Source organism: Amycolatopsis sp. cmx-8-4 (assembly GCF_046548675.1).
In the GTDB taxonomy this organism is placed as follows: Bacteria; Actinomycetota; Actinomycetes; order Mycobacteriales; family Pseudonocardiaceae; genus Amycolatopsis.
The window spans coordinates 54,002-111,672 of the sequence record NZ_JAEBDZ010000025.1; the positions used below are offsets into that span (position 1 = coordinate 54,002).

Annotated in this window: 34 protein-coding genes and 2 tRNA genes (2 of these 36 running past the window's edge); 19 read left to right on the top strand and 17 right to left on the bottom strand. The window is 71.2% G+C overall.

Features of this window, described 5'->3' with window-relative positions; all coding sequences use genetic code 11:
• Positions 1-190: the start of an MBL fold metallo-hydrolase gene (locus ACLJQZ_RS37480; RefSeq protein ID WP_410625094.1), read on the bottom strand. Its footprint begins 521 nt before the window's first position; the window shows 190 of its 711 coding nt (coding positions 1-190); its start codon is at positions 188-190; its stop codon lies beyond the left edge, outside the window.
• Between the two features lie 122 nt (positions 191-312).
• Positions 313-825 carry a DinB family protein gene (locus ACLJQZ_RS37485; protein WP_247052012.1) on the bottom strand — a complete coding sequence of 171 codons (513 nt, stop codon included), beginning with the start codon at positions 823-825 and terminating at the stop codon, positions 313-315.
• 119 nt (positions 826-944) lie between these two features.
• Here ACLJQZ_RS37485 and ACLJQZ_RS37490 point away from each other — a divergent pair, with 119 nt between their 5' ends.
• From ACLJQZ_RS37490 to ACLJQZ_RS37500, 3 genes are all read left to right on the top strand, one after another.
• Positions 945-1,790 carry a hypothetical protein gene (locus ACLJQZ_RS37490; protein ID WP_410625096.1) on the top strand — a complete coding sequence of 282 codons (846 nt, stop codon included), beginning with the start codon at positions 945-947 and terminating at the stop codon, positions 1,788-1,790.
• A gap of 85 nt (positions 1,791-1,875) precedes the next feature.
• Entirely contained in the window at positions 1,876-3,546 is a 1,671-nt protein-coding gene (locus tag ACLJQZ_RS37495) for an ABC transporter ATP-binding protein (RefSeq protein ID WP_326949808.1), read from the top strand.
• Complete coding sequence (locus tag ACLJQZ_RS37500) at positions 3,543-5,294, top strand: ABC transporter ATP-binding protein (RefSeq protein WP_410625098.1); 1,752 nt, start codon at positions 3,543-3,545, stop codon at positions 5,292-5,294. The genes ACLJQZ_RS37495 and ACLJQZ_RS37500 overlap by 4 nt, the downstream gene beginning before the upstream one ends.
• Positions 5,295-5,480: 186 nt before the next feature.
• Here ACLJQZ_RS37500 and ACLJQZ_RS37505 read toward each other — a convergent pair whose 3' ends face one another.
• The 4 genes from ACLJQZ_RS37505 to ACLJQZ_RS37520 form a co-directional block, all read right to left on the bottom strand.
• A complete protein-coding gene (locus ACLJQZ_RS37505) occupies positions 5,481-5,690 on the bottom strand; it encodes an MbtH family protein (RefSeq protein ID WP_410625100.1) in 210 nt (69 codons plus the stop codon).
• 11 nt (positions 5,691-5,701) lie between these two features.
• On the bottom strand, positions 5,702-6,727 hold the full coding sequence (locus ACLJQZ_RS37510) for an ABC transporter substrate-binding protein (RefSeq protein ID WP_410625102.1): 1,026 nt from the start codon (positions 6,725-6,727) through the stop codon (positions 5,702-5,704).
• 73 nt (positions 6,728-6,800) lie between these two features.
• Positions 6,801-7,235, bottom strand: coding sequence for an aspartate 1-decarboxylase (gene panD, locus ACLJQZ_RS37515; protein WP_410625103.1), 435 nt, complete (start codon positions 7,233-7,235; stop codon positions 6,801-6,803).
• Entirely contained in the window at positions 7,235-25,351 is an 18,117-nt protein-coding gene (locus ACLJQZ_RS37520; protein WP_410625105.1) for a non-ribosomal peptide synthase/polyketide synthase, read from the bottom strand. The genes panD and ACLJQZ_RS37520 overlap by 1 nt, the downstream gene beginning before the upstream one ends.
• 136 nt (positions 25,352-25,487) lie before the next feature.
• Here ACLJQZ_RS37520 and ACLJQZ_RS37525 point away from each other — a divergent pair, with 136 nt between their 5' ends.
• The 4 genes from ACLJQZ_RS37525 to ACLJQZ_RS37540 all read left to right on the top strand — a co-directional run bounded on the left by ACLJQZ_RS37525 (position 25,488) and on the right by ACLJQZ_RS37540 (position 29,086).
• Positions 25,488-26,525 (top strand): FecCD family ABC transporter permease, encoded by a 1,038-nt coding sequence (locus ACLJQZ_RS37525; protein WP_326953136.1) that lies wholly within the window; start codon positions 25,488-25,490, stop codon positions 26,523-26,525.
• Position 26,526: 1 nt separating this feature from the next.
• A complete protein-coding gene (locus ACLJQZ_RS37530; RefSeq protein ID WP_410625108.1) occupies positions 26,527-27,576 on the top strand; it encodes a FecCD family ABC transporter permease in 1,050 nt (349 codons plus the stop codon).
• Positions 27,577-27,579: 3 nt separating this feature from the next.
• A complete protein-coding gene (locus ACLJQZ_RS37535; RefSeq protein ID WP_410625110.1) occupies positions 27,580-28,392 on the top strand; it encodes an ABC transporter ATP-binding protein in 813 nt (270 codons plus the stop codon).
• Positions 28,393-28,600: 208 nt separating this feature from the next.
• Positions 28,601-29,086, top strand: a complete 486-nt coding sequence (locus ACLJQZ_RS37540) for a DinB family protein (RefSeq protein WP_410625112.1) — start codon at positions 28,601-28,603, stop codon at positions 29,084-29,086.
• Here ACLJQZ_RS37540 and ACLJQZ_RS37545 read toward each other — a convergent pair.
• A complete protein-coding gene (locus ACLJQZ_RS37545) occupies positions 29,073-30,392 on the bottom strand; it encodes a lysine N(6)-hydroxylase/L-ornithine N(5)-oxygenase family protein (RefSeq protein WP_410625114.1) in 1,320 nt (439 codons plus the stop codon). The two genes, ACLJQZ_RS37540 and ACLJQZ_RS37545, sit on opposite strands and share 14 nt — an antisense overlap.
• 115 nt (positions 30,393-30,507) lie before the next feature.
• Here ACLJQZ_RS37545 and ACLJQZ_RS37550 point away from each other — a divergent pair, with 115 nt between their 5' ends.
• On the top strand, positions 30,508-31,452 hold the full coding sequence (locus tag ACLJQZ_RS37550; RefSeq protein ID WP_410625116.1) for a methionyl-tRNA formyltransferase: 945 nt from the start codon (positions 30,508-30,510) through the stop codon (positions 31,450-31,452).
• Between the two features lie 148 nt (positions 31,453-31,600).
• Here ACLJQZ_RS37550 and ACLJQZ_RS37555 read toward each other — a convergent pair whose 3' ends face one another.
• From ACLJQZ_RS37555 to ACLJQZ_RS37570, 4 genes are all read right to left on the bottom strand, one after another.
• Positions 31,601-32,980: a GNAT family N-acetyltransferase gene (locus ACLJQZ_RS37555; RefSeq protein WP_410625117.1), complete on the bottom strand. Its 1,380-nt coding sequence runs from the start codon at positions 32,978-32,980 to the stop codon at positions 31,601-31,603.
• Positions 32,977-34,041: a hypothetical protein gene (locus tag ACLJQZ_RS37560; protein WP_410625119.1), complete on the bottom strand. Its 1,065-nt coding sequence runs from the start codon at positions 34,039-34,041 to the stop codon at positions 32,977-32,979. Before ACLJQZ_RS37560 ends, ACLJQZ_RS37555 begins: the two co-directional genes overlap by 4 nt.
• Before the next feature lie 83 nt (positions 34,042-34,124).
• Positions 34,125-34,610, bottom strand: a complete 486-nt coding sequence (locus ACLJQZ_RS37565; protein WP_410625121.1) for a GNAT family N-acetyltransferase — start codon at positions 34,608-34,610, stop codon at positions 34,125-34,127.
• Positions 34,607-36,244 carry an ABC-F family ATP-binding cassette domain-containing protein gene (locus ACLJQZ_RS37570; protein ID WP_410625123.1) on the bottom strand — a complete coding sequence of 546 codons (1,638 nt, stop codon included), beginning with the start codon at positions 36,242-36,244 and terminating at the stop codon, positions 34,607-34,609. The genes ACLJQZ_RS37565 and ACLJQZ_RS37570 overlap by 4 nt, the downstream gene beginning before the upstream one ends.
• Positions 36,245-36,392: 148 nt before the next feature.
• On the opposite strand from ACLJQZ_RS37570, the gene ACLJQZ_RS37575 reads away from it, so the two are divergent.
• The 7 genes from ACLJQZ_RS37575 to ACLJQZ_RS37605 all read left to right on the top strand — a co-directional run bounded on the left by ACLJQZ_RS37575 (position 36,393) and on the right by ACLJQZ_RS37605 (position 43,727).
• On the top strand, positions 36,393-37,304 hold the full coding sequence (locus ACLJQZ_RS37575) for a PaaX family transcriptional regulator C-terminal domain-containing protein (RefSeq protein ID WP_410625124.1): 912 nt from the start codon (positions 36,393-36,395) through the stop codon (positions 37,302-37,304).
• A 2-nt stretch (positions 37,305-37,306) separates the two neighbouring features.
• On the top strand, positions 37,307-38,086 hold the full coding sequence (locus tag ACLJQZ_RS37580; RefSeq protein ID WP_410625126.1) for an enoyl-CoA hydratase/isomerase family protein: 780 nt from the start codon (positions 37,307-37,309) through the stop codon (positions 38,084-38,086).
• Positions 38,087-38,207: 121 nt separating this feature from the next.
• Complete coding sequence (locus ACLJQZ_RS37585) at positions 38,208-40,463, top strand: glycosyl hydrolase family 18 protein (protein WP_410625128.1); 2,256 nt, start codon at positions 38,208-38,210, stop codon at positions 40,461-40,463.
• Positions 40,464-40,650: 187 nt separating this feature from the next.
• Positions 40,651-41,829 (top strand): alginate lyase family protein, encoded by a 1,179-nt coding sequence (locus ACLJQZ_RS37590; protein ID WP_410625129.1) that lies wholly within the window; start codon positions 40,651-40,653, stop codon positions 41,827-41,829.
• A 135-nt stretch (positions 41,830-41,964) separates the two neighbouring features.
• A tRNA-Pro gene (locus ACLJQZ_RS37595) sits at positions 41,965-42,038 on the top strand.
• Positions 42,039-42,192: 154 nt separating this feature from the next.
• The gene (locus tag ACLJQZ_RS37600) at positions 42,193-43,143 is read left to right on the top strand and encodes a tyrosine-type recombinase/integrase (protein ID WP_410625130.1); all 951 of its coding nucleotides are present in this window, start codon (positions 42,193-42,195) and stop codon (positions 43,141-43,143) included.
• Positions 43,144-43,653: 510 nt separating this feature from the next.
• Positions 43,654-43,727, top strand: a tRNA-Leu gene (locus tag ACLJQZ_RS37605).
• 569 nt (positions 43,728-44,296) lie between these two features.
• On the opposite strand, the gene ACLJQZ_RS37610 is transcribed toward ACLJQZ_RS37605, so the two are convergent.
• The 6 genes from ACLJQZ_RS37610 to ACLJQZ_RS37635 all read right to left on the bottom strand — a co-directional run bounded on the left by ACLJQZ_RS37610 (position 44,297) and on the right by ACLJQZ_RS37635 (position 53,699).
• Positions 44,297-48,388, bottom strand: coding sequence for an LPXTG cell wall anchor domain-containing protein (locus ACLJQZ_RS37610; protein WP_410625131.1), 4,092 nt, complete (start codon positions 48,386-48,388; stop codon positions 44,297-44,299).
• Between the two features lie 435 nt (positions 48,389-48,823).
• Positions 48,824-49,003: a hypothetical protein gene (locus ACLJQZ_RS37615; RefSeq protein WP_410625132.1), complete on the bottom strand. Its 180-nt coding sequence runs from the start codon at positions 49,001-49,003 to the stop codon at positions 48,824-48,826.
• A 320-nt stretch (positions 49,004-49,323) separates the two neighbouring features.
• Positions 49,324-49,482, bottom strand: coding sequence for a hypothetical protein (locus tag ACLJQZ_RS37620; RefSeq protein WP_410625134.1), 159 nt, complete (start codon positions 49,480-49,482; stop codon positions 49,324-49,326).
• Positions 49,483-49,686: 204 nt separating this feature from the next.
• Entirely contained in the window at positions 49,687-50,796 is a 1,110-nt protein-coding gene (gene ispG / locus ACLJQZ_RS37625) for a flavodoxin-dependent (E)-4-hydroxy-3-methylbut-2-enyl-diphosphate synthase (RefSeq protein WP_410625136.1), read from the bottom strand.
• Positions 50,793-52,610 carry a 1-deoxy-D-xylulose-5-phosphate synthase gene (locus ACLJQZ_RS37630; protein ID WP_410625169.1) on the bottom strand — a complete coding sequence of 606 codons (1,818 nt, stop codon included), beginning with the start codon at positions 52,608-52,610 and terminating at the stop codon, positions 50,793-50,795. Before ACLJQZ_RS37630 ends, ispG begins: the two co-directional genes overlap by 4 nt.
• Before the next feature lie 48 nt (positions 52,611-52,658).
• Positions 52,659-53,699, bottom strand: a complete 1,041-nt coding sequence (locus ACLJQZ_RS37635; protein ID WP_410625137.1) for a family 2 encapsulin nanocompartment cargo protein polyprenyl transferase — start codon at positions 53,697-53,699, stop codon at positions 52,659-52,661.
• Between the two features lie 172 nt (positions 53,700-53,871).
• On the opposite strand from ACLJQZ_RS37635, the gene ACLJQZ_RS37640 reads away from it, so the two are divergent.
• The 4 genes from ACLJQZ_RS37640 to ACLJQZ_RS37655 form a co-directional block, all read left to right on the top strand.
• On the top strand, positions 53,872-55,245 hold the full coding sequence (locus ACLJQZ_RS37640) for a hypothetical protein (RefSeq protein ID WP_410625139.1): 1,374 nt from the start codon (positions 53,872-53,874) through the stop codon (positions 55,243-55,245).
• 174 nt (positions 55,246-55,419) lie between these two features.
• Positions 55,420-56,394: a 4-hydroxy-3-methylbut-2-enyl diphosphate reductase gene (locus ACLJQZ_RS37645; RefSeq protein WP_410625141.1), complete on the top strand. Its 975-nt coding sequence runs from the start codon at positions 55,420-55,422 to the stop codon at positions 56,392-56,394.
• Positions 56,395-56,441: 47 nt separating this feature from the next.
• Positions 56,442-57,488, top strand: a complete 1,047-nt coding sequence (locus ACLJQZ_RS37650; RefSeq protein ID WP_410625143.1) for a family 2 encapsulin nanocompartment cargo protein terpene cyclase — start codon at positions 56,442-56,444, stop codon at positions 57,486-57,488.
• A 61-nt stretch (positions 57,489-57,549) separates the two neighbouring features.
• A protein-coding gene (locus ACLJQZ_RS37655; protein WP_410625145.1) for a geranyl diphosphate 2-C-methyltransferase crosses the window boundary here: on the top strand, positions 57,550-57,671 show its 5' end (the start). 733 nt of this gene lie beyond the right edge of the window; the window shows 122 of its 855 coding nt (coding positions 1-122); the start codon lies at positions 57,550-57,552; its stop codon lies beyond the right edge, outside the window.

The following is a 57,671-nucleotide window of genomic DNA, read 5'->3' on the forward strand; positions in this document are numbered from 1 at the left end:
GCCGCATCCCGTCGGCGGCGAGCACGTCCAGCAGATCCCGCACGGCGTAGGCCGGGTCGACGATCACCGCGTCACCGGTCTCGCGGTCGCCGATCAGGTAGGCGAAGTTCACCATCTGCGTGGCCACCGGGTCCCCGACCGCGAAGTCGCGGCCGGCCAGCAGCTGCCGGAAGTAGAGCCGATCCGTCATGGGCCCACCCTACGGGGTCGGTCCGCGGCCCTTCCCAAGCCGATCAAGCGAGCCGAACCGCTCCGGCGATCAACCAGGTCGGCCCGATCGACCTGACAGGCCGAGCACCCGTACCGAACATCTCACTCGCCCACCTCCCCGTCGGCCAGCTCCCGCAAGACATCCAGGTGCCCCACGTGCCGCGCCGTCTCCTGGACCACGTGCGCCACCACCCACCGCACCGTGAACTCCGACCGCCGCCGGGTGCGGTCGTCCGGGCCGAGGCCGCTCAACGCCTTCTCCACCCGTGCCCACTCCGCCTTGTACGCCGCGACCACCGACGCCGGCGTGTCGTCCTCGGTCAGGTCCCAGCTCGGGTCCGGGGAGCCCGCCCACAACGACGGCAGGTCCGCGCCGCCCGCCTCGATGGCCAGCCACCAGCGTTCGACCGCGGTCAGGTGCTTCACCACGCCCAGCACGCTCAGCCGCGGTGACGTGGGCAGCGGCGTCGCGGCGGCGGTCGCGCGGCTCAGCCCGGCGACCTTGTTCACCGCCGTGGCGCGGAGGAACTGCAGGAAGTCCAGCTGCAGGCGCAGCTCCTCCCAAGCCAGGCGAGCGGGCCAGGACCGGCGGGTCTTCGAACTCGTGTTCGACATGAACGCAACCTAGCGCGAGGGTCCGACAATTTCCGGGGGCCGTGCCAGACTCGTGATCATGAGCCCCGACGCACCGCACGCACAGCGCTCCCGCCCGCGGCGGTCATAGGGTGGGCGACATGTGGTGGGGACTCCTGTGCGCCTTGGGCGCGGCGTGCGCGTACGGCGTCGCTTCGGTGATGCAGTCGGTCGCCGCGCGCGCGACCGACACCGGGGCCGACGGCCTCGACCCGAAACTGCTCGTCCGCGTGCTCGGCCAGTGGAAGTTCGTGCTCGGCCTCTTGCTGGACGTCCTGGGGTTCGTCGCGCAGATCGTCGCCCTGCACGTCCTGCCGCTGTTCGTCGTGCAGGCCGCGCTCGCGGCCAGCCTCGCCGTGACCGCCGTCGCCGCGCGGTTCCTCGGCGTCCGGCTGGGCAAACGGGAGTGGGGCGCGATCGTCGTCGTGTGCGCCGGCCTGGGTCTGCTCGGCGCGGCCGCCGAGAGCGAGGGCTCGGATCCGGTCGGGCTCGGGTTCCGGCTGGTGCTGATCGGCGCCGTCGTCGTGCTGGCCGGCGCCGGGATCGTCGCCGGGAAGGCGAACCGCCGGGTGCGGACGCCGGCGCTCGGGCTGGTCGCCGGGCTGTGCTTCGGCGTCGTCGCGATCGCCGGGCGGATCATCCCCAGCCTCGCGCCGCTCGACCTGCTCAAGGACCCGGCGACCTACACGGTCGCGGTCGCGGGCGGGATGGCGATGCTGTTCTACGCGACGGCCTTGCAGCGCGGCAGCGTCACGACGTCGACCGCGATGATGGTGCTGGGCGAGACGGTGTTCCCGTCGCTGATCGGCGTGCTGGTGCTCGGCGACCGGACCCGGCCCGGGTTCGTGGTGGTCGCGCTCGCCGGGTTCGTCCTGGCCGTCGCCGCCGCGCTCGCGCTGGCCCGGTTCGGGGAACCGGCGACGGACCCCGTCGCGGCCGCGAACTGAGAACTGAGACGAACGCGACCGCTTCCCCGTAACTTCTTTACTTAGACTAGCCTTACCTATCCCACGACAGGACAGGGAGGCGCGGGTGAGCACGACCGGACGGGAAGTCCTCCGCCGTTCGATCGCCGGGCAACGCAGGTCGGTGGCGCTCGCGTCGGCGCTGACCGCGTGCCACCAGGGCGGTGAGGCGCTGGTCCCGGTGGTGATCGGCGTCGTGATCGACCAGGCCGTGGCGGGCGGCTCGGTCTGGACCCTGCTGCTGTGGCTGGCGGTGCTGGGCGTGCTCTTCGCCGGCCTGTCGACCAGCTACCGGCTCGGCGCCCGCTCCGGCGAGCGCGCCGCGGAACGCGCCGCCCACGACCTGCGCCTCGACCTCGGCCGCCGCGTGCTGCACCCCGGCGGCGGCGCCGAAGCCGGCAACCTCGCGGGCGAACTGGTGAGCATCGGGACGTCGGACGCGAAGCGCGTCGGCCAGCTCAACGGCGTGCTCCCGTTCGGCGTCGCCGGGCTGGCCGGGCTGCTGGTCAGCGCCGTCGTGCTGCTCACCATGTCGATCCCGCTCGGGCTGCTGGTGCTGCTCGGCACGCCGCCGATGCTGTACCTCGCGCACCTCATCGGAAAGCCCCTCGAACGCCGCAGCGAGGCCGAGCAGGAACGCTCCGCCTTCGCCTCCGGGATCGCGACGGACCTTGTCGCCGGCCTGCGCGTGCTCAAGGGCGTCGGCGCCGAGCGCGCGGCCGTCGACCGCTACCGCCGGACCAGCCAGGACTCGCTGAAGGCGACGCTTCGCGCGGCCCGCGCCCAGGCCTGGCACAACGGCGCGCTGCTCGCGCTCACCGGCATCTTCATCGCGCTGGTCGCGCTCGTCGGCGGCAACCTCGCCGCGGCGGGCGACATCACCATCGGCGACCTGGTCGCCGCGGTCGGGCTCGCCCAGTACCTGATCACGCCGTTCTCGATCTTCGCGTGGGTCAACGGCGAGCTCGCCCAGGGCCGGGCGTCGGCCGGGCGGATCGCCGACGTCCTCAACGCGCCGCCCGCGGTCGGCGAAGGCACCGCGACGCTGCCGGAGCCGGCGGCCGGGCACGTGCGGCTGTCCGCGCTGAGCCGCGGCGCGCTGCGCGACGTCGATTTCGAAGCCCGGCCGGGGGAACTGCTCGGCGTGGTCGCCACCGACCCGGCCGCCGCCACCGACCTGCTCGACTGCCTCGGCCGCGCCGCGGACCCCGCCACCGGGTCGGTGTCGGTCGACTCCGTCGACCTGTCCACTGTGGACCCGCGGCGGATCCGGGAGGTCGTGCTGGTCGCCGCGCACGACGCGGACCTGTTCGCGGGCACCGTGGCCGAGAACGTCGAGCCCGGCCCCCGCGTCGCCGAAGCGATGACCGCGGCCGCCGTCGACGAGGTGGCCAGCGCGCTGCCCGACGGCGTCGCGACCGCCGTCAGCGAACGCGGGAGATCGCTTTCCGGCGGGCAACGCCAGCGCGTCGCCCTCGCGCGGGCGCTGGCCGTCGACGCGCCGGTGCTCGTGCTGCACGACCCGACGACCGCCGTCGACACCGTCACCGAGGCCCGCATCGCCGCGGGCCTGGCGCAGCTGCGACGCGGCCGCACGACCATCCTCGTGACCACCAGCCCGGCCCTGCTCGCCGCGACCGACCGGGTCGTGCTGCTCGACGACGGGCGCATCGCCTGCCAGGGCAGTCATGCCGAGCTGGCCGGCCGGGCCGACTACCGGGCGGCGGTGCTGTCATGACCCGAGAACTCCTCCCCGTGGCCGACGGCCGGCGCATCCGCGCCGTCGTCGGCGAGCTGATCGGCCGTGCCAAGGGCCGCGCCGCGGCCGCGTTCACCATGCTGGTCGCGGCCACCGCGATCGGCCTGCTCACCGCTCCCCTGCTCGGCCGGGTCGTCGACCTGGTCGCGTCGAAGCAGCCGGCGACCGAGCTCGTCACGCCGGTGGTCGCACTGGTGCTCGTCGCGCTGGCGCAGGCGGTCGCGACCGCGCTCGGTGTGTCGATGGTGTCGCGTCTCGGCGAGACGATCCTGGCCGAGCTGCGGGAACGCTTCGTCGAGCGGGCCCTCGGCCTGCCGCTCGAACAGCTGGAACGCGCCGGCTCCGGCGATCTCACCGCGCGCGTGACGAACGACGTCTCCGTGGTCGCGGAGGGCGTCCGGGAGGCGCTGCCCGAGCTGGGCCGTTCGGTGCTGACGGTGGTGCTCACCCTCGGCGCGCTGGCCGTGCTCGACTGGCGGTTCTTCCTGGCCGCGCTGATCGCCGTGCCGATCCAGCTGTGGACGGTGCGCTGGTACGTCCCGCGCGCGAAGCCGTTGTACGCCAGCCAACGCGAGGCCGTCGGCGCGCAACAGCAGCAGCTGCTGGACACCATCGGCGGCGCGAAGACCGTCCGCGCGTTCAGCATGGGCGACGCGCACATCGAGCGGGTGCGCAAGCGTTCCGACAGCGCCGTCGAGCTGGCGCTGCGCGGGATCCGCCTGGTGACGCGGTTCTACGCACGGCTCAACCTCGCCGAGTTCGTCGGCCTGTCGGCGATCCTGGCGATGGGCTTCCTGCTGGTCGGCGCGGACGCGGTCACGGTCGGCGTGGCGACGGCGGCGGCCCTGTACTTCCACAGCCTGTTCGGCCCGATCACGACGGCGCTGGCGCTGGTCGACGACGCGCAGGCGGCCGCGGCCAGCCTCGCGCGCCTGATCGGCGTCGCCGACCTTCCGGCCGAAGCCCAGCCCGCGCAGCCGGGGCGGCCGCTCGACGCGTCGGTGAAGACCGCGGGCGCGGGTTACTCCTATGTGGACGGTCACCCGGTCCTGCGTGAGATCGACCTCGGCGTCGCCCCCGGCGAGCGGGTGGCGCTGGTCGGCGCGAGCGGCGCCGGGAAGACGACGCTGGCCAAGCTGATCGCCGGGATCCACCGGCCGGGCTCGGGCTCGGTCACGCTCGGCGGCGTCCCCCTGGACGAGCTCGGGCCGGAGGCGACCCGCCGGACCGTCGCGCTGATCAGCCAGGAGGTCCACGTCTTCGCCGGCCCGCTGGCCGAGGACCTGCGCCTGGCGCGGCCGTCGGCGTCCGACGACGACCTGCGGACGGCACTCGCGAAGGTCGGGGCGCTGACCTGGGCGGAGGCGCTGCCGGAGGGCCTCGCGACCGTCGTCGGCGAAGGCGGCCACCAGCTGACGGTGACGCAAGCACAGCAGCTGGCCCTGGTCCGGCTGGTGCTGACCGACCCGCCGATCGCGATCCTCGACGAGGCCACGGCGGAGGCGGGCAGCGCGGGCTCCCGCGTCCTGGAGTCGGCGGCCGCGGCGGCCCTCGAAGGCCGCACGGCGCTGGTGGTCGCCCACCGCCTCACCCAGGCGGCGGCGTCCGACCGCATCGTGGTCATGGACGCGGGCGCGGTCGTCGAGTCGGGCACGCACGACGAACTGGTGGCCGCGGACGGCCAGTACGCCAAGCTTTGGGCGGCCTGGTCTGGCCAGCGCGCCTGACCCGGACCTACCGTGTCGGCCGTTCCGGTCGTCGTGTTGGCCACTCCGGTCACTGTGTTGGCCGTTCGCGGGCTTCGGCCCCGCTCTCGAACGGCCAACACGGCAACCGGAGTGGCCAACACGGTGCCCGCAACGGCCAACACGCCGGGAGCCATGGCGGCTCCCGGCGTGTCGTTGTGGGGAGGGTCAGGCGTCCATGGCGTCGGCCAGGGACTTGGGGCGCATGTCCGTCCAGTTCGCTTCCACGTGGTCCAGGCACGCTTGGCGGGCGGCCGGGCCGAAGGTGACGCTCCAGCCGGCCGGGACGTCGACGGACTCGGGCCACAGGCTGTGCTGGTTCTCGGCGTTGACCAGGACCAGGTACGTGCCTTCGGGGTCTTCGAACGGGTTGGTCACGGTGCGCCTCCTCAGGCGGTGATATCGGTGCGGGCGCCCTTCACGACTTCGGCCAGCTTCTGGATGACCGGGGCCGCGAGCACCGGGTTGAACCGCGGCTCGGTCGACCAGTCGGCGAGCTGGCTCGCCTTGACCGCGGGCAGCTGCGCCCACGTCGGGATGGCCGCCAGCTGCTGGCGCGACAACGCGAAGGTGCGGCTGTCGCTGAGGATCAGGTCGGCCGGGTACTTGCCGGCCTGCTCCCAGCTGAGCGTCTCGAAGTAGTCGTCCGCGCCGGCGCCGTTGATGATGTCCAGGCCCAGGTCGCGGTAGTACGCGAGGTCGGCGAAGAACTCCGGCTTGCAGACGTAGAGGTTGTCCTTGTCGCTGGACACCACGAGCACCTTCAGGCCGGGCTTCGACTTGATCGCGGCCTTCAGGTCGTCGGACGCCTTCTGGAAGTCGTCCTTGCCCTTCTTGATGACGTCGGAGTTCGCGTCGCCGCCCAGCGCGACGGCGAGCTGCTCGTAGCGCTCGATCACCTTCGGCAGCGTGACCTTGTACTCCGACAGCGCGACGATCGGCGCGATCGCCTGGACCTTGGGGCCGAGGTCGTCCTTCAGCACCCACAGGTCGGTCGGCTTGGTGCCGGTGAGGCCGGTGACGACCAGGTCCGGCTTCAGCGCGGCGAACTTCTCCATGCTGAAGTCGTCCCACGCGTTGCCGATCGAGGTGACGGCGTTCAGGTCGATGTTGCCGGCCTGGATCTCCTTGGCGCCGTCGGCCGTCTTCTGCGGGCCGAAGACGCCGATCGGGCGGACGCCGTAGTCCCAGAGCGCGGCGGCCGAGCTGGCGTAGGCCACGACGCGGGACGGGCGCTGGTCGCGCGCCGCCTTCTGGTTGCGGTCGTCGGTGAACTCCCACGGCCCGGAGGCGGCGGCCGCCGGCTTGTCGTCACTGCTGCCGCAGGCGGTGAGCGCCGCGGCCGCGGCGAGACCGCCGGTCCCGATCAGGAATCCACGCCGGGTGAGACCGGCACCGCCTTGAAACACGGACATGAGAACCTCTCGCCAAAACTTTAGGATAGGCACACCTTATTTAGGTGACCCTGTCAAAAGCAACCACCGCGACCTACCTGTGTCGACCCCCACCTGCGTCAATTCCGACCGGACAGCTGGGCTGCGCGCCGGGAACCGGCTCGGCGGGGTCGTGTCCCAGGTGGACCTGGCGGTTGTCGGCGTCGACGTGCACCACCCGCGGCCGGTGCGCGGCACGCTCGGCCTCTTCGACCTGGGCGTAGGTGATGATGATGACCAGGTCGCCCGGGTGCACCAGGTGCGCGGCCGCGCCGTTGATCCCGATCACGCCGGTGCCGGGCTCGCCGGTGATCGCGTAGGTCTCCAGGCGGGCGCCGTTGGTGATGTCGACGATCTGGACCTGCTCGCCTTCGACGATGTCCGCGGCCGCCATCAGATCGGCGTCGATGGTCAGGGAGCCGACGTAGTGCAGGTCGGCCTGGGTGACCGTGGCGCGGTGGATCTTGGCGTTCATCAGGGTGCGGTGCATCAGTTTCCTTGTGTGTCGGTCAGCAGCGCGGCGAGGCCGGCCGCGGTGGGGGTGCGGAAGAACTCGGCGATCGGGAGCTCGGTCCCGGTCCGTTCGGTGATCCGGTTGCGCAGGACCACCAGCAGCATCGAATGGCCGCCGAGGGCGAACAGGTCGTCGTCGGCACCGACCGTGCCGACGTCCAGTACCTCCGCGAACACCTCGCAGAGGGTCTTCTCCAGCGGCGTCTCGGGGGCCCGACCGCGGGCCTCCAGCTCCGGCACCGGCAGGGCCGCCTTGTCGAGCTTCCCGTTGCGCGTCACGGGGAACGCGTCCAGCGGGACGATCGCCGCGGGCACCATGTACTCCGGCAGCGTGCGGGCCACGAACTCCCGCAGCCGCCGGGGATCCGCGGACGCCGGTGTCGTGTACGCGACCAGCCGCTTGTCCCCCGGCCGGTCCTCGCGGACGATCACGAGCGCCTGGCCGACGTCGGAATGCCGTGCGAGGGCCGTCTCGATCTCGCCCGGCTCGATCCGGAAGCCGCGGATCTTCACCTGGTCGTCGGTGCGGCCGAGGTACTCGAGCTGGCCGTCCGGGCGCCAGCGCACCAGGTCGCCGGTGCGGTACATCCGCTCCCCCGGCGGCCCGAACGGGTCCGCGACGAACCGGTCCGCGGTGAGCGCGGGCCGGTCGTGGTAGCCGCGGGCGAGCCCGGCGCCGGCCAGGTACAGCTCGCCGGGCACGCCGGCCGGGACCAGGGTGAGCCCGCCGTCGAGGACGTAGGCCCGGGCGTTGTGCACCGGACGGCCGACCACCGGCCGCTCGCTGTCCGCGACCCGGCCGACCAGGGCGTCCACGGTGGCCTCCGTCGGGCCGTACAGGTTGTACGCCTCGGTGCCCGGGAACGACCGCAGCTCTTCCCACAGCGACTGGGAAACGGCTTCGCCGCCGACGCCGACGACGCCCAGGGCGCACGAACCGTCCTCCACCACCCCGGCCGCCGCGAGCTGCGCGAAGTGCGACGGCGTCAGCTCGAGGAAGTCGAGCCCGCGCTCGCGCACCACCGCGGCGAGCCGGTCCGGGTCACGGCGGGTGTCGTCGTCGACGACGTGCACCTCGTGGCCGTCCAGCATCCACAGCTGCGGCTGCCAGGACGCGTCGAAGAAGAACGCCCACGCGTGCCCGACCCGCAGCCGCCGTCCGCCCGCCGCGGCGACTGCCGGGCGATAGAGCGTCTCGCGGTGACTGTGGAACAGGTTCACCAGCCCGGAGTGCGGGATGACGACACCCTTGGGCTTGCCCGTGGAGCCGGACGTGTAGAGCACGTACGCCGGGTTGGCGGGCGACGGCGGGGTCAGCGCCGCGGCACTGTCCACAATGTCCTCCACGAACAACGCCCCCGGCACCGGTGCGGCCAGCGCACGGCTGGTCAGGACCAGCGAAGCCCCGGAATCGGCGAGGACCGCCGCGATCCGGTCCGCCGGCTGGTCCGGGTCCACCGGCAGGTAAGCCGCACCCGACTTGAACACGCCGAAGATCGCCTCGACGACCGCCGCCGAGCGCGGCAGCACCAGGGCCACCACCTGCTCGGGCCCGGCGCCGTGTGCTGTCAGCCACCGAGCCAGCCGGTCGGTCCGCGCGGCGAACTCGCGGAAGGTGACGCTCTCGTGCGCGTCGCTCAGCGCGGTCGCGTCCGGGGTCGCCGCCACCTGCGCGGCCAGCCGGTCGACGACCGTCGGCGCCGCCGTGGTCACCGGCGCGCCGATCCCCCACTCGCCGAGGATCCGTTGCCGCTCTAGCGGTTCCAGGACGTCGATCCGGCTCAGCGGCCGGTCCGGGTCGGCGACGACGGCGCTCATCAGCCGCACCAGGCGCTCGGTGAGCGTCCGGGCGGTCGGCTCGTCGAACAGGTCGAGGCTGAACTCGAGGTCACCCTCGATGCCGTCAGGCGTCTCGACCAGGTCGAACGACAGGTCGAACTTCGCCTGCCGCAGCCCGGTGTCGCGGTAGGCCGCGTCGAGGCCGAGCAGCCGTTCCGGCTCGGAACCCGAGTGGTAGACCGCGAGCATGACCTGGAACAGCGGGTGCCGGGCCAGGGACCGGGCCGGGTTGAGCAGCTCGACGAGGTGCTCGAACGGCAGGTCCTGGTGGGCGTACGCGGCCAGGTCGGCCTCGCGGACCCGGGCGAGCAGCTCGCGGAACGTCGGGTCGCCCTCGGTGTCCGTGCGCAGCACGAGCGTGTTGACGAAGAACCCGGCCAGATCCTCCAGGGCGTGGTCCATCCGGCCGGCCACCGGGGTGCCGAGCGGGATGTCGGTGCCCGCGCCGAGCCGGGTCAGCAACGCGGCCAGCGCCGCCTGCAGGACCATGAACGTGCTGGTGTCGCTGCCGTGGGCGAGGTCGCGCAGGCCGCGGTGCACCTCGCCGGACACGGTGAACGGCACCGCCGCGCCGCGGTTCGTCGAGCGCGCCGGGCGCGGCCGGTCCGCCGGGAGGGCCAGCTCGTCCGGGATCCCGGCGAGGGTGTCGCGCCAGAACATCGCTTGCCGGCCGAGCAGGCTGTCCGGGTCGTCGGCGCGGCCGAACATCTCGCGCTGCCACAGCGTGTAGTCGGCGTACTGCACCGGCAACGGCGTCCACTGTGGACGCTCACCACGCCGGCGGGCGGCGTAGGCGGTGTCGAGGTCGCGCTTCAACGGCGGGAGCGACCAGCCGTCGCCCGCGATGTGGTGCACCAGCAGCACGAACACGTGCCGCTCCGGCCCGGCGGAGACGAGCGTGGCCCGCACCGGGATCTCGGCGTCGAGGGTGAAGCAGTACGACGCCGCCGCGACGACGCTGTCCGCGAGGTCCGCTTCGGCCACCGTCTCGGTGACCAGCACCGGGCGGGCGCGTTCGTCGCCGGCGTTCAGCACGATCTGCCGCGGCGTGCCGTGGTCCTCGGCGAGGACCGTCCGGAGGATCTCGTGGCGGGCCACGACGTCCCCGAGGGCCGCCCGCAGCGCGTCGGCGTCGACCGGTCCGGTCAGCTCCCACGCCCACGGGATGTTGTAGGTCGCGGACAGCCCGTCCAGGCGGTCGAGGAACCACAGGCGCTGCTGGGCGAACGACAGCGGCAGGACGTCCGGCCGCTGAACCGGCACCAGCGCCGGACGGCTGCTGCGGCCGGGGTCGAGCAACGACGCGAGGCGGGCCGGGGTCGGCGCGTCGAACACCGCCCGGATCGGCACCTCGACACCGAGCAGCGCGCGGATGCGGCTGACCAGGCGCGTCGCCAGCAGCGAGTGCCCGCCGAGGGTGAAGAAGCCGTCGTCCGGGCCGACCGACGCGACGCCGAGGACATCCGCGAACAGTGCGCACAGCGCCTGCTCGGCCGGAGTCCGCGCGACGCGTCCGGTGGTGCGGGCCTCGGGGGCCGGAAGCGCGCGGCGGTCGAGCTTGCCGTTGGCGTTCACCGGCAGTTCCGGCAGCACGACGATCGCCGAGGGCACGAGGTACTCCGGCAGCCGCGCGGCGGCCGACGTCCGCAGTGCCACCGGGTCGGGGCGGTCGCCCACGACGTAGGCGACCAGGCGGTTCTCGCGGGCGATCACGACCGCGCGGGCCACCGACGGGTCGGCCGTCAGCACGGCTTCGACCTCGCCCGGCTCGACGCGGAAGCCACGGATCTTGATCTGCTGGTCGGCGCGGCCGAGGAACTCCAGCGCACCGTCCGGACGCCGCCGGACCAGGTCGCCGGTGCGGTACATCCGCTCCCCCGGCTCGAACGGCGAGGCCACGAACCGTTCCGCGCTCAACGCGGGACGGCCGAGATAACCCCGGGCGAGCCCGGCACCGGCCAGGTACAGCTCGCCGCGCACACCCGGCGGCACCGGCCGCAGGGTGGCGTCGAGGACGTACGCGCGGGTGTTCGCGACGGGCCGTCCGATGGCCACCGGACCGCAGACCTGCGCCAGGCTGTCCCCCGCGACCTCCGAGCAGCCGTACAGGTTCACCAGCTTCGCCGACGGCCAGCGCCGGGCCACCTTCGCGGCGAGGGCCGCGGAAAGCGGTTCGCCACTGGTAATCCACGTCGTGACCGAGTCGACGGCGGTGTCTTCCACGTCTTCCACGAAGGTGTCGAGCAGGCTGGGCACGACGGTCAGCACCTGGGCGCCGCTGCTGCGCACCAGTTCGGCGAGCGCGTGCGGGTCGGTGGCCGTCACGTCGTCGGCGAGGACCACCGGGTCGCCCGCGACGAGCCCGCCGAGCAGCTCGGTCGATCCGTCGATGAACGTCAGCGCGCTCTTCGCGACGCGCACGCCCGGGGCGAGCTCCCGGCCCCAGTGCAGCCGGTTGGCCAGCGCCAGCTGGGTGCCCGCGACGGCTTTCGGCCGTCCGGTCGAGCCGGAGGTGAAGATCACGTACGCCGGGTTCTCCGGCCTGATCTCCGGCCAGGCGGCCGGTTCGGCGGCGATTTCGTCCGGCCGTACCAGGCGATCGCCGAACCCGTCGTGGGCGACGACCAGATGCGGTGCCGCGTCGGTGAGCATCAGCTCGACGCGCTCGGCCGGGTGGTTCAGGTCCAGCGGGAGGTACGCGGCACCGGTCTTGAGCACCGCGAGGAGCGCGGTCACCAGCTCGACGGACCGCGGCAGCGCCACCGCGACCACCCTCTCCGGGCCAGCGCCCCGAGCGAGGAGCGCGCGAGCCAGCGTCGCCGCCCGGACGTCCAGTTCGGCGTACGTCAATCGGTCCGCGCCGAACACCAACGCCGTGGCGTCCGGGGTGCGGGCCACCTGAGCGGCGAACAGCTCCGCGATCGTCTCCGCGGGCAGCGGAGTCGCGGGATCGGCGGCGAGCTGGTCGTGCTCGGCGGCGGTGAGCAGGTCGATCGCGCCGATGCGGGTGTCCGGGTCGGCGACGGCCGCGCGCAGCAACGCGCGGAGCCGCCCCAGGATCGCTTCGACGCTCGCGCGGTCGAAGACGTCGCTGTTGTACTCGGCGGTGCCGCGGATGCCGGTCTGGTTGCCGGGCCGCTCGCCGACGAAGAGCGTCAGGTCGGCGCGGGCGGTGCCGGTGCGGACCGGTTCCTCCTCGAAGGTCAGGCCCGGCAGGCCGAGGTCGGCGACGGCGTTGTTCTGCCAGGCGAGCATCGTCTGGAACAGCGGCGCGTACGCCAGCGAGCGGGTCGGGTTGAGCGCCTCCACCAGGCGCTCGAACGGGACGTCCTGGTGCGCGTACGCGTCCAGGCTCCGGTCGCGCACCCGGGCGACCAGGTCGCGGAACGACGGGTCGCCGTCGGTGCCGACACGCAGGACCAGGGTGTTGACGAAGAACCCGACGAGGTCGTCGAGGGCCTGGTCGGTGCGGCCGGCGATGGACGTGCCGATCGGGACGTCGGTGCCCGCGCCGAGCCGGGTCAGCACGGCGGTGAGGCCGGCGTGCACGACCATGAACACGCTGGCGCCGCACGCGCGGGCCAGGTCGACGAGTCCACTGTGGAGGTCGGCGTCCCAGCCGAAGGAGAACTGTTCGCCCTGGTAGGACGTTTCCGCCGGGTGCGGGCGGTCGGTCGGCAGCTCGATGCGTTCCGGCAGGTCCGCGAGGGTCTCGCGCCAGTAGGCCAGCTGCGGTTCGATGACCTGCTCGCCGAGGACGTCGCGTTGCCACAGCGTGTAGTCCGCGTACTGCACCGGCAACGGCGTCCACTCGGGACGCTCGCCGGCGCGGCGGGCGGTGTAGGCGGTGGCGAGGTCGCGCCACAGCGGCGCGGTCGACCAGCCGTCCGAGGCGATGTGGTGGAACACCAGCGCCAGGACGTGGTCACGGGCGCCCAGCCGCAGCAGCTCCGCCCGCAACGGGACTTCCGACTCCAGCTCGAACACCGTCCGGGCCACGTCGGACACCGCGTCGGCGAGCGTCGCCTCGGTGACGTCGCGGGTGCACAGCGGGATCTCGACGTCGTCGAGGATCAGCTGGCGGGCTTCGCCGTCGATCTCCGGGAACACGGTCCGCAGGGCTTCGTGCCGCTCGACGACATCGGACAGCGCGGCCCGCAGGGCGGTGACGTCGAGGTCGCCGGTGAGCCGGACCGCGGTCGGCATGTTGTACGTCGCCGACGGGCCTTCCAGCCGGTGCAGGAACCACAGCCGCTGCTGGGCGAACGACAGCGGCAGCGCGTCGGGTCGCGGGTCGGCGGGCACGAGGGCGGGCCGGGCGACCGACGAGTCCAGAGTGGACAGCAGCGCGGCGAGCCCGGCGACGGTCGGCGTCTCGAACACCGACCGCACCTGCAGCTCGACGCCGAACACCGCGCGCAGCCGCGCGACCAGCCGCGTCGCCATCAGCGAGTGGCCGCCGAGGGCGAAGAAGTCGTCGTCGACGCCGATGGCGACAGTGTTGACTACCTCGGCGAAGAGGCCGCACAGGACTTCCTCGACCGGGGTTCGCGGGGCACGTCCGGCGGTGGCTTCCTGCCTGTCCGGGCTCGGCAGCGCGCGGCGGTCGAGCTTGCCGGAGGCGAGCAGCGGCAGCCGGTCGAGCACGACGAACGCCGAGGGCACCATGTACTGCGGCAGCCGGTCTCGGACGTGCGCTCGCAACGCCGTCACCAGCGCACTCGTGTCGCGCTGGCCCGCCGGGTGGTTGCCCAGGGTGCCGAGCGCGGCCCGCACCGGCCGGGTGCGATGGATCCGCACCGGGTCGCCGGTGGTGAACACGACCTCCAGCGCGCCCTCTTGCGCGGTAACCGTCGGGTACACCCGGTAGCCCAAGCGCGCGCCCAGTTCCTGCAACGTCTCGGGGTCCACTCCGGACGGTTCACTGTCCAAAGAGGACAGAGCCGCGTCCGCGTCGCCTGCGGCCAGCGCGGCGACGGCGGCCAGCTCGCCGGACAGGCGGGCGTTCGGCACGCCGGTGATGCGCAGCCGCGCGGGGTGCTCGGCCAGCAGCCGCTCCAGCTCCGCGACGGACTCGAACGTGACGACCTGCTCGTCGACCGGAGCTGGCTTCGGCGCCTTCCGCAGGACGACGTCGTAGCGGTGCCGGGTCAGCTCGTTGTGCGCGCGGCCGCGCTTGAACCACAGGTCGACGTCGTCGAAGCCGTCCAGCTCGCGGGCCACCGCGGTGAAGAAGTCCGGGTCGAGGACGAGTTCGCCGTCGCGGGCGACGGCCTGGTCGACCGCGGCGACGCTCCGGCGGCCGTGCCGCAGTTCGGTCGCCGTGCGGAACGCCCGCAGGGACCGCAGGTTCCGGATGTCGCCCAGGAAGAGCACGCCGCCGGGCCGGACGCGCGCGGCGGCGGTCCGGATGACCTCGGCGAAGTAGTCGACGCTCGGGAAGTACTGCGCCACGGAGTTGATGATCACCGTGTCGAACGGCTCGTCCGGCAGCTCGCCGAGGTCGTGTGCCGGCCGGGCCGCGACGTGCACCTTGCCCGCCAGGTCCGGCCGTCCGGCCAGCTCGCGGCGTAGGTTGGCGATCGCCTTCTCGGACAGGTCGACGCCCCAGTACGCCTCGGCGTCCGGCGCGATCCGAGAGAGAACGAGCCCCGACCCGACGCCGATCTCGAGGACCCGCTTCGGCCGCAGCGCCTGGATGCGCTCGATCGTCGCCGCGTGCCACTCGCGCATCTCGCCGAGGGGGATCTCCGAGCCGTCGTAGCTCGAGTTCCACCCCGTGAAGTTCTCCTCGAAACCCCCGGACGCCGCGTCGTCGAAGACGTTCTCGTGCAGTTCACGCCACTCGCCGACGTGGTCCAGCTCGGCTTCTTCGTCGCGGCTCGCGGCCGGGACGGCGTAGGCGACGAGCCGCCCGTCCTGGGCCAGCACGACGGACTGCGCGACGGCCGGGTGCTCGGTGATGACGGCTTCGATCTCGCCCGGCTCGATGCGGTAGCCGCGGATCTTGACCTGGTCGTCGGCCCGGCCCAGGAAGACGAGCCGGCCGTCCGGCAGCCATTTCACCAGGTCACCGGTGCGGTAGAGCCGGCCGCCGGACCCGAACGGGTCCGCGACGAACCGCTCGGACGTCAGCCCGGCACGGCCGAGGTACCCGCGGGCTAGGCCGGAGCCGGCGAGGTACAGCTCCCCCACCACGCCCGGCGGAACCGGCCGCAGCCCGGCGTCGAGGACGTACGCGCGGGTCCCAGGGTCGGGGATGCCGATGGGCACGACGGTCGCGTCGGCGAGTTCGACCGGGTCGCTCTCGCCGAGCGTCGAGTTCGTGGTCGCCTCGGTCGGGCCGTAGGCGTTGAACATCCGCCGGCCCGGCGCCCACCGTCGGATCAGCTCCGGCGACACGCGCTCGGTGCCCGCGAGCAGGACGCTGTCGCGCGGCAGGTCGCAGTCCGCCGGCATCGCGTCGAGCAGCGCGGGCGGGAGGATCATGAAATCCGCGCCGTGCTCGTGCGCGTACTCGGTCAGCGCGGGCCCGGCGACCCGGCGCTCGGCCGGGACGACGATCAGGCGGCCGCCGGACAACAGCCCCAGGCAGAGGTCCCAGAACGCGACGTCGAAGCTCGGTGACGCGAACTGCAGGACCCGGCTGTGCGGCCCGATCCCGAACCGCTCGACCTGCGTCGCCACCAGCTTCGCGACGCCGGAGTGCTGCAGCACAACACCCTTGGGGCGGCCGGACGACCCGGACGTGTAGATCACGTACGCCGCGTTCTCGGGTTTCACCGGCACGGCCGGGTCCACAGTGGACATCTCGACGAGCGCCGGGTCGTCCAGGAAGACCCGCGGCACGTCGGCGGGCAGTTTGCCGTCGATCTCCCGCGTGGTCACCACGCACACCGACTTGGCGTCGGAGACCATGAACGCGATCCGGTCGCCCGGGTAGTCGACGTCGACCGGCAAGTACGCGGCGCCCGCCTTGAGCACGGCCAGCTCGGCGACGATCATGTCGACCGACCGCGGCACGGCCAGCGCGACGACCTTTTCGAGCCCGGCCCCGCGCTCGATCAGCAGGTGCGCGAGCTGGTTGGCCTGCGCGTCGAGGTCGGCGTAGGTCAGCTCGACGTCCTCGAAAACGAGCGCCACGGCGTCCGGAGCCTCTTCGACACGCTGGGCGAAGAGACCGGGGAACGTCTCCGTTCCCGCCGGTTCAAGGGACCCGGCCCAGCGGGTCAGCACCAGGTCGCGTTCGTCGCCTTCGAGGAGGTCCAGGGCGCCAACCGCGCGGTCGGGCTCGGCCAGGGCCGCGCGCAGCAGCACTTCGAGACGGCGCAGGATGGCGTCGGCACCCGGGTGGTCGAAGACGTCCGCGTTGAACTCCAGCACGCCGTCGATCCCGGCTTCACGCTCGGTGAGCGAAATCGAGAGGTCGAACTTCGACGTCCCGGTGGTCACCGGGATCTCGGTGACGGTCAGACCGGGCAGGGTGACCTCGGCGCGGGTGTTGTTCTGCCCGGCGATCATCACCTGGAACAACGGGTGGTACGACAGCGAACGCGCCGGGTTGAGGATCTCGACCAAGCGCTCGAACGGGACGTCCTGGTGGGCGTACGCGTCGAGGTTGCGTTCGCGGACGCGGCCGACCAGGTCGCGGAACGTCGGCTCGCCCGCGGTGTCGACGCGCAGCACCAGGGTGTTGACGAAGAACCCGACGAGGTCGTCGAGGGCCTGGTCGGTGCGCCCGGCGATGGGTGAGCCGATCGGGACGTCCGGGCCCGCACCCAGCCGCGTCAGCAACGCGGCGAGGGCCGCGTGCACGACCATGAACACGCTGGCGCCGCACTCGCGGGCCACAGTGGACAGTCCGGTGTGGAGGTCGGCGTCCCAGGTGAAGGTGTGCAGTTCGCCGCGGAAGGTCGCGGTGGACGGGTGCGGCCGGTCGAGAGGCAGCTCGATCCGGTCGGGCAGGCCGTCGAGCGCCTCGCGCCAGTAGTCGAGCTGGGCGGTGAGGACGCTGTCCGGGTCGTCCTCGCGGCCGAGCAGGTCCTGTTGCCACAGCGTGTAGTCCGCGTACTGCACCGGCAACGGCGTCCACTCGGGACGCTCGCCGGCGCGGCGCGCGGTGTAGGCCGTGGCGATGTCGCGCCACAGGGGCGCCATCGACCAGCCGTCGGACGCGATGTGGTGGAACACGAGCGCGAGCACGTGCTCGCCATCGTCGAGTCGCAGCAGTTCCGCGCGCATCGGCGCGTGCTGTTCGAGGTCGAACGAGCCCCGGACGAGGCCGGTCAGGGCGCTGTCGAGGTCGGCGACCTCGCGCACCGGCAGGTCGACCGCGGACGGCGGAAGGATGTCCTGGTACGGCACGCCGTCGTGCTGCGGGAAGCGGGTCCGCAGCGCCTCGTGGCGCTCGACCACGTCGGACAGTGCGGCCCGCAGCGCCTCGACGTCCAGGTCGCCGTCGAGGCGCATGATCAGCGGCACGTTGTAGGTGGCCGACGGGCCTTCGAGGTGGTGCAGGAACCACAACCGCTGCTGGGCGCCCGACAGCGGCACCAGCGCCGGTCGGTCCACCGGGACCAGCGGTGGCCGGGCGGGTCCGCTGCCGGCGGAGATCAGCTCGGCCAGGCCCGCGGCGGTCGGCGTCTCGAACACCGACCGGACTTCCAGCTCGGCGTTCAGGGTCGTGCGGATGCGGGCGATGAGCCGGGTGGCCAGCAGCGAGTGGCCGCCGAGGGTGAAGAAGCTGTCGTCCGGGCCGACCCGCGGCAGGCCGAGGACGTCGGCGAACAGCTCGCAGAGCTGCCGTTCGACGGGCGTGCGCGGCTCGCGGCCGGACGTCGGCGCGACCGGGTCGGGTGAGGGCAGGGCGCGGCGGTCGAGCTTGCCGTTGGCCGTCACCGGGAGCGCGTCGAGCACGACGATCGCCGACGGGACCATGTGCTCCGGCAGGCTTTCGGCGGCCAGCGCTCGGAGGTCGGTGGACAGCGTGCTGATCCGGCGGAAGCGGCCGGGGTTGCCGGTGTAGGACAGCAGCGGCTCTGATCCGGGCCGGAAGGCACCGGCGACCGAGCCGGTCGTGAACACGACGTCGACCGAGCCGTCACCTTCGGCCGACCAGGTGACGGCCGTGGTGTAGCCGTGGGCGTCGCCCAGGTCGTACCAGTCCTGCGGGTTGACGCCGTCGGTGGTGCGCCCGTTCGGCACGCCGTTGATCCGGACACCACCGTCGAGCACGACTTCGTCCACTGTGGACACGTCGATGCCCCAGGTCAGCGTCTCGACCGCCGGTGCCTCGACAGGTGACGTGTGGAGCACGACGTCGTAGCGGAACTGCGTGAGTTCGTTGACGCCGCGCCCGCGCTTGACGCGGATGTCCGCCGTGACGCCCTCAAGCCCGGCGAAGAACTCTGGAGCGACTAGGAGTTCCTTCTCCCGCAACAGGGCCTGCTCGACGTCTCCCCCGCGCTGCCGGGCGACCTCGGTGTGGAACGCCCGGACCTGACGCAGGTCGCGGACGTCGCCGACGAACACCGTGCCGCCCGGCGCGAGGAGACCCAGCGCCTTTCGCAGCACATCGACCAAGTACGTCCCGCTCGGAAAATACTGGACGACCGAGTTGAGCACGATCGTGTCGAAGTACCCGGAAGGCAGGCCGGAGACGTCGGCGGCGTCGCCGGTGCGCAGCTCGACGCGGTCCGCGAGCGCGGGGTCGGCTTCGACCCGGCGGCCCAGTGACGTGATGACCTCGGCCGAGAAGTCCGTGCCCCAGTACGACTCGCAGTGCGGGGCCAGCTCGGTCAGCAGCAGGCCGGTGCCGACGCCGAGTTCCAGCACGCGCCGCGGCCGCGTCTCGCGGATCCGCGTGACGATGGCGTCGCGCCACTCCCGCATCTCGTCTCGCGGGATCGGCTCGCCGGTGTAGCTGGAGTTCCAGCCTTCGAAGTCGTCGGTGGCGCCGGAGTACATCGAGTCGTACAGCTCGCGCCACTCGCCGACCTGCTCGGTCTCGTCCGTGGCCGACGCGGGGGTTTCGGCGGGCACGACGTACCCGACCAGCCGGACGTCGCCCGGCCGGTCCTCGCGGGCGACGACGACGGCGTGGGCGACGTCGTCGTGCGCGGCGAGCGTCGCGGCGATCTCGCCCGGTTCGACGCGGAAGCCGCGGATCTTGATCTGCTCGTCACCGCGGCCGAGGAACTCGCACACGCCGTCGGCGCGGAACCGGGCGACGTCACCGGTGCGGTACATCCGCTCCCCCGGCTCGAACGGCGAGGCGACGAACCGCTCCGCGCTCAACCCGGGACGTCCCAGGTAACCGCGGGCGAGCTGGACTCCGGCGAGGTACAGCTCACCGGGCGTGCCCAGCGGGACCGGCCGCAGTGCGGCGTCGAGGACGTACGTGCGGGTGTTCCACACCGGACGTCCGATCGGGACGGTCGTCTCGTCGGGCGAGGTGCGCCAGGACGTGACGTCGACCGAGGCTTCGGTGGGGCCGTAGAGGTTGTGCAGCTCGGCGTCCAGGACCTGCCCGAACCGGACGACGGCCTCGGGCGGCAGCGCCTCACCACTGCACAGGACCCGCCGCAGGCTCCTGCACTCCCCCGCGGCCGGCTCCTGCAGGAAGACCTGGAGCATCGACGGGACGAAGTGGACGGTCGTGACGTCGTGCTCGCGGATCAGCCGCGCGAGGTAGGCCGGGTCCTTGTGGCCGTCGGGCCGGGCCACGACCTCGGTGGCGCCGGTGAGCAGCGGCCAGAGGAACTCCCAGACGGAGACGTCGAAGCTGGACGGCGTCTTCTGCAGCACCCGGTCGTCGCCGGTCAGGCCGTACTCGTGCTGCATCCACAAGAGACGGTTGACGATGCCCGCGTGCGGCACGACGACACCCTTGGGCCGGCCCGTCGAGCCGGAGGTGTAGATGACGTAGGCCGGGTTTTCCGGCCGGAGCACGACGTCCGGCGCCTTCGCCGGGAACCCGGCCGCCGTCACGGGCTCGTCCAGCAGCAGCGCGCCGGGGACAGCGGTCTCCGTCGTGGCCAGCACCAGCGCCGGCTGGGCGTCTTCGAGCATGAAGGCGATCCGCTCGGCCGGGTAACCGGGGTCGAGCGGCAGGTAGGCGGCGCCCGCCTTGAGCACGGCGAGGATGGCCGTGACCAGATGCGTCGAGCGCGGCAACGCGAGCGCGACCACCTTCTCGGGTCCCGCGCCGCGCGCGATGAGGGCCTGGGCCAGGCGGTTCGACGCGGCGTCCAGCTCGGCGTAGGTGAGCCGGTCATCCTCGAAGACCAGGGCCGGGTGGTCCGGCGTCCGCGCGACCTGCGCGGCGAACAGCTCGGGCACGGTGACCGCGGGGACGTCCTCGACGGCGCCGGACCAGACGGCGTCCAGTCCGTCACGCTCCGCCTCGGTGAGCACGTCGAGCGAGCCGAGACGGCGGTCCGGGGCCGAGACCACCTGGCGCAGCAGGACTTCCAGCCGTGCGAGCAGCGCGTCCACAGTGGATCGGTCGAAGACCTCGGCGTTGAACTCGGCCTGGCCGGTGATGCCGTCGGCGTGTTCGGTCAGGGAGAACCAGAGGTCGAACTTGGCGGTGCCGGTGCCGACGGGCTGCTCGGTGACCGTCAGCCCGGGCAGCTCGACGCCGGAACCGGGCGTGTTCTGCCAGGCGAGCATGGTCTGGAACAGCGGGTGGTGCGCCAGCGACCGTGCCGGGTTGAGCGCCTCGACCAGGCGCTCGAACGGGACGTCTTGATGGGCGTACGCGTCGAGGCTGCGCTCCCGGACCCGCGCGACGAGGTCGCGGAACGTCGGGTCGCCGCCGGTGTCGACGCGCAGGACGAGGGTGTTGACGAAGAAGCCGACGAGGTCGTCGAGGGCCTGGTCGGACCGGCCGGCGATGGGCGTGCCGATCGGGATGTCCGTGCCGCCGCCGAGGCGGGACAGCAGCGCGGTCAGGCCCGCGTGGACGACCATGAACGGGCTGGCGCCGCACGCCCGCGCGAGGTCGTCGAGCCCGGCCTGGAGGCCGGCGTCCCAGGCGAAGGTGAAGAACCCGCCGCGGTAGGCGGATACCGCCGGGTGCGGCCGGTCGAGCGGGAGGCTGATCCGCTCGGGCAGGTCGCGCAGGGTCGCACGCCAGTAGTCGAGCTGGGCGGTCTCTTCGGTGGCGAGGAGTTCGCGTTGCCAGAGGGTGTAGTCGGCGTACTGGACCGGCAACGGCGTCCACTGTGGATCTTCGCCCTGCCGGCGGGCGCCGTACGCCGTGGCAATGTCGCGCCAGAGCGGCGACAGCGACCAGCCGTCGGCGGCGATGTGGTGCACCACGAGCACCAGGACGTGCCGGCGCGGGTCGATCGTCAGCAGCTCGGCACGGACGGGCACCCCGGCGCCGAGATCGAAGACTGCGCGCACAAGAGCGTCCACAGTGGAGTCCACCTCGGACTCCGCGACCGTCCGCACGTCCAGGTCGACCTCGACGGCGGGCAGAACGTGCTGGTAGGCCACGCCGTCCACGACCGGGAACACCGTCCGCAGTGCTTCGTGGCGGCCGAGGACGTCGTGCAACGCGGTCCGCAGCGCCTCGACGTCCAGCTCACCGGACAGCCGCATGACGAGCGGGACGTTGTAGGTCGCCGACCCGCCTTCGAGACCGTGCAGGAACCACAGCCGCTGCTGCGCGAATGACAGCGGGAGCCGCTCCGGCCGCTCCTCGAAGCGTTCGAGGGGACGCCGTTCGGTGCCCGACGCGGCACCGGCCAGGAGGTCCGCGAGGGCGGCCACGGTCGGCGCGTCGAAGACCGCGCGCACCGGGATGTCGGCGCCGACGGCCGCCCGGATCCGCTGGATCAGCCGCGTCGCCATCAGGGAGTGCCCGCCGAGGGCGAAGAAGCCGTCGTCCGGTCCGACCCGCGGCACGCCGAGGACGTCGGCGAACAGCTCGCACAGCAGCTGCTCGACGGGGTTGCGCGGCGCACGGCCCGGCCCGGCGGTGAACCGCTCCGGCGCCGGCAGGGCCTTGCGGTCGAGCTTGCCGGAGGCCAGCACCGGCAGCTTGTCGAGCACGACGAACGCCGTGGGCACCATGTACTGCGGCAGCCGGTCTCGCACGTGCGACCGCAGCGACGCCACCAGCGCGCCGGTCTCGCGCCGAGCGGCCGGGTTGTTGGCGTACGACGCCGGGGCACCCGTGCTCCGCACCGGCCGGTAAGCCGCGTCCGGTGCCGACCGGCTGAAGACGGCTTCCAGCTCCCCGGCCGCGGCGGGCGTGACCGCGACGCGGTAGCCGGCCCGCTCGGCGAGCCGGTGCAGGTCCTCCGGGTCGACGCCGTCACGCACGTCCAAGGCCCGCACCGCGGTCGGGTCACCTTCGTCGAGCGCGCGGACAGCGGCCAGCTCGCCGGACAGCCGTGCGTCCGGCACGCCGGTGACGCGCAGCCGCTCCGGCGTCTCGGCGGCCAGGAACCCGGCCACCGCGGCGAGATCGCCGAACGCGATGACCTGCTCTTCGGCCGGCGACGGCCGCGGCGCCTTGCGCAGGACGACGTCGTAGCGGTGCCGGGTCAGCTCGTTGTGCGCGTCGCCACGCTTGACCCACAGGTCGACGTCGAAGCCGTCGAGGCTCCGGGCGAGGGCCGGGAAGAAGTCGGGATCGAGGACGAGTTCGCCTTCGCGGGCGATCGCCTGGTCCACAGCGGCGACGTCACCGCGGTCGTGCCGCAGCTCGACGGCGGTGCGGAACGCGCGCAGCGACCGGAGGTTGCGGATGTCGCCGAGGAAGATCGTGCCACCCGGGGCGAGGAGCCCGGTGGCGGTCCGGACGACTTCGGCGAGGTAGTCCGCGCTCGGGAAGTACTGGGCGACCGAGTTGACGATCACCGTGTCGAACGGCTCGTCCGGCAGTTCGCCGAGGTCGTGCGCGGGCCGCGCGGCGAGGTGGACCTTGCCCGCCAGCTCCGGCATCGCGGCGACCTCGCGCCGCACGTTCTCGACGGCGCTCTCGGAAAGGTCGACACCCCAGTAGGTTTCGGCGTCCGGGGCGATCCGGGAGAGGATGAGCCCGCTGCCGACGCCGATCTCCAGGACCCGCTTCGGCCGCAGGGCGCGGATGCGCTCGATGGTCGCCGCGTGCCACTCGCACATCTCGTCGAGGGGAATGTCGGAGCCGTCGTAGCTGGAGTTCCAGCCGGCGAAGTTCTCCTCGATGCCGGTGGAACCGGCGAGCATCTCCTCGTGGACGTCGTGCCACTCGGCGACGTGCCCCTGCTCGGCCGCGCGGTCCGGGACCGGCACGGCGTAGGCGACGAGTTGCCCGTCCTGCGCGACGACGACCGACTGGGCGACGCGCGGGTGCTCGGCCAGCACGGATTCGATCTCGCCGAGTTCGATGCGGTAGCCGCGGATCTTGACCTGGTCGTCGGCGCGGCCCAGGAACACGAGCCGGCCATCCGGCAGCCACTTCACCAGGTCACCGGTGCGATAGAGCCGGCCGCCGGAACCGAACGGGTCGGCCACGAACCGCTCCGACGTCAGCGCGGCCCGTCCGAGGTACCCGCGGGCCAAGCCGGATCCGGCGAGGTACAGCTCCCCCACGACGCCGACCGGGACCGGCGCGAGGAACGCGTCGAGGACGTACGCGCGGGTGCCGGGGTCCGGGACGCCGATCGGCACGGCCGAACCCGGCGTGATGTCCGGGTCGCAGAGCCCGAGCGTCGAGTTGGTGGTCGCCTCGGTCGGGCCGTAGGCGTTGAACATCCGCCGTCCCGGCGCCCACCGCCGGACCAGTTCGGGCGACACGCGCTCGGTGCCGGCCAGCAGGACGCTGTCGCGCGGGAGGTCGCAGTCCTCGGGGAACTCGGCGAGCAGCGCGGGCGGCAGGATCATGAAGTCGACGCCGTGCTCGCGCGCGTAGTCGGCCAGCTCCGGGCCGGGGACGCGCCGCTCGGCCGGGACGACCACCAGCCGTCCGCCGGAGAGCAGCCCGAGGCAGAGGTCCCAGAACGCGACGTCGAAGCTCGGGGACGCGAACTGCAGCACCCGGCTCTGCGGACCGATGCCGAACCGCTGGGACTGCGTCACGACCAGCTTCGCGACGCCCGCGTGCGACACGACGACCCCCTTGGGCCGCCCGGTGGAGCCAGAGGTGTAGATGACGTAGGCGGCGTTGGCCGGGACGATCGCCGCACCCGGGTCGGTCTCCGGCGCGTCGTCGAGGGAGGTCTCGTCGAGCAGGAGGACGTCGCCGTCGAACCGGTCGGCCAGCTCACTCGTGGTCACCACGCACACCGGACCCGCGTCGGCCACCATGAAGGCGATCCGTTCGGCCGGGTAGTCCTGGTCCAGCGGCAGGTAGGCGGCGCCGGCCTTGAGCACGGCCAGCTCCGCCACGATCATCTCGACCGACCGCGGCACGGCCAGCGCGACCACGCGCTCGGGCCCGGCGCCGCGCCCGATGAGGACGTGCGCGAGCCGGTTCGCCCGCGCGTCGAGCTCGGCGTAGGTGATCTCGACGTCCTCGAAGACCAGCGCGACCGAGCCGGGCGCCTCGCGGACGCGGGCGGCGAACAGCTCCGGCAGCGTCGACAGCGGCGTGTCGAGGGCGGTGTCGTTCCACTCGTCGAGCATCCGGCGCAGTTCCGGCTCCGGCACCAGGTCGAGCCGCGCGACCGGCCACTGTGGACGTTCCAGCGCGGCGACGAGGAGGTGTTCGAGGTGGTCGAGCACGCGGTCCACAGTGGACTTGTCGAGGACGTCACCGCGGTACTGGGCCTCGAGGACGCCGTCGCTCGCAGCCAGGTTGAGGTCGAGCGGCAACGCGGTCTCGGCGGCGAAGCCGACGTTGACCAGCACCGACCCGCCGCGGCCGCGTTCGGGTTGCAGCTCGCCGACCAAGTCGTCGAACGGCACCTCGTGCGCCAAGGCCTCCTCGCGAGCCGCACGCACGCGCGCGACGACGTCGTCGAAGCCGGGCGAGCCGCCGAGGTCGACGCGCAGCGGGACCAGCGAGCCGATGCCGAGCACGACGTCGGCCGTGCCGGTGTACCGGCGCAGCAGGACGACGAAGGCCGACAACACGAGCAGGTCCGCGTCGTCGCCCAGTGACAGCGGCAGCTCCCGGGTCAGCCGGTCGCGCGGCGGCGCCGGCTCCGCGGGGTAGGGCCGGTCGACCGGCAGCGGCAGTTCCTTCGGCGCCGACGCGAGGCGATCACGCCAGAACCCGAGGTCCGCGACCTGCTGCACAGCGTCACCGTTGCTCACCGGTAGACCAGCCTCCCGCTGCTTGCGGCGCCCCAAACGGGGCGCGAACTTAGGTGAACCTAACAAACCGAGCGTAAGGATGCACTCCTGTACCATCGGTTAGCCTTACCTAAAATTGGTACCAGTCGGAGGTGCGGTGCGAACAGACCCCGGAGGTATCGCTCTCACGCGACGCCCGCCACACACGGGCCGCGCGATCGGGTTCCTCGCCGCCCTCGCGGTCCTCGTTCTGCTGTGCCTGCTGAGCATCTGGCTGGGTTCGAAGGAGATCTCGTTCGGCGCCGTCTGGCAGGTGCTGTGGCACAACGACGGCTCCGCCGACGCCGTGATCATCCACAGTGTCCGGATGCCGCGGACGCTCCTCGCGGTGCTGGTGGGCGCCGGTCTCGGGCTCGCCGGCTGCGTGATGCAGGCGCTGACCCGCAACCCGCTGGCCGACCCGGGCCTGCTCGGCGTCAGCGCCGGGGCCGCGTTCGCCATCGTGTTCTCGATCACCGTGCTCGGCGTCAGCTCGGCCTACGGCTACATCTGGTTCGCCTTCGCCGGTGCGCTGGCCGCGACGACCGTCGTCTACTTTCTCGGCACCCGCGGCCGTGCCGGGTCGAGCCCGGTCAAGCTCGCGCTCGCCGGCGCCGCCGTCACAGCGTTGCTCGCCTCGTTCACCAGCGCGATGGTGCTGTCGGACCCGGTGGCGCTCAACCGCTACCGCTTCTGGTCTGCGGGCTCGCTCGCCGGCGTCGACAGCAGCGCGCTGCTGCAGGTCCTGCCGTTCCTCGTGATCGGCGTGGTGCTGGCGATCGCGAGCGGCCCGGCGCTGAACAGCCTCGCCCTCGGCGACGACGTCGCGATCGCGCTGGGCCGCAAGCTCGGCCCGCTGCGGCTGCGTGGCGCGCTCGCGATCACCCTGCTGACCGGTGCGGCCGTCGCCGTCGCCGGGCCGATCGTCTTCCTCGGCCTGATCGTCCCGCACGCGGTGCGGTTCGTCATCGGCCCGGACCACCGCTGGCTGCTGCCCTACACCGCGGTGCTCGCGCCGTGCCTGCTGCTGGCCGCCGACATCCTCGGCCGGATCCTGGCGCGGCCCAGCGAGATCCGGGCCGGCGTGATCGTCGCGTTCCTCGGCGCGCCGTTCTTCATCTACCTGGTTCGCCGGCGCAAGCTCGTGGAGACCTGACATGGCCTTGCTCCAAGCGCGACGCACCTTCCGGCTCACGACACCGCCGGTGTCGGGCCGGTTCCGGCCGCGGCTGCTGATCGTCTGCCTCGTGCTCGCCGTGCTGACGTTCGTGCTGTTCTGCGTCGGCATGACGATCGGCGACGTCCCGATGAGCGTGTCCGACGTCCTGTCCGGCCTCTTCGGCGGCAGCGACAGCGGAAACGGCTACATCGTGCAGGAACTGCGCCTGCCCCGGGCACTCACCGGACTGCTGGCCGGGATCGCGTTCGGCGCGTCCGGCGCGGTGTTCCAGACCATCACGCGCAACCCGCTGGCCAGCCCGGACATGATCGGCATCAACGCGGGCGCGGCCACCGCAGTCGTCGCCGGGATCGCGTTCGGCTTCGGCGGCGGCCTCGGCACGACGACGCTCGGCCTCTTCGGCGGGCTGTTCACGGCGGTGCTGGTGTACGCGCTCGCCTGGCGGCGCGGCACCACCGGCTACCGGATCCTGCTGGTGGGCATCGGGATCTTCGCGATGTGCACCAGCCTGACCGACTACCTGCTCAGCCGCGCGCAGATCACCGAGGCGCAGGCCGCGATCGGCTGGATGGTCGGCAACCTCGCCAACCGCGGCTGGGAGCACGTCATCCCGTTGCTGGGCGCGCTGTGCGTGCTGCTGCCGGTGGTGCTGGCGCTGTCGCGGTGGATGAGCACGCTGCTGCTGGGCGACGAGGTGGCGGCCGGGCTCGGCACGCCGGTGCAGCCGGTGCGGCTGGGCCTGCTGCTGTCCGGCGCCGGCCTGGTCGCCTTCGCGACGGCGTCCGCGGGCCCGATCTCGTTCGTCGCCCTGACGGCGCCGCAGATCGCGCAACGGCTCGCGCGGCTCTCGTCGCCGCCGATCACGGCGTCCGCGCTCACCGGCGCGGTCGTGGTGCTGGGCAGCGACATCATCGCGCGCGAGATCACCGCGTCCGCGCTGCCGGTCGGCATCGTCACCGGCGTCCTCGGCGCCCCGCTCCTGCTCTGGCTGCTGGCCAGGGCCAACCGATCCGGTTCCGGAGGCTGACACATGACATCCGACGCCCCCTCGCTGCGGGTGGAGCAGCTCCGGGTCGCCTACGACGAACGGGTGGTCATCGACGGCCTCGACCTCGACATCCCGCCGGGTGAGATCACGGCGATCATCGGCGCCAACGCCTGCGGGAAGTCGACGCTGCTGCGCACCCTGGCCCGGTTGCTGACGCCGAAAGCGGGCGGGGTCTACCTCGACGGCCGGTCGATCCACGACCTGCCGACCCGCGAGGTCGCCCAGCGCCTCGGCATCCTCCCGCAGTCCCCGGTGGCGCCGGAGGGCATGACGGTGGCCGACCTCGTCGGCCGCGGCCGCGCCCCGCACCAGAGCTGGTGGCGGCAGTGGTCCACTTCGGACGAAGGCGCGGTGCGGGCGGCGCTGGCGGCCACCGAGCTGACCGACCTGGCCGACCGGCCGGTCGACGAGCTGTCCGGCGGGCAGCGCCAGCGCGCGTGGATCGCGATGGCCGTCGCGCAGGGCACGCCCGTGCTGCTGCTGGACGAGCCGACGACCTACCTCGACCTGGCGCACCAGATCGACGTGCTCGACCTGGTCGTCGACCTCAACCGCGACGAGGGCCGCACGGTGGTGATGGTGCTGCACGACCTCCCCCAGGCGTGCCGCTACGCCGACCACGTCATCGCGATGAAGGCCGGCCGGATCGTGGCGGCGGGAAAGCCCGTCGAGGTGATCACCGAGGAGCTGGTCGGGCAGGTCTTCGACGTCCGCTGCCAGGTCACCCCGGACCCGGTCAGCGGCACGCCGATGGTGATCCCGATCAGCCGCCACCACCCGGCGCCGCTCCCGTGAAAGCCGTGAAGGCCTCCTTCCCCGCTCTTATGGCCGGTAAGGAGGCCTTCACGGCTTTCGGGATTCCGCGGGAGGGCGGGCGCGTTATGCGGGTGACAGGACGGCGGGCGGCGCGCTAGCCTCGGCGTGTTCCGGCCCCTTCCCCGGCTCTGGACTCGGTCCCCGGGGAACGTCTGGCCGCACTCCCTCTCACCCGGAAGGCTGCCTTGTGTTCGTGCTGCCCGAAATCACCACCGGTCCCGAGCGTCTCCTGCTGGAGGCGACGATGGACCGCAACCGCCGCGCGGTCGCCGACACCGCGCGCGGCCTGTCCGACACCGACGTCCGGACGCGGCTCGTCGCGTCGTCGACCACGCCGATCGGCCTCGTCAAGCACGCCGCGATGGCCGAACGCCGCTGGTTCCAGCTCCTGCTGCTGGGCCTCGACGAGGCCGACTGCGACGGGCCCACGACCCCTGGCGACGCCAGTTTCGTCGTCGCCGACAGCGAAACCCTCGACGACGTGATCGCCGAGTTCGAGCGGGCCAGCGCACGCTCACGCGAGATCGCGGCCCGCTTCGACCTCGACGACACCTGGACCCACGACGTCCTCGGCGAGGTCAACCTCCGGTTCGTCTACCTGCTGCTGATCGAGGACTTCGCCCGCCACGCCGGGCACAGCGACATCCTCCGGGAGCAGCTCACCGCGCGCTGACCGCGTACTCCCCCTCCGGCGCCGCGACCACCCGGCGGTCCACAATGGACTGCAGGATCTCGCCCACCCGCACCGCGATGTTGGACAGCAGCGACGACGTGATGCCGTGCGTGTGCTCGGTCCCGCCCTGCAGGTAGATGCCGCCGCGCAGGGCGGGTTCCATCGTGATCCGGTAGTCGCGCTCGACGCGCAGCCGGCCCTCGTCGTCACGCGCGCACTGCGGACCCAGCTCGCCGAGCAGCGGCGTCGGGTCGGCGGGGCGGTAGCCGGTCGCGTAGACGACGGCGTCGGCCGTCAGCACCGTACGCTCGCCCGTCGTGAGCGACTCGACCGTCGCCGAGACGGCCGCGCCGGTGTCGGTCACCTCGACCGGGCGGGAGACGTTGAACAGCCGCAGCCGCTCCACACCCAGCACCTTCTCGCGGTAGACGCGGCGGTAGAGCTCGTCGATCAGCTCGACGTCGACGGCGGAGTAGTTCGTCGCGCCGTGGTAGCGCATCAGGCGGTCCTTGACCGGCTCACCCGCGCCGTAGAACTGGTCGACGGCCTCCGGGTCGAAGATCCGGTTGGCGAACGAGCTGTCGTCGGCCGGGCTGTAGCCGTAGCGCGCGAACACCGCGCAGATCTCGGTGTGCGGGAACTCGTCGTGCAGCAGGGCCGCCACTTCCGCGGCGCTCTGCCCGGCGCCGACCACGACGAACCGCTTCGGCTCGGTGCCGCGCAGGCGTTCGACGCGGAAGAGCAGCTCGCTGTTGTGCCAGATCCGCTCGCCCGCGGTGACGTCTTCGGGCAGCTGCGCCCGCAACCCGGTGCCCATGACCAGGTTCCGGGCCCGCAGCGAGGTGCCGTCGGAGATCTCGACGTCGAAGAACTCGACCTCTTCACCGTCGTAGACCGGCTTCACGGACACGACTTCGGTGCCGTACGAGACGACGTCGTCGACCTTCGCGGCCGCCCACTCGAAGTAGTCGTGGAACTCGACCCGCAGCGGGAACAGGTTCTTGTGGTTGATGAAGTCCACCAGCCGCCCGGCGGCGTGCAGGTAGTTGAGGAAGCTGAACTCGCTGCTCGGGTTCCGCATGGTGACCAGGTCCTTGAGGAACGAGACCTGCATCGTCGCGGTGTCGATCAGCATCCCGCGGTGCCAGCCGAAGCGGGGTTGCCGCTCCAGGAAGTGCGCGGTCACCGGCTCCTCCGAGCCGGCGTTGTGCTCGGCCAGCGCGATCGCGAGGGCCAGGTTCGAAGGTCCGAAACCCACCCCGACGACGTCGTAGATCGGGACCTGTTCGCCGGCCTCTGCAGTCATGTCGCTCCCTCGCACGCTCCGGTAAAGTTCAGGGAACCCTAACCTAACTTAGGCGAGCCTCGCCTAGTACGTTCGTGGTGATGTTCGTCCCCCGACTACGGAAAGGCATTCTCGAATGCGCGTGGCGATGTTCGGCTACCAGACCTGGGGGCACCGGACCCTCCAAGCGCTCATCGACGCGGGCCACGAGGTCGCGCTGGTGGTCACCCACCCGAAGAGCGACCACGCGTACGAGCGGATCTGGGCCGACTCCGTCGCCGACCTCGCCGAGGCGAACGGCATCCGCGTCCTGCTGCGCAACCGCCCGGACGACGACGAGCTGCTGGCCGAGCTGAAGACGGCCGAGCTCGACCTGATCGTGGCGAACAACTGGCGCACGTGGCTGCCGCCGGAGATCTTCGGCCTGCCGCGCCACGGCACCCTCAACATCCACGACTCGCTGCTGCCGTCCTACGCCGGGTTCTCCCCGCTGATCTGGGCGCTGGTCAACGGCGAGCCCGAGGTCGGCGTCACCGCCCACATGATGGACGGCGAGCTGGACGCGGGCGACATCGTCCTGCAGCGCGCGATCCCGGTCGGCCCGGCCGACACGACGACGGACCTGTTCCACCGCACGGTGGACCTCATCGCGCCGATCACGGCCGAGGCGATCCGGCTCATCGAGACCGGCTACACGCCGGTGCCGCAGGACCGGTCGAAGGCGAGCTTCTTCCACAAGCGCGCCGCGCGCGACAGCCTCATCGACTGGACGTGGCCGGTCGAGGACATCGAACGCCTGGTGCGCGCCCAGTCCGACCCGTACCCGAACGCGTTCGCCTACCACCGCGGCCAGGAGCTGCGCATCACCAAGGCGTCGGTCTCGCGGGGCCACTACGGCGGCACGCCGGGCCGCATCTTCATCAAGGAGGCCGACGGCGTGGTGATCGTGGCCGGCCCGGGAGCCCGCCGCGGCCAGTCCCCCGGCCTGCTGGTGGAACGAGTCCGCAGGGCGGACGGCACGGAACTCCCGGCGGGCGAGTACTTCACGACCATGGGCGGATACCTGACCGACCGGCCCTGAGACGCCGAGTGGTGCTGTTGGCGAATTCGTGGCGAGGCGCCGGTGAGCGGTCTGCCGCGGCTGGTCGTGAGTGTTTAGGGCGGTTAGAACCGCCCTAAACACTCACGAGGGCCGCGGCAGACCGAGGAACCGGCGGCGCAACAACGGGCTAGCGCAGCGGCACAACGCCGTCGGTCAGGCTCCCGGCGATCCGGCGGTAGGTGGGGTGTTCCCGCGGCGCGGCCACGCCGTACACGGCCGCCAGCACCTCGGCGAGGTCGGTCAGCAGGTCGGGCCCGGACAACTCCGGCGGGCCGTAGATCCGGCCGGGGGGCTTGAAGAACAGGCGGCACGGCACGTCCTCGCCCGGGCCGAGGGCGGGCTGCCGGTAGTCGACGGCCAGTTCGCGGCAGCCGACGCGGAGGAACGGGGCGCAGTCGGTGCCGGGACCGATTTCGGCGTACCAGCCGCGGATCTCGGGCCGGTCGGCGAGCAGCCGCTGCTCGAGCCGGGCGACGAGCGCCGGGAACCGGCCCGAACCGCGGAGGGGGGCCGCGAACGTGACGTAGCCCAGCAGCGCGACCGCGGTCAGCGTGTGGAACGACGCCATCCCCGACGGCTCCGGGTCGGTCGGCTCCGCGCGCAACGCCCACAGGTGGTAATCCGGCTCGGTGACCGCGTGCCGGAACTCGTCCTCGCCGACGGCGGTGGGTCCGGGCGGGAACGCGCCCCGGTAGACCTCCAGGGTGCGGGCGAAGTCCGGGTCGTCCGGGCCGGTCACCGCGTGGACGTCGAGCGGCCGGGCGGCCTCGCGACCGGTGTAGCGGTCCAGGGGCAGCCGGCCGACGTCGTCCCGTGCGCTCAGGTGCGCGGCCATGCGCCGGTACTCGGGCGAGTCCTCGGGACGGTCGATCCGCATGGCCAGCCGCAGGTACTCCCGGACGACGAGGGTGATCGCGGCGGCCGGGACGCGATCCCGCCAGGCCGCCGACAGCGGTTTGCCGATCAGGATCAGCCCGGTCACCGGAGCTTGTCCAGGCGACAGCGCGGGTTGCCGGTAAGGGAAGTCGAGGCCGGCGTAGCCGTACCGGTGCCAGATCAGGGCCCGCGCGACCGGGTCGAGGTTGTCGGCGAGTGCCGACACCGCCCGGGGATCGTTCATTTCGGCCACCACGCCGGCGAGTTCGCGCCCGCCGCCGGCGGCGTCGGCGGCCAGCACCGCTTCGATGTGGTTCATCAGGGCCCGGCCGACGCCGCGACCGCGCACGTCGGGCGAAACGAGCAGGTACTCGATCACCCCCGCGGCGGGTTCGGCCAGGTAGTCCGCGATCACGGCGCCGGCCAGCAGTTCGCCGTCGAAGGCGAGGACGATGTGGTAGTTGTTCTCGCCGTACCAGCCGTGTCCCTTCAGCCGCAGGTAGCCGGCCATGTTCTCCAGCGACTCGCGTTCGTCCGGATCGGGGAACAGGCTGACGTAAAGAGTCCCGTGGAACCCGGCCAGCACGGACAGGTCGTCCGCGGCGCCGGTGAGCTCGCGGAAGGTGATCACGGTCGGCTGTCTCCGCTGATCGCGCCGAGCAGCCGCTGGAAGTCCCGCGAGCCGAGCGCCGGTTCCCCGGGCACGAGGAAACCGGACTTCTGCAGCAGTTCGAGCTTGCCGTGGCGCTCGCCGACGTACGCGGCCTTGTGCGCCAGGCTGTCGAGGTTGTACTGGATCGCGTCGAGGTTGGTCAGGTCCGTGTGCTCCCACAGCAGGTAGCAGTCGCCCAGCCGTGGCGGCTGGTCCTCCGGGGCGTTCTCGGTGGCCCACCAGCACTGCCAGACGTAGGCGGAGTAGTAGTCCGGGATCTCGCGCAGCGGGTCGAGCCGGTGCTGCTCGGAATCCAACAACAGGCAGTAGTCGAACTCGCCCTGCCACCGCTCGGCCGCGGCGCCCAGCGCCGGGTTGCGCGTCATCAGGTGGGACCGGTGGCAGAGCAGCGCGGTGACCTCGGCCTTGAGCGCGCCAACCCCGCGTTCCCGGAACATCGGCATGATCCCGCTGCGGATGGCCCGGCCCTTCTCGCCGACCGCGGCCACGAGGATCGAGTTCGCCTCGTCGCCCCGGCCGAGCTGGCCCAGGAAGAACCGGGACCGGTCCGGCCCGTCCTCGCTCGTGAAGTCCCACGACGGCGCCCACTCCTCGAACCCCGCGTAGGTCCACTGCTGGATGCCGTTGCGGCCCACCGGGTCCGAGCCGCCGCCGGCGCGTTCCCACCAGCCGGCGTTGAGCAGCACGGCGGGCGAGAACACGCCGGTGACGCGCACTGGTTCCGGGTGCCGCGGCGGCCGGGACGACGGACCGAGCCGGGCCCGGAGCTGGTCGACGTCCAGCACTTTGGGCATCCGGTCCCGGCGAGGCACCGACGACGGAGTACCGCCGACGAAGTCGGTCGTGTGGAGCACCTTCTGCAGCAGCAAGGTCAGCGGGTCCGCGATCTCGGCCCGGATGATGTCGGCGATCAGCCCTGGCCGGTAAGGGATCCCCACGCCGATCGAAAGGGGGCCGAGCTTGCCCGATATATGCCACAGGGACTCGGTGTCCGAAACGCCGCCCCGATTGACCGCCATGTCTCCGCCCATCCGCTCGCTCGCCGAACGGGTGGTAGGTCGGCGTCGTACTGGGCACCGTTACATCGGCTGTCCGTACTGGATCAGGTGAGGATCTTGACCATGGTGTCGGAGTCCGCGGAACCCGCGCCCACGATCTCGTACCCTTCCGCGAGATACAGCCGCTGCGCGAAGTTCTTCCGTTCGACGCTGAGCCCGATCCGTCCGATTCCCGCTTCGACGGCCCGGTTTTCGACGGCCCGCAGGAGCGCACGGCCGACACCCCGGCCGCGCCAGGCGGCCACCACGCCGATCGTCAACTCCGGGACGTCATCGGCGACGAACCCGTACCCCGGGTCGTCGGCGGTGAAGAAACGCAGCCACGCCGCGCCGACGCGTTCGCCATCCGCCTCGGCGACCACGCCGAGGTCGTCCGGCCGCGGCCACCCGGCGACGTAGTGCGCGGTGTCCGGCGCCCGCAGCACCCGCCGCCGGCTCTTCTTCTTCCACTCCGGCGACCAGTTGACCGCCGCCACGAGCATGTCGGCCAGGAAGCCGGCGTCGTCGCGAGTCGCCTCGCGCAGGTTCACAGCTCGCGGACCTTGCCGCCGGTCACCTCGAAGCGGCGGGTGACGTGCACGGCGTCGAGCATCCGGCGGTCGTGCGTCACCAGCAGCAGCGTGCCCGGGTACCGGTCCAGCGCCGCCTCGAGCTGCTCGATGGCGGGCAGATCCAGGTGGTTGGTCGGCTCGTCGAGCACCAGCAGGTTGACGCCGCGCGCCTGCAGCAGCGCCAGCGCCGCGCGGGTGCGCTCCCCCGGCGACAGCGTCGCGGCGGACCGCAGCACGTGCGCGGCCTTGAGCCCGAACTTCGCCAGCAACGTCCGGACGTCGGCGTCAGGCAGCTCCGGCACTTCACGCGCGAAGGCGTCCGCGAGCGGGCCGTCGCCGAGGAACAGCTTGCGCGCCTGGTCGACCTCGCCGACCACGACACCCGAGCCGAGCGCCGCATCGCCTTCGTCCGGGGACAGCCGGCCGAGCATCAGCGCCAGCAGCGTCGACTTCCCGGCGCCGTTCGCGCCGGTGATGGCGACCTTATCCGCCCAGTCCACCTGCAGGTCGACCGGCCCGAGCGTGAACCCGCCGCGGCGCACGACCGCGCCGCGCAGGGTCGCGACCACCGCGCCCGCCCGCGGGGCCGCGGCGATCTCCATCCGCAGCTCCCACTCCTTGCGGGGCTCCTCGACGACGTCCAGGCGCTCGATCATCCGCTCGGTCTGCCGCGCCTTCGACGCCTGCTTCTCCGTGGCCTCGCTGCGGAACTTGCGGCCGATCTTGTCGTTGTCGGGTGCCTTCCGGCGGGCGTTCTTGACGCCCTTCTCCATCCAGCCCCGCTGCATCCGCCCGCGGGCCTCGAGCGCGGCCTTCGTGCCGGCGAACTCGTCGTAGTCCTCGCGGGCGTGCCGCCGCGCGACCTCGCGCTCCTCCAGGTAGGCGTCGTACCCGCCGCCGTAGGTGTTGACCTGCTGCTGCGCCAGATCCAGCTCGACGACGCGGTCGACCGTGCGGGCCAGGAACTCGCGGTCGTGGCTGACCAGCACCGTGGCCGAGCGCAGGCCGGTGACGAACCGCTCCAGCCGGGCGAGGCCGTCCAAGTCGAGGTCGTTGGTCGGCTCGTCGAGCAGGAAGACGTCGTAGCGGCTCAGCAGCAGCGACGCCAGCCCGGCGCGCGCGGCCTGGCCACCCGAGAGCGACGTCATCAGCTGGTCCAGGTCGATGGCCAGCCCAAGGTCGGCGGCCACCTCCGCGGCACGGTCGTCGAGGTCGGCGCCGCCGAGGGCGAGCCACCGGTCGAGCGCGGTCGCGTACTGGTCGTCCGAGCCGTCCTCGCCCGCGGTGAGCGCCTCGGTGGCCCGGTCGAGGTCCGCCTGCGCCGCCGAGACGCCGGTGCGGCGCGCCAGGAACGCCCGCACCGACTCGCCTTCGCGGCGTTCGGGCTCCTGCGGCAGGTGCCCGACGGTAGCGGTCGGCGGGTTCAGCCGCACCTCACCGTCGTCCGGGCGGGCCAGGCCGGCCAGGGTCCGCAGCAGCGTCGACTTGCCGGCGCCGTTGACGCCGACCAGGCCGACGACGTCGCCGGGCGCGACGACCAGGTCCAGACCGGAGAAGAGGAGGCGATCGCCGTGGCCCGCGGCCAGGTCCTTCGCGACGAGAGTTGCGCTCATGAGGTAGCCGAGTCTACGGGCACGTGGTGAACTGTCAGATCAAGGTCAATGACACCGCCTGTGTGTGTCCGGTGGCGCTTTGATCACTCAGTGTGGGTAACCTGTTCGGTTGTCGATACCCCGCAGCAGTGAGGTCGGTGAACACAGAATGGGCGAGCCCGCTTCCCCGGTCACCCTCGGCCGAAGGCCGAAGGCGAGGGAAGGCCGCGCGTCGGCGCCACGGCCGACGGTCAGCCGCCGTCGCGAGGTGAGCCACGCGAGCGCGCGTTCGCTCCTGATGACCGTGCTCGGCGAGTACGCGCTCCCCCGCGACAAGCCGGTCTGGACGTCGATGCTGGTCGAGGTCCTCGGGATCCTCGACATCGAGGAGAAGTCGGCGCGGCAGGCGCTGGCCCGCTCCGCCGCCGAGGGCTGGGTGGTCTCCGAGCGCGTCGGCCGCCGGGTGCGGTGGTCGCTGACGCCGCCGGGGCGCCGGCTGCTGACCGAGGGCGCCGACCGGATCTACGCGTTCGGCCGCGAGGCCCGCCCGTGGAACGGGCAGTGGCTGATGCTGATCGTGTCCGTGCCGGAGGCCAAGCGCGACCTGCGCCACCGGCTGCGCACGCGCCTGACCTGGGCGGGCTTCGGCTCGCCGGTCGCCGGCGTCTGGGTCAGCCCGGACCTGAGCCGCCAGCGCGAGGCCCAGCAGATCGTCACCGACCTGGGTCTCGAAGCGCAGGCCATGTCGTTCACGTCGACCTACGGCGAGGTCGGCGAGCAGGAGACGATGGTCGCCCGCTCCTGGGACCTCACCGAGCTGAAGGACCGCTACGAGGACTTCATCGACCGCTTCACCGGCCTGAACCCGACCGGCGGCCGCGCGGTGCTGCGGGCGCAGACCGAGCTCGTGCACGAGTGGCGGCGGTTCCCGTTCCTCGACCCGCAGCTGCCCGCCGAGCTCCTGCCGGCGAAGTGGAGCGGGACGAAAGCCGGGGAGCTGTTCCATCACAAACACGTCGACTGGCGCCCCGACGCCCAGCAGTATTGGGACGACATCGTCGAAGCCGAAGAAGCAGGGTGAGCATGACTGACCAGGTCCGCCTCGACCGTGACGGCGGGCTCGCCGTCCTGACCATCGACGCGCCGCCGTTGAACCTGTACACGGCTTCCCTGCAGGCCGACCTCGCCGCCGCCATCGGTTCGCTGGAAGACACCCCCGCCCGGGCGCTGCTGATCCGCGCCGAGGGCAAGATCGTCAGCGGCGGCGTGGACGTCTCGCTGTTCGACGCCCAGGGCTCGCCCGCCGAGGCGAAGGTGCTGTTCGACGAGATGCTCGCGGTGCCGGACCGGATCGCCGCGCTGCCGTTCCCCACCGTGTTCGCCGCCCACGGCCTGTGCCTGACCTGGGCGTTCGAGATCGCGGTGGCCTGCGACCTCATCCTGGCGTCCTCGCGCGCGAAGTTCGGGCTGGTCGAGAAGGTCGTCGGGCTGACGCCGACCATGGGCGGCACCCAGCGGCTCGCCGCGCGGGCGGGCGTCGGGCGCGCCAAGGAGTTCGTGATGACCGGCGACACCTACGACGCGGCGACGATGGAGCGCTGGAACGTCGTCAACCGCGTCCTGCCGGACGAGGGCTTCGACGCCGCGGCCCGGGCGTTCGCCCAGCGGCTGGCCGACGGCCCGACCCGCGCCCACGCGGCGACCAAGCGCGTGCTGGACCACTTCGCCGCGGGCGGCGTCCCGGAGGCCAACGCGCACATCACGACGATCGCGGCGGCGCTGTTCGAGACCGAGGACCTCCGGGGCGCCGTGAAGTCGTTCCTCGCGGACGGCCCGGGCAAGACGACGTTCTCCGGACGTTAACAGTCCGTTCGGACAACGGTTTCCGCCGTTCGGGCGTGCGCGGATCGTCCCGCTCCGGGCTACATTCGAATTTGGTCTAGACCACCACATTCGTCTGCTTCGTGTCGCTTGGAGAACCGCCATGAGACGCACACCCGCACGACTACGCTCCGCGCTCGCCGCACTGCTGATAGCAGCAGGCGGCGTCGCGGCGCTGGCCCCGCCCGCCGCCGCGGCCGGTTCGCTGACCGCCGCACTCGCCCTGAGCGGCACGACCGGTACCTACACCGTCGCCAACGCCGGAACCGCCTCGGTCAGCAACTGGGCGATCACCTTCACGCTGCCCGCCGGCGTCACCGCCAGCACCGGCGACAACGCCACGGTGACCCAGAACGGCACCCAGGTCACGCTGACCCCGGCGTACTACATCGCGACGCTGGCGCCGGGCCGCACCACCTACCCGTACAACCCGACGTTCCGGCTCAGCGCGGCCGCGACGCCGGCGCAGTGCCGCGTCGACAACGCCAACTGCGACGGTTCACCGGACACGCCACCCGGCGCGCCCGCGAACTTGCGGCTGGTCGCGAAGACGACGACCACGGCCGCGCTGGCCTGGAACGCGTCGACGGCCGGCTCGCTGCCGGTCACCGGCTACGACGTCTACCGGGACGGGACGCTCGCCGCGTCCGTCACCGGCACCAGCGCCACGATCAGCGGGCTGACGCCGAACACGGCGTACTCGTTCACCGTGAAGGCCAAGGACTCCAAGGGCACGGCGTCACCGGCGAGTGCGGCGCTGGCCGTCACCACCAACAACCCGGCCAACGACACGCAGGCGCCGACGGTGCCCAGCGGTCTGCGGTCGACGTCGGCCGACGCGGCTTCGGTGTCGCTCACCTGGACCGCGTCCACCGACAACACCGGCGTCGTCAGCTACGACGTCTACCGCGGGAGCACCCTGGCCACGACGGTCACCACGACCGCCGCCGTCGTCACCGGCCTGTCACCGTCCACTTCGTACACGTTCACGGTGCGCGCCCGGGACGGCTACGACAACGTGTCGGCGCCGAGTGCCGCCGTCACCGCGAAGACCGGCGACATCGTCTCGGGCTACGCGAAGGTCGGCTACTTCGTGCAGTGGGGCATCTACGGGCGCCAGTACTTCGTCAAGAACCTCGAGACGACCGGCGCGGCCGCGAAGCTGACACACCTGCTGTACGCGTTCGAGAACATCGACCCGGTGAACCTGACCTGCCTCTCCGGCGTCACGAAGGGCACCACGGCGAACCCGCAGGACCCGAGCCAGGGTGACGGCGCCGGCGACGCCGAGGCCGACTACTCGCGGCCGTTCGCGGCGGCCCAGTCGGTCGACGGCGTGGCCGACACCGGCTGGGAAGCGTTGCGCGGCAACTTCAACCAGCTCAAGAAGCTCAAGGCGAAGCACCCGAACCTGAAGGTGCTGGTCTCCCTGGGCGGCTGGACGTACTCGAAGTACTTCTCCGACGTCGCGGCCACCGACGCGTCGCGCAAGAAGTTCGTCTCGTCGTGCGTCGACACCTGGATCAAGGGCAACCTGGCGTCCTACGGGGGTGCCGGCGGCCCGGGCACCGCGGCCGGGCTCTTCGACGGCATCGACATCGACTGGGAGTGGCCCGCCAGCGCCGACGGTCACCCCGGCAACCACTGGAGCCCGAACGACAAGAACAACCTGACCGCGCTGATGGCCGAGTTCCGCACGCAGCTCGACGCGTACGGCGCGACGACCGGCAAGCGGTACCAGCTGCAGGCCTTCACCCCGGCGGACCCGGCCAAGGTCGCGGCCGGGTGGGATCTGTCGAAGATCTTCAGCTACCTCGACGTCGCGAACGTGCAGGGGTACGACTTCCACGGGTCGGGCAGCGACAACTCGTGGGAACCGAACCGCACCGGCCACCAGGGCAACCTGTACGCCGACGCGGACGACCCGTACAACTTCCACTTCAGCGCCGAGGCGGCGATCAACGCGTACACGAACGCGGGCGTCGATCCACGGCGGCTGACGCTCGGCCTGGCCTTCTACGGCCGCGGCTGGCAGGGCGTCGCCGCGGGCGGCAAGAACGGCGAGTGGCAGTCGGCGACCGGCGCCGCGCCGGGGCAGTTCCCCGAGGAGGCCGGCACGCGCGGGTATTCGAACCTCCTCGCGAGTGTCCCCGGGTGCACGGTCTACCACGACACAGCGGCCGTCGCGACGTCCTGCTACACGGGCAACGGCGGCCAGTGGTGGACGTTCGACGACGCGTGGTCGATCGGGCTGAAGACCACCTGGCTCAAGTCCCGCGGCCTGCTCGGCGTGATGGCGTGGGAGATGTCGGGTGACACCGGGGCGTTGATGAACGCGGTCAGCGCGGGTCTCGGTTAACGGAACGGCTATTCAGCCCGCTGAACGGAAATCGCCTTCCGTTCAGCGGGCTGAACATTTCGCTCTTTCTTTCCTTCACGACACGAAGAAAGGCGCCTTTCCTCCTTGACTGACGGTGGTCTGGACCATAAAACTGTCGGGACAGCGCGCTGGTGATCCACCTCACAACGTCGTCCCGAGGAGAGCCATGTCCGCATCCCGCTGGAGGAAAGTCGTCACGCTCGCCGCCGCCGTCCCGCTCGCACTGGGCCTGATCGCCACCCCGGCGCCCGCGGCGCCGGCCACGTTCACCCACCCGGGCGTACTGGTCAGCCGTCCGCAGCTGGACTTCGTGAAGGCGCAGGTGAACGCCGGTGCCCAGCCGTGGAAAGCCGCTTACGACCAAGCCAAAGCGAGTGCGTACGCATCGCTTTCGCGCACGCCGAAACCGCGTTCGGTCGTCGAATGCGGCCCGTACTCGGACCCGAACCTCGGCTGCACCGATGAGCGGGAAGACGCGATCGCGGCGTACACGGACGCGCTGATCTGGTACATCTCCGGCGACGCCCGCTACGCGCAGAAGTCGATCGCCCTGATGGACGCGTGGTCGGCGACGATCACCAACCACACCAACAGCAACGCGCCCCTGCAGACGGGCTGGGCGGGCTCGTCCTGGCCCCGCGCGGCGGAGATCATCAAGTACACGTACACGAGCTGGCCGAACTCGGCCCGCTTCGGCACGATGCTGCGCAACGTCTACCTGAACAAAATCATCAACGGCAGCAACAGCAACGGCAACTGGGAACTGTCCATGATGGAGGCCGCGGTAGGGATCTCGGTCTTCCTGGAGGACAAGACGAACTACGACAAGGCGGTAACCCGCTACCGCAACCGCGTCGCGGCGTACGTCTACCTCACTTCGGACGGCTCCCTGCCGAAGACGGTCCCCGGCAGCGGCCTGTCCACACGCGACCAGATAGTGGGCTATTGGCAGGGCCAGGGCACGTTCGTGGACGGCCTCACCCAGGAGACCTGCCGCGACTTCGTCCACACGGGCTACGGCATAGCGGCGATCGCGGACGTGGCGGAGACCTTGCGCATCCAGGGCCAAGACGTCTACGGAACAGACGTCGGCGAGCGGCTGCGCCAGGCACTGGGCTTCCAGTCGAAGTACGAACTGGGCACGGCGGTCCCGTCGTGGCTCTGCGGAGGCAGCGTCAACCGAGGCCTGGGCCCGGTGACCGAGGTGGGCTTCAACGCACTCCACGGCCGTCTGGGCATCGCGATGGCCAACACGCAGACGCTGACGGAGAGCAAGCGCCCGGCGGGCACCAACGCGCTGTTCGTGGCGTGGCAGACGCTGACCCACGCGAACAACCCAGCGTGAGCGTGCGCCTTGCCCGCCCGGCCCGTTTTCCTGGGTTTCCCCGGGTTTCCGCAGGTCAGGCGGGCAAGGCACCCTGGTTACAGAGCCGTTTCGAGGGCGCGCTAGAGTACTCACACGCACTGGGAAGTGCGGGTCCGGGCTGTGGCGCAGTTTGGTAGCGCACTTGACTGGGGGTCAAGGGGTCGCAGGTTCGAATCCTGTCAGCCCGACCGGACAGCGGGTTTCCGCAGCTCACAGCTGCGGGAGCCCGCTTTTTGCTGTGGTCATGGGTGTCGATCCGGTCTAGCACAGCGCTCGGTGACACCTTGACTGGAGGCTCTCCCCATGCCGACAAATTTGACCAAACAGGGTCTACCACGACCCGTGGATGACACCTGGCGTTCCTACGTCGAAGAGTGGGACCGCAGCCTGCGTGCTGCGAACCGTCCGCACACAACCCGCTACAACTACGAACTCGCAGTCACGCAACTCGCCGACTTCTTAGGCGGCTCGGAGCTGCCGACGTTCCTCGCGAAGATGGACATGTCCGCCGACGACGACAGCGATGCCGCAGAAGACCCGGCCGACGTCGGACGCAAGCACATCGAGTGGTTCATCGCCTGGATGATCGACAGTCGCTCCGCCTCCACGGCCCTCAACAAGTACAAAGGGGTCCAGCAGTTCTTCAACTACCTCCTCGAGTGCGAGGAGATCGACCGCCACCCCATGGAAAAACTCAGCCAGCCTGACACACCCAACAAGCTCGTACCGGTGGTGTCCGACGACGAGCTGACCCGCCTGCTTGATACGTGCCGCGGAAAGAGCTACCGCGACCGTCGCGACATGGCGATCATCCGCCTCTTCCTCGACACCGGTGCCCGACTCACCGAAGTCGCCAATCTCAAGCTCGCAGACGTCGATCTCCGGCGCGACGGCGTCCTTGTCCAGGGTAAGGGAGATCGTCAGCGGTTCATCCCTTTCGGTGAACGCACCGGCCAAGCTATCAGTCGCTACCTCCGAACCCGCAATCGTCACCCAGCCACAGACAGTCCATACCTGTTCCTCGCCGAACGCGGACAAGAGCCATTGAAACCGAACGGAATCAAGATCATGATTCGCCGTCGCGGCAATGCCGCCGGCATCCCACACATGCACGCTCACCGACTCCGCCACACCCTGTCGCACGTGTGGCAGCGAGAACAAGGAAACGAATCCGACCTCATGGCCATCATGGGCTGGCGCTCCCCCGAAATGCTCCGCCGCTACGGCGCGAGCGCAGCTGCCGAGCGAGCAGAGAATACCCACCGGACACTGAAGCTGGGCAACCGCGTATAAGCAGGGCTGCCGCTGCTCAACCACGGAGCAGCGGCAGCTCAATAACATAGCAACGGCGAGCCGCCTTTAGCATGCCATGACTGTTCCAAGTCAATTGCCAGCGAAGTGCGTAACCCTGACCAAGGCCAGAACTCGAGCTCATCAGCCCTGTAAACACGCGTCCGCGTGTTCACAGGGGGACTCGAACACGTGTTCGTAGCATCCCTGCGCAGGATGCGTGTTCATGCGACAGACCATAGCGCCGCACTGCGACCGTACGCCAGCTGGCCCACGTCAGCGTCTGCCGAGGGCTACCAGTTCTTAGACGACGCCCGAGGCGACGCCATGACCGCCCGACCACCTATCACTGGCGGGATGACAACCTATACCCATCGCTTAAGCCTCGACCACGCAGTCGTTTCCCTCCAGCTCGTCGCCCGCGATACGCGTCCTTAGCCTTCACCTCCCCCCGAGGTCCGCCCGCAGTGCCTGAGCAGCAAATTCCAAGGTCTCGTAGAGCCGCCACGTCGCGCCCCCGTAGCCCAACTGACAGAGGCAACGGATTCAAAACCCGTGTAGTGAGAGTTCGAATCTCTCCGGGGGCACGTTCCACAACCCCACAAGTCGCCTCGGCACTCTGGCCTGGCGTTGCTTGCGGGTTCATCTGATCGCTGATCCTCTCTGCTGTACCCGCGACCTCACTGAGCTGGTCGGCGGGCAAGGTGATCGTCAGTGTCGCATGCTCTCCCCCGTCATGGACCGTCTCGGTTGACCGTGTGAAGCGCCAGCCAGCTCGCTCGATCTCCAGGCCGCGACGACGGCCGGGACCGTGCCCGGACGGACGGCGATGAGATCAGCCGGACCGCCGACAGCCAGGGTGCCTGTGCCGGGCGGGCAGAACGCACCTGCCAGCCTGTCCCCGCTTGACGTCACCCGCCCGGCCGCGCTGCTCAGCCCCGAAAGGGTTACCTACAACGGCCCTCGGGATACATGCATCGCCGACATCGTCAGGCGCTTGATCGACGACGGCCGGTGTGTCACTGGTTGGTTCCGGTCTTCCAAGCGGTCGTAGCCGCCCAAGGAGCAGCGTCCGACCGGACCCGAGGCCCGGCCGGAAAGCCTGCCCGGCGTGAACCGGGACGGCTTCCAGCCGGGCCTCGAACGACATGCTGCCTCAGGCGCGCCGTCGTCGCCCGGCCAGGTACAGCGCGAGCCCGGCGATCAGCAGCAGGCCCGCGAGGCAGAGCTGCCAGCCCACGTCCACGCCGGTGTCCGGTAGCCGGTGCGGCGGCTCACCCGGGCCCGGGCCGGGGCCGGGTTCCGGCGGCAGTACGGGGACCACTGGGACACTGGCGGTCGCCTGGCCGCCCAGAACCGGCTTGCCGCCGGGGCCGGTGCCGGTGGTGGTGGCGACGTTGTCGACCCGGCCCGCCGTCACGTCCGCAGCGGTGATCGTGTGCGGCGCCACGGTGCAGGTCATCGCCTGGCCCGGCGCGAGCACGGCGCCCGGGCAGGTCACGGGGCCGGCGGACGGGTCGTCGACCTTGATCTCGCCGACGGTGGCCGTGCCGGTGTTGGTGACCGTGATCGTCCAGGAGATGCGGTCCCCGGCGCCGATGCGCCCGTCGCCGTTCACGTCCACCGGGTGGGCGGCCTTCGTGATCGCGAGCGCGCCCGCCGCGGTGGCGTGCACGGTCGCGCTCGCGGGCTTCGAGTCGACCGGCTTGCTGCCTTCCGGCGGGGTGCCGGACGCCACGGCGGTGTTGTCGATCGCTCCGGTGTCCACATCGGACTGCGTCACGCGGTAGGTCGCGGTGCAGGTCACCTGCTGCCCCGGTGCCAGCGCGCCGCCCGGGCAGGCAGGCACCGGCGCTTCGCCGCTGCCGGTGAATTGGGTCTCGCGGACCGTCACCGGGTCGAGCGTGACGTTGCCCGTGTTAGTCACCACGAACGTATAGGCGACCTCCTGGCCCGCGGCGGACACCGTTCCCGGCGTGGCCGTCTTGGCCAGCGTCAGCGCGGCGGCCGGCGGGGTCGGCACGACGACCGTGGACGGGTTCGAGGTCGGCGGCTCGGCCTCACCGGGCGGGGTGCCGGTGGCGACGGCGGTGTTCGTCACGTGCCCGGAGTCCACATCGGACTGGGTGAGCACGTAGGTGGCCGTGCAGGCCGCTTGTTCGCCCGGCGCCAGGACGGCCACCGTGGAGCCGCCGCCCGGGCAGGACAGCGGCGAGAGCCCTCCGGTGCCGGAGAACGCCGTCTCCCGCATCGTCACGGCGGTGAGCGTGCGGTTTCCCGTGTTGGTCACCACGAACGAGTAGGTGACCCTCTGCCCCGCACGGAAGTGCCCGTCGTCGGTCGGATCCGCCGACTTCACCAGCGTCAGCCCCGGCTTGCCCGGCACGGTCACCTTCGCCTGCGACGGGCCGGAGGTCACCGGGTCGCCGTGGGGCGGCTTGCCGGTCGCCTCGGCGGTGTTGCTCACCGAGCCGGCGTCCGAGTCGGCCTGGGTGAGGGTGTAGGCGGCGGTGCAGGTGACGGACTGGCCGGGGGCCAGCGTGTCCGACGGGCACGCGATGGCCGGCGCGGTCCCGGTGCCGGTGAACGCGGTTTCGCGCACCACCACCGAGGTGAGCGTGCGATTGCCGGTGTTGGTCACGGCGAACCGGTAGGCGACGGTGTGCCCGGCGCCGTCGACGGTGGCCGGCTCGACCGACTTGACCAGCGTCGGCGCGGCTCCACCGCTCGCCGTGACGACCGCGGTCGCGGGCGGGGCGGTCGCCGGCGGCAGGTCACCGGGCGGGGTGCCGGCCGCGGTCGCGCTGTTGGTGATCCGGCCGGCGTCGAGGTCGGCCTGGGTCACGGTGTAGCCCGCGGTGCAGGTGACGACCTGGCCAGGCGCCAGGACCGGCACCACGGCGGTGCCCGCCGGGCAGGAGAGCGCCGACAGCGTCCCGCTGCCGCTGAACTCCCCTTCGGTGACGGTCACGTCCTTCAGCGTCACGTTCCCGGTGTTGGTCACCACGAACGAGTAGCGCACCGGCTCGCCCGCGGCCGCGGCCGTGGCCGGGTCGGCCGACTTCGCCAGAGCGAGCGCCGCGGAACGCCCGGCAGTCACCTTCGCCGACGAGGGCGCCGAGGTGGTCGGCCCGGTCGCGCGAGGCGCCGTGCCGTGCGCGACGGCGGTGTTCTCGACGGAACCCGCGTCGACGTCCGCCTGCGTGACGCGGTAGATCGCGAGGCACGTCTGGGAAGCCCGGGGCGCGAGCACCACGTCCGGGCAGGAGATCGCAGGGGCGGCGCCGGAGCCGGTGAACCTGGTCTCGTCGACCCCGACCCCGACCCCGCGCAGCGTCACGTCACCGGTGTTGGTCACCGTGAACGTGTAGGTCACGGTCTCGCCCGCGTGCCCGACGGTCGTCGGCTCGGCACTCTTGACCAGCGTGATCGCCGGGTGCGCCGGCGTGGGGACGGACACGCTGGAGGGGTTCGAGGTGATCGGGTCGCGGGAGCCGGGCTGCTTGCCGTGTGCGGTGGCGGTGTTGTCCAGCCGGCCCGAGTCGGCGTCGTCCTGCGTCAGCACGTACGTGGCGGTGCACGTGGTGGCGGCGCCGGGGGCGAGAGTGGTGACGGGGCAGACCGGCGTGGACAGGACGCCGCTGCCGGAGAACGAGGTCTCGTCGACCCCGATCTCGCCCAGCGGCACGTTGCCGGTGTTGGTGAGCAGGAACGAGTAGGTGATCAGCCGTCCGGCGGTGTGGGACTCCGGAGCGTCGGGGGAAGCGGACTTCTTCAGCGTCAGCGCGGGCTTCGGCGTCTCGGTGGGGGTGCGGGTGGACGACGGGTTCGACGTCACCCCGGTGGTCACGCCCGGTGGCCGTCCGGACGCCGTCGCGGTGTTGACCGCGGCGCCGTCCGCCTCGTCCGCCTTGGTGATCGCGTAGGGCACCTGAGCGGTGCAGGTCTGCGACGCACCCGGGGCGAGCGCCGGCCGGGGACAGGTGACCACGCCGGCCTTGGCGTCGGTCACGGCGATGTCGTGCAGCGCCAGCGCGCCGGTGTTGGTGACGGTGAAGGTGTACCCGATCGTGTCACCCGCGTCGGTGATCCCGTTGCCGTTCACGTCCACCGGCGCGGCGGCGTGCTTCACCAGCTGCAGGGTCGCCGCCTTTGCGGTGTTGGTGACCGTGCAGGAGACGAAGTCGCCGATGTCGACGTGCACCCGGGCCGAGCCGCCCGCGTCACCGCTGGGCAGCTTGCTGTCCGCGGCGCCGTTGCGGGTGCAGGACCACGATCTGCCGTAGTTGGACTCCAGGCCCGAGGTGGCCGCCTCGCGCAGGGTGTACTCGCCGCCACGCGCCCCGGCCAGCACGGTGACCTCACCGGTGGTCGCCGACGTGCCGCCCCGTGTGTCGGCCGAGCCGAGCACGGCCCCGCCCGACGACGCGACCGAGACGGCGAACGAGTCACCCGGGAAGCCCCGCACCACCTTCTTGGACACCTGCAGGCTCGAGACCAGCACGCCGAACCCGACCGCCTGTGAGCCGCCGCCCACCATGCGCTGGGTGAACGTGGCCGGGTCCTCCGAGGAGACGATCGCGGTGCCGGTCTTCTTGGCGTTCACGCGGCCGGCGCAGTGGACGGTCCGCGTGCCGATGCCGGTGTAGCCGCCACCGCACGCGTTGCCGATTCCCAGCCCGGAGCTGTCCGCGGTCAGCGACTCGATCGGGGCGGACGAGGTCCATTCGATCGACTCGCCGGCGTCCGTCGACTCGACGTCCGCGCCCACCAGGCCGTAGCCCTTGACCACCGCGCCGCTCGCGTCGGTGGCGACGATGTCGCTCAGCGCGGCGACGGTCGTCGTGCCATTGACGGCCTGGTACAGCGCCGGCTTGCCCGGCACCCCGGTGTAGTGCCCGGAGTTGCCCAGGTAGGCGGCCGAATACGTGGGCAGCGCGTTCGGCGCGACCGAGCCGCCGGACACGGTGAGGGTGACTGCGAGCCGGTAGCCGCCGGGCAGCGCGAACGTCAGCCGCTGGCCCGCCGCGGACGTGGCCTCCGCAGCGCTGTAGCCGGACAGGTCGAACCAGCAGAGCGTCCGGGCGTAGGTGCCGGTGCCCGCGGTGGCGAACCCGCAGCTCTGCGTTTCGGCCGCAGCGCGGGCCACCGGTCCGGGCACGACCACACCCAGCGCGACCAGCACCATGGTCAGGAGCCCGAACACCCCCCGCTGGGACTTCCCAGCGCCGAACACCACACCACTCATCGACTGCGGACCTCCCGACTCAGCTGTCACTGCACGGTCATCGTGCGCAAGCGTGGCCGTTACGGCATCCGCAGAGGTGAGCAATCAGTCCATAGTGGCCGGTCGAGTGAGCGGTCACGGCCAGAAGTCCGCCCGTAGGCCGCGGTGGTCACTGCCGTTCGCCGTCAGCACCGCGTCGCCGGTCGCGATGAGTCCCTGGCCTGCACGTGATCCGGACGGGTGAGCGGGAACGCCACCGGTCATGTGAACCCGAATCCCATCTTGACCTCGGGAACCGCGCCGGTCAGCGCGGCGAACCGGCCATCGGTCGAGACGGTGTCGGGGTCGGGGTTGCCGCCGCGATATCACGGGATGCGGGTTCTCCCCTCGGATTTACCGTCGCCGCCGACGTCCAGGCTGCCGTCCTGGCGATTCCCCAACACTTCGGTTCCCGGCCTACGACCTCGACGGCGAGCCAAGCAAAGGCGCCTGGATCACCGACATGCTCGACTTGGCGAAATGGCAGACCGGCGCACGGGTCATCATCTGCTGGAAACGGCCGAGCACGTCCAGCGGCACCGTCTCCGGTGCCGGCGCGGCAGCCAACCCCGCCCAAACCGCCCGCAGCAGGATCACCGGCGCTACTCACGCCGCCCTCGACCGACACCGGCCGGGCCGGCGCGCCCGACGCGGGATGGCCTACCCCGCGCCGGCGACGGAGGGTCCGGCGGCGCCCCCTCCACCTGCCCGAAGTTCCCCGTGAGCCGCGGCCCGGGTCCTGTTGATCCGCTCACTGGACGGCACTGCCACCGACCACACAGGCAAGGGGCGGTGCCTCCGTGGCGGCTGAGTAACAGAAACGGGCACGTCGCGTAGTGCGGGGAGACGGGCATCGTCGTTGCGTATAGGACGGAGAAGCGCGGGGATCCCCTTGTAGCAGGTAGCACCTGTCCGATTCACTTTTCTTGCTGGGTGACGACTTCTGTCAATCGGGTGATCGCCTTGGCGATCGCCAAGTTGGAGAAGACCACCGCAGCGTCGGTTTTGTTGTACTTCACCGCGTGGATGGCGGCTTCTTCGCATGCTTCAGGCGTTTCGAGCGTAGTGTCTTTCATGCCGGCTCCTCACTTTTTCTGTCTCGCCTATATTGTCTCAAGGTTTCCGCACGCATGCGATCCGCAAGCGTGATCCGTTCAGGGCGACTTGTGCTACGTGCTGCTACCTACACAGGCGGGTTTGCGTTCTAAACTCAATCTTCTCTCTCGATAGTGTGAATTCGTGTGGCCGAGTGTGGACTGGCTGTTGCGAGAGTCACGTGCTCACTGTTGCGGGCCCTCGGTGAGTCGTAGGGCTTCCTCCAGGAGGGTGTCGACGATCCGGTGCTCGGGCACGGTTTTGATCACTTTTCCGCGGACGAAGATCCGTCCTTTGCCGTTGCCTGAGGAAACGCCGAGGTCGGCCTCGCGTGCTTCTCCTGGTCCGTTGACGACGCAGCCCATGACGGCGACACGTAGCGGGGCGGGAAAGCCGTCGAACGCGGCGGCGACCTGGTCGGCGAGGGTGTAGACGTCGACCTGCGCGCGGCCGCAGGAGGGGCATGACACGATTTCCAGCCGGCGGGGTCTGAGCCCGAGTGATTCGAGGATCTGGCTGCCGACTTTGACTTCTTCGACGGGGGGTGCGGACAGGGAGACGCGGATGGTGTCACCGATGCCGTCGGCGAGCAGGATTCCGAAGGCGACGGCGGATTTAATGGTGCCTTGGAACTGCGGGCCCGCTTCGGTGACGCCCAGGTGCAGCGGGTAGTCGCATTGCCGGGCCAGGAGCCGGTAGGCGGCGATCATCACGAGCGGATCGTGGTGTTTGACCGAGATCTTGAGGTCGGTGAAGCCGTGTTCTTCGAAGAGCGAGCATTCCCAGAGGGCGGACTCGACGAGGGCCTGCGGGGTGGCTTTGCCGTACTTGGTCCAGAGCCTCTGGTCGAGGGAGCCGGCGTTGACGCCGATGCGGATCGGGATACCGGCGTCGGTGGCGGCGCGGGCGATGTCGCCGACCTTGTCGTCGAACTTCTTGATGTTGCCGGGGTTGACGCGCACCGCGGCGCAGCCGGCGGCGATGGCGGCGAAGACGTATTTGGGTTGGAAGTGGATGTCGGCGATGACGGGGATCCGGGATTTCTTCGCGATGGCGGGTAGCGCGTCGGCGTCGTCTTGTGACGGCACGGCGACCCGCACGATCTGGCAGCCCGCGGCGGTGAGTTCGGCGATCTGCCGCAGGGTGGAGTCGACGTCGGAGGTCAGGGTGGTGGTCATGGACTGGACCGAGACGGGCGCGTCGCCGCCGACCGGGACGTCGCCGACCATGAGCCGGCGGGAGACCCGGCGGGGCGGGTTCGGGGAGGTGGGCATGCCGAGTTCGACGGTGCTCATGCGGGTGGCTCCCCGGTGGTCGAGGGGGTCGTGTCGTGGTGGGTGCTGGCGAGGTGTTTGAGGATGCTGGTGACGATGCCGTCGACGTGGAGGCCATGGGCGCGCAGGATCTGCTCACGGGGTCCGTGGGGCAGGAATCGTGGCGGCAGCGCGAACGTCGCGGCGCAGGTACCCGCGCCCGCGGCGGCGAGGGCTTGAGCGATCCGGGCGCCGAGCGCACCGGTGGTGGTGGCGTCCTCCACGGTGAGGACCAGGCGATGGGTGGCGGCGAGTTTGAGCAGGGCCGGGTCGAGCGGGGTGAGCCAGCGGGGGTCGACGACCATGACCGGCACATCGTGCTTGGCGAGTTCCGTGGCGGCCGCCACGCAGGCTCCCGCCATCGGCCCGACGGCGATCAGCAGGCCCTTGGCGCCGGGGGCGTCGTGGAGGACGTCATAGCTCCCGGTTCGACGGAGGGCGGGGATGGGTGGCCCGGCGGTGGCCTTGGGATAGCGGAGCGCGGTCGGGCCGTCGGCTATGGCGACCGCCTCGCGCAGCAGCTCCCGTAGGCCGTCGGGGTCACGAGGGGCTGCGAGGCGCAGGCCGGGCACCACCGGCAGGATCGCGGCGTCCCACATGCCGTGGTGGCTCGGTCCGTCGGGACCGGTGACGCCGGCACGGTCCAGGACGAACGTGACGGGCAGCCGGTGCAGTGCGACGTCCATGAGGACTTGGTCGAATGCGCGGCTGAGGAAGGTGGCGTAGATCGCGACGACGGGGTGCAGGCCGCCCAGTGCCATCCCGGCGGCGGAGGTGACCGCGTGCTGTTCGGCGATGCCGACGTCGAAGACCCGGTCCGGGAACCGTGCGGCGAACGTGGTGAGACCCGCCGGGTGGGTCATCGCCGCGGTGACGCACACGATGTCGGGTCGATCGGCGCCGATCTCGGCGATCTCGTCGGCGAACACCGATGTCCAGCTCGGTGCCGCCACCTTCACCGCGAGACCGGTGCTCGAGTCCAGGACACCGACGGCGTGGAAGCAATCGGCCTCGTGGGACTCGGCGAACGGATAGCCTTTGCCTTTGACGGTGACAGCGTGCACGACCACCGGGCGCCCGAGGTCCGCGGCATGGCGCAGGGCGTTCTCCATCGCCTCGAGATCGTGGCCGTCGATCGGCCCGGAATAGGCCAGCCCCAAGGTTTCGAACAGGTTTCCCGTGCCGGGCAGGCGGTGGCGCAGGGCGTGCAGGTGGTTGGCCAGGCTGCCGACGGTGGGCGCGTAGGAACGCCCGTTGTCGTTGAGGACGATGACGATCGGACGCCCGGCGGCGCCGATGTTGTTGAGCGCTTCCCAGCACATGCCACCGGTCAGGGCACCGTCGCCGACGATCGCGACGACCCGCCGGTTCTGGTCGCCGTTCAGCGCGAAGGCCTTCGCCAGCCCGTCCGCATAGGACAGCGCGGTGGAGGCGTGGGAGTTCTCGACGAGGTCATGGGCGGACTCGGTCGCCGAGGGGTAGCCGGACAAGCCGTCGACCTGGCGCAGGGTGTCGAAGTCCCGATGACGGCCGGTCAGGATCTTGTGCACGTAGGCCTGGTGACCGGTATCGAACACCAGCACGTCATGCGGGGAGCGGAAAACGCGGTGCGCGGCGATGGTCAGCTCGACCACGCCGAGGTTCGGGCCGAGGTGCCCGCCGCTGCGGGTGACCTTGTCGACGAGGAAACCGCGGATCTCGCGAGCAAGATCCGGCAGGACCGATGGCGGAAGCTCCCGCAGGTCGGCGGGGTAACTGATCTGCTGCAAGGTGGAGGTGTTCGGGGTGGACGGCATGGCGGCCTCACAGGGCAAGGTGGGCACAGCGGAAGAGTGCTGGGTTGGTCAGTGGTCGCGGTGAGTGACCAGCTTCGCCAGCGAGGCCAGTTCCGCCCCGGCGGGCTCGGCGGTTCCCGCGGTGTGAAGTTCGCGCAGTGCCTGGGTCAGCTGGTCGTCGGCCTGGTTCTTGGTCCACGACCGTCCGCCGGCTTCTTCGATCAGCTCAGCGGCGTGCTGCAGGTCGGATTCCGAGAACGGCTGGTCACGGTGATAGAGCGCGGACAGCTCACGGCCGGCGGTGGTGTCCGAGGTCAGGGCGGCCACCACGGGCAACGATTTTTTGCGGCTGTCCAGATCCGAATGGACCGGTTTACCCGTTACGGCCGGATCGCCCCAGATCCCGAGCAGGTCGTCGACCAGCTGGAACGCCATGCCCAGATGGTGGCCGAACGCACGCAACGCCGCGACCTGCCGCGGGGACCCGTCGCCGAACAACGCGCCCAGAGCGCAGGAACCGCTGATCAGCGCGGCAGTCTTGCCCTCGGCCATCGCGAGGCACTCGGTCACGCCGACGTCGGCACGAGACTCGAACTCGACGTCCGCGCTCTGGCCGTCCAGCAGGTTCAGCACCGCGGTGTTCAGGATCCGCGCGCCCTCGGCGGCGGCCGGGTGGTCGCTGGTGGCGAGCACGTCGAAGGCCAGGGACAGCAGCGCGTCGCCGGCCAGGATGGCGGGGTTGACGCCGAACATGCTCCAGGCCGTGGTGCGCCGACGCCGGGTGACGTCCCCGTCGAGGACGTCGTCGTGCAGCAGGGAGTGGTTGTGAACCAGCTCGACCGCGACCGCGGCAGGTGCCGCGGCATCGGGGTCACCGGTCACGGCTTGCGCGCACAGCAGCGTCAGTGCGGGCCGGATGGCCTTGCCTCCGGCGATTTCGGAGGGCCGGCCGTGTTCGTCCCACCAGCCGAGGTGGTATCCGCTGATGCGTCGCATCGAGGCGGGCAACGTGTCGACCGACGCGTGAAGCAGGGGATCGAGCACCCTGCGCCCCCAGGCCAGGACATCGCTCACCGGCCGGGCCTGTGGTCTGACCCCAGCAGTGACCATGAGCCACTCCTTCTCACACCATTCGGCGCTTCTCAGCACCACCGACATCGGTCACACTCAGTAGGAACCCGAGCACGGTCCGCCGGAAGCCTTGTGCTCAGGGAAGTTGTTTAACGTTCGGAGGTGTTAAGCACGGGCCGGAGCCGGCCCGTACGCGACGGGGAGGGGAAACATGGCTGGACCACGACGGGTGCCCAACGACCAGCTTCGGGTGTTGCTGGCAGAAGCCGATTGGACCGGGCACGCCTTCGCCCGGCAGGTCAACGTGCTGGGCGCGGAGGCGGGGCTGGCCCTGCGTTATCAGCGGGCCTCGGTCACCCAGTGGATCTCCGGCATGCGCCCGCGCCCGCCTGTCCCGGAACTGGCGGCCGAAGCGCTCTCCCGCCGGCTCGGACGTCTGGTCACAGTCCGGGAAACAGGACTGGACACCCAGAACACCTCACCGTCGATGCTCGCCCAGCAGCCGTGGTGGAGTGACGACCTGGCGGAACGCCTGCGAGAACTGCGTGCCAGCACAGGTACCCATCGGCAGGACAGGGCGGGCGGTGTCTACAGCGCGGCCGCCCTGACGCTGCCCGCCTGGGACGACCTGGTCAGCTGGATGTCCACGGGGAAGCTCGTCCACGGGGAGCAGAGAGCCCGGATCGGACGGCCCGAGTTGTCGTCGGCCAAGAGCATGGTGGCACTGTTCTCCGACGCCGACCTGGTCTTCGGCGGTGGGCAGCTACGTACGGCGCTGGCCGCCTACCTCGATTCGACCATCGCGCCCTGGCTACGCGCCGCCACCAGCCCGGGGGTGCGACGGGAGCTGCTGATCACCGCGGCTCGGCTGTGCTACTTGTGCGGGTTCATGTGCTTCGACGACGAACTGCACGGCGCGGCCCAGCGTTACTACCTCAGCAGTCTCCGGTTGAGCGCCGAGGCCGGCGAGCCCGGCGGCTACGCGGTCACGTTACGTGCCTTGAGTGTCCAGGCCCGCCTGCTCGGGCACGTGCGGCAGGCGGTGCACCTGGCCGAGGCGGCTGTGGAATCGGCCTCGGCCCGCGTTCCCGCGAAGACCAGCGCGTTCCTGTTCGGGCAGCTGGCTGTCGCGCACGCCGCCGCGGGAAGCCGCCACGACGCGACCACCTCTCTGCGGACCGCCGAAGCCCATCTCGCCCACGATGACGGCTCCGCGCGACCGGTCGGCGCCTATCACCGATCAGCGCTGGATCACCAGCACGCCGCGGTGTCGGCGTGCCTGGGGCAGCGCCGGGGCGCGATCGCCGCCCTGCACCACTCCATCCAGCACCGCCCGGCCTCCGAACGGCGTTCCCGGGCGATCACCCTGGCCAGGCTCGCCGAGCTCCAGCTCGCCGACGGCCACCTCGAACAAGCCTGCGGCACCTGGTCGCTGTTCCTGGACGACTACCCCCATCTGAGGTCCGGGCGCGCCGACACCGCGATGGCCACCTTGCGTGCACGGCTGCGCCCCCACCAGCGTGTCGGCGCGGCACGGACGCTGCTCGGACAGGCCACCCGGCTGACAACCGCTCGAAACGCCTGACCTCGTTCCCCGCAGACCTTGCCCCACCCGGACCGGACCTCCGCTGGGTTCTGTGGGCGTTTAACAACACCGAACGCTTAACACCTCCACCCATTCCTCCGGGTTCCCTGTCGTCTGTGCCGGAGCGCCTACTGGACCCGGCACGCCAAAACGACCAACCGGAGGGCCGATCCCATGGCGGTGGGCGGGAACACCTCGTGTGAGGCAAGCAGGCCGAAACGTCTGCTGCTGGCCGGTCCCCGCGGCTCCTGCGCGGGTGTCGACCGAGCGGTGGCGACGGTGGAACGGGCTCTGCTCGACCACGGTGCGCCTGTCTACGTCCGTAAGGAGATCGTCCACAACACGCACGTCGTACAGACGCTGGCCGACCGTGGAGTGATCTTCGTCGAGGAGACCGACGAAGTCCCCGAAGGCGCGCTCGTCGTGTTCTCCGCCCACGGCGTGGCTCCCGCGGTGCACGAGCAGGCGGCAGCACGCAACCTGCGCACGATCGACGCGACCTGTCCCCTGGTCACGAAAGTCCACCGCGAAGCCGTGCGCTTCGACCGGGACGGCTGCGACATCCTGCTGATCGGTCACGACGGCCACGAAGAAGTCGAGGGAACTCTCGGCGAGGCCCCTGACCGGATCCAGCTCGTCGACACCGCCGCCGATGCCGACCGGGTCGAGGTCCGCGACCCGGCCAAGGTCGTCTGGCTCTCACAGACCACGCTGTCGGTGGACGAGGTGATGGAGCGGGTGAACCGGCTGCGCGAGCGGTTTCCGCTACTACAGGATCCGCCCAGCGACGACATCTGCTACGCCACCCAGAACCGCCAGGTCGCGGTCAAGGCGATGGCCCCGCACTGCGACCTCGTGCTGGTGGTCGGTTCGGGCAACTCGTCCAACTCGCTGCGCCTGGTCGAGATCGCCCTGCAGTCCGGCGCGACGGCGGCCCACCTGGTCGACCACGCCCGCGACGTCGACGAGGCCTGGCTTGACGGCGCCGCCACGATCGGTGTCACCAGCGGCGCGTCCGTACCGGAAATCCTGGTCACGCAACTGCTCGAAACCCTGGCCGACCGTGGCTGGTCCAACGTCGAGAACCTCACCGTGGCCGTGGAGACCCAGGTCTTCTCGCTGCCCAAGAACAACTCACGCCACTCCTAGTGTCGCCGACCCGGACGTAAATCGTCCGACGATCCCGAAGGGGTGTCATGGCAACCGACTTGCCTGCCGGAGCCCGCGCCGAGCCGCTCTTCACCGGCCGGCGCGCCTATCCGGTTCCCGGCGCGCCAGACCTGAAACTCTTCTGCCCTCCGCCCGCCCGTGACGACACCGCGCTCGGGGAGGAGGTCGACGACCGCCTCGTCACCTGGGCAGCTGAGGTCGGGATCTACCCGGGACGGCTGGAGAAACTGCGCGCCTGCCAGTTCGGCCGGATGCTGATGCTCGCCCACCCCGGCGCCGACGACCCCGAAGTGCTGCTCGCCGCCGCCTGCTGCCTCGCCGCGGAATGGGCCGCCGACGACTACTACATCGACGAAGTGTCCCTCGGCGCGGACCCGAAGATCGTCGGATCGCGCCTCGCGAACCTGTACGCGGTGCTCGACCCGGCCCAGCTCCCGCAGGCCTACGCACCCCGGTTCGAACGGTTCACGCGTGAGACCCCCATCGCCGCGGCGTTCCGCGGCGCGATGACCCTTCTGGCGCGCCACGCCTCGGCCACGCAGGTGGCCCGTTTCCAACACCAGATGGGGATCCTGTTCGTCGCCTGGAACCAGGAGGCGGACTGGCACGCCAACGGACACATCCCCCAGACCTGGGAATACCTGGTCCAGCGCCACCTCAACAACTACCTCCCGCCGATGATCCTCATCGACCTGGTCGCCGGCTACGAACTACCCCCCGAGCAGTTCTACGATCCCGCGGTACGTCGGGTTTTCGCCCTCGCCGGAACCGCGGCGGTACTGCTCAACGATCTGTACTCGGGCGCATTCGAGTCCGACACCGACTTCAACCTCCCCAACGTCATCGCCGCCACCGAAAACTGCCCGAAAAGCGACGCGATCGCCCACACCGTGACGATCCACAACGAACTCATGCAGACCTTCGTGGACGAAGCCACCACCCTGGTCCGCACCGGTTCACCGACTCTGCGCGGGTTCCTGGGCGATACCTGGTCCTGGCTCGGCGGTGCCCGCCACTGGCACGCGACCTCTGGTCGCTACCACGGCGACAGCGCCCAGGTCGTCCGCCGATGACCCGAACACGGTGACTTTCCAGCGCTCCTAGCACAAGTGAGAATCGAGAAGGGAAACCGCCATGCCCACGCCGGCCACCACCGATGTCCTGCGAACCCCGTACCAGAAGTCCATCTCCGAGTACTGGGACGCCGAACGGGATCCGGTCAACATCCGCCTCGGCGAAGTCGACGGTCTCTTCCA

What these genes read in the sequence shown, in the direction of transcription:
- ACLJQZ_RS37485 (WP_247052012.1), bottom strand. Translation starts at nt 825, where the DNA reads ATGTCGAACACGAGTTCGAAGACCCGCCGGTCCTGGCCCGCTCGCCTG.
- ACLJQZ_RS37490 (WP_410625096.1), top strand. Translation starts at nt 945, where the DNA reads ATGTGGTGGGGACTCCTGTGCGCCTTGGGCGCGGCGTGCGCGTACGGC.
- ACLJQZ_RS37500 (WP_410625098.1), top strand. Translation starts at nt 3,543, where the DNA reads ATGACCCGAGAACTCCTCCCCGTGGCCGACGGCCGGCGCATCCGCGCC.
- ACLJQZ_RS37510 (WP_410625102.1), bottom strand. Translation starts at nt 6,727, where the DNA reads ATGTCCGTGTTTCAAGGCGGTGCCGGTCTCACCCGGCGTGGATTCCTG.
- panD (WP_410625103.1), bottom strand. Translation starts at nt 7,235, where the DNA reads ATGCACCGCACCCTGATGAACGCCAAGATCCACCGCGCCACGGTCACC.
- ACLJQZ_RS37530 (WP_410625108.1), top strand. Translation starts at nt 26,527, where the DNA reads ATGGCCTTGCTCCAAGCGCGACGCACCTTCCGGCTCACGACACCGCCG.
- ACLJQZ_RS37535 (WP_410625110.1), top strand. Translation starts at nt 27,580, where the DNA reads ATGACATCCGACGCCCCCTCGCTGCGGGTGGAGCAGCTCCGGGTCGCC.
- ACLJQZ_RS37545 (WP_410625114.1), bottom strand. Translation starts at nt 30,392, where the DNA reads ATGACTGCAGAGGCCGGCGAACAGGTCCCGATCTACGACGTCGTCGGG.
- ACLJQZ_RS37550 (WP_410625116.1), top strand. Translation starts at nt 30,508, where the DNA reads ATGCGCGTGGCGATGTTCGGCTACCAGACCTGGGGGCACCGGACCCTC.
- ACLJQZ_RS37560 (WP_410625119.1), bottom strand. Translation starts at nt 34,041, where the DNA reads ATGGCGGTCAATCGGGGCGGCGTTTCGGACACCGAGTCCCTGTGGCAT.
- ACLJQZ_RS37570 (WP_410625123.1), bottom strand. Translation starts at nt 36,244, where the DNA reads ATGAGCGCAACTCTCGTCGCGAAGGACCTGGCCGCGGGCCACGGCGAT.
- ACLJQZ_RS37575 (WP_410625124.1), top strand. Translation starts at nt 36,393, where the DNA reads ATGGGCGAGCCCGCTTCCCCGGTCACCCTCGGCCGAAGGCCGAAGGCG.
- ACLJQZ_RS37580 (WP_410625126.1), top strand. Translation starts at nt 37,307, where the DNA reads ATGACTGACCAGGTCCGCCTCGACCGTGACGGCGGGCTCGCCGTCCTG.
- ACLJQZ_RS37585 (WP_410625128.1), top strand. Translation starts at nt 38,208, where the DNA reads ATGAGACGCACACCCGCACGACTACGCTCCGCGCTCGCCGCACTGCTG.
- ACLJQZ_RS37590 (WP_410625129.1), top strand. Translation starts at nt 40,651, where the DNA reads ATGTCCGCATCCCGCTGGAGGAAAGTCGTCACGCTCGCCGCCGCCGTC.
- ACLJQZ_RS37610 (WP_410625131.1), bottom strand. Translation starts at nt 48,388, where the DNA reads ATGAGTGGTGTGGTGTTCGGCGCTGGGAAGTCCCAGCGGGGGGTGTTC.
- ACLJQZ_RS37620 (WP_410625134.1), bottom strand. Translation starts at nt 49,482, where the DNA reads ATGAAAGACACTACGCTCGAAACGCCTGAAGCATGCGAAGAAGCCGCC.
- ispG (WP_410625136.1), bottom strand. Translation starts at nt 50,796, where the DNA reads ATGAGCACCGTCGAACTCGGCATGCCCACCTCCCCGAACCCGCCCCGC.
- ACLJQZ_RS37630 (WP_410625169.1), bottom strand. Translation starts at nt 52,610, where the DNA reads ATGCCGTCCACCCCGAACACCTCCACCTTGCAGCAGATCAGTTACCCC.
- ACLJQZ_RS37635 (WP_410625137.1), bottom strand. Translation starts at nt 53,699, where the DNA reads ATGGTCACTGCTGGGGTCAGACCACAGGCCCGGCCGGTGAGCGATGTC.
- ACLJQZ_RS37640 (WP_410625139.1), top strand. Translation starts at nt 53,872, where the DNA reads ATGGCTGGACCACGACGGGTGCCCAACGACCAGCTTCGGGTGTTGCTG.
- ACLJQZ_RS37645 (WP_410625141.1), top strand. Translation starts at nt 55,420, where the DNA reads ATGGCGGTGGGCGGGAACACCTCGTGTGAGGCAAGCAGGCCGAAACGT.
- ACLJQZ_RS37650 (WP_410625143.1), top strand. Translation starts at nt 56,442, where the DNA reads ATGGCAACCGACTTGCCTGCCGGAGCCCGCGCCGAGCCGCTCTTCACC.